50 protein-coding genes (1 of these 50 only partly in view) are annotated in these 57,671 nt (G+C 37.1%); 24 read left to right on the top strand and 26 right to left on the bottom strand.

Annotation, left to right across the window (positions count from 1 at the left end):
- Both hisH and hisB read right to left on the bottom strand, forming a co-directional pair.
- Positions 1-325, bottom strand: the 5' portion of a protein-coding gene (gene hisH, locus ACYQ0E_RS12710; protein ID WP_460188597.1) for an imidazole glycerol phosphate synthase subunit HisH. The gene continues 314 nt to the left of window position 1, outside the view; the window shows 325 of its 639 coding nt (coding positions 1-325); it begins with the start codon at positions 323-325; the stop codon falls past the left edge of the window.
- Between the two features lies 1 nt (position 326).
- Positions 327-914 carry an imidazoleglycerol-phosphate dehydratase HisB gene (hisB, locus tag ACYQ0E_RS12705; protein ID WP_460188596.1) on the bottom strand — a complete coding sequence of 196 codons (588 nt, stop codon included), beginning with the start codon at positions 912-914 and terminating at the stop codon, positions 327-329.
- Between the two features lie 449 nt (positions 915-1,363).
- Between hisB and ccoN the strand changes: the two genes are divergently transcribed.
- The 9 genes from ccoN to ccoS all read left to right on the top strand — a co-directional run bounded on the left by ccoN (position 1,364) and on the right by ccoS (position 10,065).
- Complete coding sequence (gene ccoN, locus ACYQ0E_RS12700) at positions 1,364-2,794, top strand: cytochrome-c oxidase, cbb3-type subunit I (RefSeq protein ID WP_460188595.1); 1,431 nt, start codon at positions 1,364-1,366, stop codon at positions 2,792-2,794.
- A 76-nt stretch (positions 2,795-2,870) separates the two neighbouring features.
- Positions 2,871-3,701, top strand: coding sequence for a cytochrome-c oxidase, cbb3-type subunit II (gene ccoO, locus ACYQ0E_RS12695; protein WP_460188594.1), 831 nt, complete (start codon positions 2,871-2,873; stop codon positions 3,699-3,701).
- Positions 3,702-3,707: 6 nt separating this feature from the next.
- Positions 3,708-3,890, top strand: coding sequence for a cbb3-type cytochrome c oxidase subunit 3 (locus ACYQ0E_RS12690; protein WP_460188593.1), 183 nt, complete (start codon positions 3,708-3,710; stop codon positions 3,888-3,890).
- A 20-nt stretch (positions 3,891-3,910) separates the two neighbouring features.
- Complete coding sequence (gene ccoP, locus ACYQ0E_RS12685; RefSeq protein WP_460188592.1) at positions 3,911-4,819, top strand: cytochrome-c oxidase, cbb3-type subunit III; 909 nt, start codon at positions 3,911-3,913, stop codon at positions 4,817-4,819.
- A gap of 110 nt (positions 4,820-4,929) precedes the next feature.
- The gene (locus ACYQ0E_RS12680; RefSeq protein WP_460188591.1) at positions 4,930-5,070 is read left to right on the top strand and encodes a hypothetical protein; all 141 of its coding nucleotides are present in this window, start codon (positions 4,930-4,932) and stop codon (positions 5,068-5,070) included.
- A gap of 139 nt (positions 5,071-5,209) precedes the next feature.
- On the top strand, positions 5,210-6,676 hold the full coding sequence (gene ccoG / locus ACYQ0E_RS12675) for a cytochrome c oxidase accessory protein CcoG (protein WP_460188590.1): 1,467 nt from the start codon (positions 5,210-5,212) through the stop codon (positions 6,674-6,676).
- Between the two features lie 126 nt (positions 6,677-6,802).
- Entirely contained in the window at positions 6,803-7,324 is a 522-nt protein-coding gene (locus ACYQ0E_RS12670; RefSeq protein WP_460188589.1) for a FixH family protein, read from the top strand.
- Positions 7,325-7,326: 2 nt separating this feature from the next.
- Positions 7,327-9,780, top strand: a complete 2,454-nt coding sequence (locus ACYQ0E_RS12665) for a heavy metal translocating P-type ATPase (RefSeq protein WP_460188588.1) — start codon at positions 7,327-7,329, stop codon at positions 9,778-9,780.
- 54 nt (positions 9,781-9,834) lie between these two features.
- Positions 9,835-10,065: a cbb3-type cytochrome oxidase assembly protein CcoS gene (gene ccoS, locus ACYQ0E_RS12660; RefSeq protein WP_460188587.1), complete on the top strand. Its 231-nt coding sequence runs from the start codon at positions 9,835-9,837 to the stop codon at positions 10,063-10,065.
- A gap of 161 nt (positions 10,066-10,226) precedes the next feature.
- Here ccoS and ACYQ0E_RS12655 read toward each other — a convergent pair whose 3' ends face one another.
- From ACYQ0E_RS12655 to ACYQ0E_RS12605, 11 genes are all read right to left on the bottom strand, one after another.
- Entirely contained in the window at positions 10,227-10,889 is a 663-nt protein-coding gene (locus ACYQ0E_RS12655; protein ID WP_460188586.1) for a hypothetical protein, read from the bottom strand.
- Positions 10,886-11,488 carry a hypothetical protein gene (locus ACYQ0E_RS12650; RefSeq protein ID WP_460188585.1) on the bottom strand — a complete coding sequence of 201 codons (603 nt, stop codon included), beginning with the start codon at positions 11,486-11,488 and terminating at the stop codon, positions 10,886-10,888. Before ACYQ0E_RS12650 ends, ACYQ0E_RS12655 begins: the two co-directional genes overlap by 4 nt.
- A gap of 59 nt (positions 11,489-11,547) precedes the next feature.
- Complete coding sequence (locus ACYQ0E_RS12645) at positions 11,548-11,886, bottom strand: Hpt domain-containing protein (protein WP_460188584.1); 339 nt, start codon at positions 11,884-11,886, stop codon at positions 11,548-11,550.
- 3 nt (positions 11,887-11,889) lie between these two features.
- The gene (locus tag ACYQ0E_RS12640) at positions 11,890-13,989 is read right to left on the bottom strand and encodes a two-component system response regulator (protein ID WP_460188583.1); all 2,100 of its coding nucleotides are present in this window, start codon (positions 13,987-13,989) and stop codon (positions 11,890-11,892) included.
- Positions 13,990-14,118: 129 nt separating this feature from the next.
- Complete coding sequence (gene dtd / locus ACYQ0E_RS12635) at positions 14,119-14,556, bottom strand: D-aminoacyl-tRNA deacylase (RefSeq protein WP_460188582.1); 438 nt, start codon at positions 14,554-14,556, stop codon at positions 14,119-14,121.
- A gap of 11 nt (positions 14,557-14,567) precedes the next feature.
- A complete protein-coding gene (pip, locus tag ACYQ0E_RS12630) occupies positions 14,568-15,527 on the bottom strand; it encodes a prolyl aminopeptidase (RefSeq protein ID WP_460188581.1) in 960 nt (319 codons plus the stop codon).
- 158 nt (positions 15,528-15,685) lie between these two features.
- Positions 15,686-17,989 carry an ATP-binding protein gene (locus ACYQ0E_RS12625; protein WP_460188580.1) on the bottom strand — a complete coding sequence of 768 codons (2,304 nt, stop codon included), beginning with the start codon at positions 17,987-17,989 and terminating at the stop codon, positions 15,686-15,688.
- On the bottom strand, positions 17,986-18,834 hold the full coding sequence (locus ACYQ0E_RS12620) for a substrate-binding domain-containing protein (protein WP_460188579.1): 849 nt from the start codon (positions 18,832-18,834) through the stop codon (positions 17,986-17,988). Before ACYQ0E_RS12620 ends, ACYQ0E_RS12625 begins: the two co-directional genes overlap by 4 nt.
- Positions 18,835-19,225: 391 nt before the next feature.
- The gene (typA, locus tag ACYQ0E_RS12615; protein ID WP_460188578.1) at positions 19,226-21,049 is read right to left on the bottom strand and encodes a translational GTPase TypA; all 1,824 of its coding nucleotides are present in this window, start codon (positions 21,047-21,049) and stop codon (positions 19,226-19,228) included.
- Positions 21,050-21,296: 247 nt separating this feature from the next.
- Complete coding sequence (locus ACYQ0E_RS12610; RefSeq protein ID WP_460188577.1) at positions 21,297-21,809, bottom strand: DUF6691 family protein; 513 nt, start codon at positions 21,807-21,809, stop codon at positions 21,297-21,299.
- Positions 21,810-21,884: 75 nt separating this feature from the next.
- A complete protein-coding gene (locus tag ACYQ0E_RS12605) occupies positions 21,885-22,373 on the bottom strand; it encodes a YeeE/YedE family protein (RefSeq protein ID WP_460188576.1) in 489 nt (162 codons plus the stop codon).
- Between the two features lie 243 nt (positions 22,374-22,616).
- Here ACYQ0E_RS12605 and ACYQ0E_RS12600 point away from each other — a divergent pair, with 243 nt between their 5' ends.
- On the top strand, positions 22,617-22,835 hold the full coding sequence (locus ACYQ0E_RS12600) for a YjfB family protein (RefSeq protein WP_460188575.1): 219 nt from the start codon (positions 22,617-22,619) through the stop codon (positions 22,833-22,835).
- A gap of 87 nt (positions 22,836-22,922) precedes the next feature.
- Here ACYQ0E_RS12600 and ACYQ0E_RS12595 read toward each other — a convergent pair whose 3' ends face one another.
- The 3 genes from ACYQ0E_RS12595 to ACYQ0E_RS12585 all read right to left on the bottom strand — a co-directional run bounded on the left by ACYQ0E_RS12595 (position 22,923) and on the right by ACYQ0E_RS12585 (position 26,889).
- Positions 22,923-23,270, bottom strand: coding sequence for a helix-turn-helix domain-containing protein (locus ACYQ0E_RS12595; protein ID WP_460188574.1), 348 nt, complete (start codon positions 23,268-23,270; stop codon positions 22,923-22,925).
- Positions 23,271-23,281: 11 nt separating this feature from the next.
- Positions 23,282-24,562, bottom strand: a complete 1,281-nt coding sequence (locus ACYQ0E_RS12590; protein ID WP_460188573.1) for a type II toxin-antitoxin system HipA family toxin — start codon at positions 24,560-24,562, stop codon at positions 23,282-23,284.
- 878 nt (positions 24,563-25,440) lie between these two features.
- On the bottom strand, positions 25,441-26,889 hold the full coding sequence (locus tag ACYQ0E_RS12585; protein WP_460188572.1) for a sensor domain-containing diguanylate cyclase: 1,449 nt from the start codon (positions 26,887-26,889) through the stop codon (positions 25,441-25,443).
- 389 nt (positions 26,890-27,278) lie between these two features.
- Here ACYQ0E_RS12585 and ACYQ0E_RS12580 point away from each other — a divergent pair, with 389 nt between their 5' ends.
- Entirely contained in the window at positions 27,279-27,965 is a 687-nt protein-coding gene (locus ACYQ0E_RS12580; RefSeq protein WP_460188571.1) for a histidine phosphatase family protein, read from the top strand.
- 6 nt (positions 27,966-27,971) lie between these two features.
- The gene (locus tag ACYQ0E_RS12575; protein WP_460188570.1) at positions 27,972-30,110 is read left to right on the top strand and encodes a putative bifunctional diguanylate cyclase/phosphodiesterase; all 2,139 of its coding nucleotides are present in this window, start codon (positions 27,972-27,974) and stop codon (positions 30,108-30,110) included.
- Between the two features lie 260 nt (positions 30,111-30,370).
- On the opposite strand, the gene metH is transcribed toward ACYQ0E_RS12575, so the two are convergent.
- A complete protein-coding gene (gene metH / locus ACYQ0E_RS12570) occupies positions 30,371-34,081 on the bottom strand; it encodes a methionine synthase (RefSeq protein ID WP_460188569.1) in 3,711 nt (1,236 codons plus the stop codon).
- 250 nt (positions 34,082-34,331) lie between these two features.
- Between metH and ACYQ0E_RS12565 the strand changes: the two genes are divergently transcribed.
- From ACYQ0E_RS12565 to ACYQ0E_RS12550, 4 genes are all read left to right on the top strand, one after another.
- Positions 34,332-35,273, top strand: a complete 942-nt coding sequence (locus ACYQ0E_RS12565) for a hypothetical protein (protein WP_460188568.1) — start codon at positions 34,332-34,334, stop codon at positions 35,271-35,273.
- Between the two features lie 161 nt (positions 35,274-35,434).
- Entirely contained in the window at positions 35,435-36,532 is a 1,098-nt protein-coding gene (trmA, locus tag ACYQ0E_RS12560) for a tRNA (uridine(54)-C5)-methyltransferase TrmA (protein WP_460188567.1), read from the top strand.
- The gene (locus tag ACYQ0E_RS12555; RefSeq protein ID WP_460188566.1) at positions 36,533-37,300 is read left to right on the top strand and encodes a sulfite exporter TauE/SafE family protein; all 768 of its coding nucleotides are present in this window, start codon (positions 36,533-36,535) and stop codon (positions 37,298-37,300) included. It begins immediately after the preceding gene.
- Positions 37,301-37,456: 156 nt separating this feature from the next.
- A complete protein-coding gene (locus ACYQ0E_RS12550) occupies positions 37,457-38,155 on the top strand; it encodes an MOSC domain-containing protein (protein ID WP_460188565.1) in 699 nt (232 codons plus the stop codon).
- Between the two features lie 169 nt (positions 38,156-38,324).
- On the opposite strand, the gene ACYQ0E_RS12545 is transcribed toward ACYQ0E_RS12550, so the two are convergent.
- Together ACYQ0E_RS12545 and ACYQ0E_RS12540 are read right to left on the bottom strand one after the other, a co-directional pair.
- Complete coding sequence (locus tag ACYQ0E_RS12545; protein WP_460188564.1) at positions 38,325-39,557, bottom strand: TsoY family (seleno)protein; 1,233 nt, start codon at positions 39,555-39,557, stop codon at positions 38,325-38,327.
- 243 nt (positions 39,558-39,800) lie between these two features.
- Entirely contained in the window at positions 39,801-40,835 is a 1,035-nt protein-coding gene (locus ACYQ0E_RS12540) for a DUF3616 domain-containing protein (protein ID WP_460188563.1), read from the bottom strand.
- Between the two features lie 268 nt (positions 40,836-41,103).
- On the opposite strand from ACYQ0E_RS12540, the gene ACYQ0E_RS12535 reads away from it, so the two are divergent.
- The 7 genes from ACYQ0E_RS12535 (at position 41,104) to ACYQ0E_RS12505 (ending at position 50,009) form a co-directional block, all read left to right on the top strand.
- Positions 41,104-41,874: a tRNA 2-thiocytidine biosynthesis TtcA family protein gene (locus tag ACYQ0E_RS12535; RefSeq protein ID WP_460188715.1), complete on the top strand. Its 771-nt coding sequence runs from the start codon at positions 41,104-41,106 to the stop codon at positions 41,872-41,874.
- Positions 41,874-42,800 carry a lysophospholipid acyltransferase family protein gene (locus tag ACYQ0E_RS12530; RefSeq protein WP_460188562.1) on the top strand — a complete coding sequence of 309 codons (927 nt, stop codon included), beginning with the start codon at positions 41,874-41,876 and terminating at the stop codon, positions 42,798-42,800. Before ACYQ0E_RS12535 ends, ACYQ0E_RS12530 begins: the two co-directional genes overlap by 1 nt.
- Before the next feature lie 201 nt (positions 42,801-43,001).
- Positions 43,002-43,928: a DMT family transporter gene (locus tag ACYQ0E_RS12525; protein ID WP_460188561.1), complete on the top strand. Its 927-nt coding sequence runs from the start codon at positions 43,002-43,004 to the stop codon at positions 43,926-43,928.
- Between the two features lie 241 nt (positions 43,929-44,169).
- The gene (locus ACYQ0E_RS12520) at positions 44,170-44,382 is read left to right on the top strand and encodes a hypothetical protein (protein WP_460188560.1); all 213 of its coding nucleotides are present in this window, start codon (positions 44,170-44,172) and stop codon (positions 44,380-44,382) included.
- Positions 44,379-48,476 (top strand): CHASE domain-containing protein, encoded by a 4,098-nt coding sequence (locus ACYQ0E_RS12515; protein ID WP_460188559.1) that lies wholly within the window; start codon positions 44,379-44,381, stop codon positions 48,474-48,476. The genes ACYQ0E_RS12520 and ACYQ0E_RS12515 overlap by 4 nt, the downstream gene beginning before the upstream one ends.
- A complete protein-coding gene (locus tag ACYQ0E_RS12510) occupies positions 48,446-49,375 on the top strand; it encodes a GGDEF domain-containing response regulator (protein WP_460188558.1) in 930 nt (309 codons plus the stop codon). Before ACYQ0E_RS12515 ends, ACYQ0E_RS12510 begins: the two co-directional genes overlap by 31 nt.
- A 244-nt stretch (positions 49,376-49,619) precedes the next feature.
- Positions 49,620-50,009 (top strand): Gfo/Idh/MocA family oxidoreductase, encoded by a 390-nt coding sequence (locus tag ACYQ0E_RS12505; RefSeq protein WP_460188557.1) that lies wholly within the window; start codon positions 49,620-49,622, stop codon positions 50,007-50,009.
- A gap of 143 nt (positions 50,010-50,152) precedes the next feature.
- Here ACYQ0E_RS12505 and ACYQ0E_RS12500 read toward each other — a convergent pair whose 3' ends face one another.
- The 7 genes from ACYQ0E_RS12500 to ACYQ0E_RS12470 all read right to left on the bottom strand — a co-directional run bounded on the left by ACYQ0E_RS12500 (position 50,153) and on the right by ACYQ0E_RS12470 (position 56,099).
- On the bottom strand, positions 50,153-51,568 hold the full coding sequence (locus tag ACYQ0E_RS12500; RefSeq protein WP_460188556.1) for an Lcl C-terminal domain-containing protein: 1,416 nt from the start codon (positions 51,566-51,568) through the stop codon (positions 50,153-50,155).
- Between the two features lie 154 nt (positions 51,569-51,722).
- The gene (locus tag ACYQ0E_RS12495; protein WP_460188555.1) at positions 51,723-52,304 is read right to left on the bottom strand and encodes a hypothetical protein; all 582 of its coding nucleotides are present in this window, start codon (positions 52,302-52,304) and stop codon (positions 51,723-51,725) included.
- 473 nt (positions 52,305-52,777) lie between these two features.
- Positions 52,778-53,359, bottom strand: a complete 582-nt coding sequence (locus tag ACYQ0E_RS12490; RefSeq protein WP_460188554.1) for a beta-class carbonic anhydrase — start codon at positions 53,357-53,359, stop codon at positions 52,778-52,780.
- A 405-nt stretch (positions 53,360-53,764) separates the two neighbouring features.
- Positions 53,765-53,992, bottom strand: a complete 228-nt coding sequence (locus ACYQ0E_RS12485) for a hypothetical protein (protein ID WP_460188553.1) — start codon at positions 53,990-53,992, stop codon at positions 53,765-53,767.
- A 290-nt stretch (positions 53,993-54,282) separates the two neighbouring features.
- Entirely contained in the window at positions 54,283-54,696 is a 414-nt protein-coding gene (gene rnk, locus ACYQ0E_RS12480) for a nucleoside diphosphate kinase regulator (RefSeq protein ID WP_460188552.1), read from the bottom strand.
- 390 nt (positions 54,697-55,086) lie between these two features.
- Positions 55,087-55,671 (bottom strand): nucleoside deaminase, encoded by a 585-nt coding sequence (locus ACYQ0E_RS12475; protein ID WP_460188551.1) that lies wholly within the window; start codon positions 55,669-55,671, stop codon positions 55,087-55,089.
- Positions 55,672-55,748: 77 nt separating this feature from the next.
- Positions 55,749-56,099 (bottom strand): tRNA-binding protein, encoded by a 351-nt coding sequence (locus ACYQ0E_RS12470; RefSeq protein WP_460188550.1) that lies wholly within the window; start codon positions 56,097-56,099, stop codon positions 55,749-55,751.
- 317 nt (positions 56,100-56,416) lie between these two features.
- Between ACYQ0E_RS12470 and ACYQ0E_RS12465 the strand changes: the two genes are divergently transcribed.
- Positions 56,417-57,253 carry a damage-control phosphatase ARMT1 family protein gene (locus ACYQ0E_RS12465; protein WP_460188549.1) on the top strand — a complete coding sequence of 279 codons (837 nt, stop codon included), beginning with the start codon at positions 56,417-56,419 and terminating at the stop codon, positions 57,251-57,253.
- The last annotated feature ends 418 nt before the right edge of the window (positions 57,254-57,671 follow it).

Raw genomic sequence — 57,671 nt, 5'->3', positions numbered from 1 at the left:
CTGGAATCACGTCCATACACTTTATACCTTCATTTTCATCACTGTGTGTCATAAGGACTTGAAGCCCCATGCAGATGCCTAAAAATGGTTTTTCTTTAGCCGCTTGTTGTACAGCGTGAATCATCCCCGTTTCTTGCAGGGCGTTCATGCAGGCTTTAGCCGCACCCTGGCCTGGGAAAATAACAGCATCTGCTTGAGCAATATCTTCAGGATTGTTGGTGATTAAAATACGAGTGTTATTTGGTGCAACATGTTCTGCCGCCTTAGAAACTGAGCGTAAGTTTCCCATGCCATAATCAACAACAGCAACTAACTTTTGATTCATGCTACAGCGTTCCTTTGGTAGAAGGCATTTTACCTGCCATACGTTCATCTTGGCTTAACGCCATGCGTAATGCGCGACCAAAAGCTTTAAATATGGTTTCTGCCTGGTGATGTGCATTGTAGCCGCGAATATTATCAATATGCAGTGTTGCATTAGCATGGTTAACAAAACCTTGAAAAAACTCTAAAACCAATTGAGTTTCAAATGTGCCAATCTGTTCGCGAGTCCAGTCACAATTAAATTCCAGGCCTGGTCGTCCAGAAAGGTCAATAACAACACGAGATAAAGCCTCGTCTAATGGCACATAAGCGTGGCCATAACGAGTAATGCCTTTTTTATCACCCACCGCTTTGTTAATGGCTTGACCTAATGCAATACCAATATCTTCAACTGTGTGGTGGTCATCAATGTGCGTATCGCCGTTAGCAGTTATATCAATGTCAATCATGCCGTGACGCGCTATTTGATCTAGCATGTGCTCAAAGAAATGCACTCCCGTATCTAGCTTGCTATTGCCTTGACCGTCTAAGTTTACGGAGATTTGAATTTGGGTTTCTAGAGTGTTGCGTTCAACGCTTGCAGTTCGCATAACAGCATTCCTAATTTAAAGTTGCCAATATAATAACTGAAAATCACTTTATTGGGTATGTTGACAAAAAATTAAAGTTTTTCTGAAAAGAAAGTTCAGCATAGCAGAATTCGTTTGAATACCCCTATTATTAGTAGTTCATAAAAAAATCTTGATGCCCCTTATAAGTTTTTTTTACTATCAAGATAGGCTTGGATTTGGGATAATTCATAGGATTTTATTAAAGAGCCCAAGTTTATAAGATGCTTTTAGGAGTTATTTTATCGAAATAATTGATACAAATTAACTTTTAAAATTGTTTTTGGCTGAGATATAGCTTCGTTACAGGTATAATACCTCGCTGAGGAGTCTGTATCTATAATGGTCGATTAAGATATTGCTTAAGGTTTAAGTGATAACTTGATGATAGATAAGGGCAGAATGTTAAGACTATAAAGGGGATCCGGCTGATGGATACTACAGTACAACCACAATATGATAATGGCGTGGTTAAGTATTTAACAGTAGGCGCAATCGTTTTTTTGGTGCTAGGTACTTTAATGGGTACTTATGCAGCATCAGAACTTGCATGGCCTGCGTTAAATTTTGATATTGCGGAAATCACTTTTGCTCGTTTGCGTGTTGTTCATACGAACACAGTAATCTTTGCATTTGGTGGTATGACGCTAATGGCTACAGCGTTTTACACGGTTCAAAGAACCAATGGTGTAAAACTTTGGAGTAATAGTTTAGCTTGGTGGACAGCAATTTTGTTCACAATTGGGCTTTTAGCAACTGTTGTTTCAATTGCTTTAGGGATGACAACAGGTAAAGAGTACCACGAACAAGAATGGCCTATGGCTATAGCAATTGCAGTTGTGTGGACTTTGTACACATTTAACTTTGTAATGACAATTGCTTCTCGTAATAAAGATACTCACCCAAGTGTATATGTTTCAAACTGGTTCTTCTTAGGTATGATGATTGCGATCACTTACTTATATGTTGTTAACGGTTTAGCATTGCCTGTTTCATTATTCCGTTCGTACTCTATGTTTGCTGGTGTACAAGATGCAATGATTCAATGGTGGTGGGGACACAATGCAGTAGGTTTCTTCCTAACAGCTGGTTTCCTTGCGATTATGTACTACTTTGTACCTAAGCAAGCGCAACGTCCAATCTACTCTTACCGATTATCTGTAATCCACTTCTGGGCATTAATGTTTGGTTATGTATGGTTAGGTGCTCACCACCTTCAATACACAGCTCTTCCAGATTGGACAGGTTCATTAGGTGCAGTAATTTCACTTGCGATGATCATTCCTTCTTGGGGTGGTGCATTAAACGGTATGTTAACGCTTTCTGGTGCTTGGGATAGACTACGTACAGATTATATCTTACGTTTCTTAATTATCTCTTTAGCATTCTACGCAATGTCTACTTTTGAAGGGCCTGTAATGGCTGCTAAAACTGTAAACGCTCTATCTCACTATACAGACTGGACAGTTGGTCACGTTCACTCTGGTGCGTTAGGTTGGGTTGCAATGGTTTCTATTGGTGCGATTTACCACATGGTAATGAAACTATGGAAAACAGAAATGTATTCAATGCAATTGATTAATATCCATTTTTGGCTAGCTACTATTGGTACAGTGTTCTACATTGTTGCAATGTGGGTATCAGGTATCATGCAAGGTCTAATGTGGCGTGCTTATGATGAGTACGGAACACTTGCATATACTTTTGCTGAATCAGTTTCAGCTATGCACCCTTATTATGCGATGCGTGCATTCGGTGGATTATTATTCTTCTCTGGTACTGTGGTTATGCTTTACAACGTTGTTATGACGATTCGTATGGCAAATGCTAAAGCTGCCAATACAGTAGAAGCACACGCATAAGCAGTAAGTCAGATTAAGTAGCAGTAAATCTGCTGCTTAAATTGAAGAAAATTTATGAGTTGAGGAGCACAAACTCATGTCAGATAATAAAGCACCAAAGAATATCCAGGAAGGATTAGAGCGAAATATATTTGCCTTATTCCTGGCAACAGCACTAGCAGTTTCGATTGCTGGTATCGTTGAAATCGTACCATTGTTCTATCTCAAATCAGCAGTTGATTTTACTGAGAAAACAGATAAATATGGTAACGTTAAGAATGAAAAATTCCCAGAATTAGTATGGGAACGTACATTCACTAAAGATGCTGATGGTAAATTAGTATCAGATAAAAAACTCTACAAGCAAGATAAGAATGGCAAGTGGGTTATTGGCGATTGGAAAGCAGGCGACGGTGTTCGTCCTTATACTCCGCTAGAACTAGCTGGTCGTGATTTATACTTGCGTGAAGGGTGTTATATTTGTCACTCACAAATGATTCGTCCTTTCCGTGACGAGCGTGAGCGTTACGGTCATTACTCTCTTGCTACAGAGTCTATGTATGATCACCCAATGCAATGGGGTTCTAAAAGAACTGGTCCAGATCTTGCACGTTTAGGTGGTAAATACTCAGACGAGTGGCATGTACTTCATTTACTACGTCCACAAGACATGGTGCCTGAATCTGTAATGCCTGCTTACCCATGGTTAGCGGAAAATTCGATAACTAAGGATTTCTTTGGTACAAAACGTGATATGAAACAACGTTTGAAAACTATGCGCATACTTGGTGTGCCATATACCGATGAAGAAATTGAAAATGCTGATGCAGCTATTGCGGGTCATACCGAAATGGATGCAATGGTTGCTTACTTGCAAGTACTAGGAACGATGGTCAAGCTGGATGACAGCAAGGTTTATCGTCAGTAAGGTTATATGAGTAATCTAGAAAGTTATTTAAGCACTGACTGGTCGTCAATGACGACACAGGACTGGGCAGGTTTAATCGTTACAGTAGTCGTATTTCTCGGCATGCTTATTACATTTGCTATGGCATTACGTCCTAGTAAGCGTAAAGAGATGGAAGAGCAAAAATATAAAATACTGAACGATGACTAGTCATTTGAGGAGATTTTAATATGGCACATCATAATCCATGGCCAGATGAAGGGAACACTGGTCATATTTGGGATGAAGATATTCGTGAATTAGATAACCCGCCACCGCTTTGGTGGATGTTATCTTTCTACGCGGGTTTCATCATGATTGTTTTTTACACACTTTACTATCCGTCGATTCCGTTGACTAATGATACTGGTGGATTTACTAAAGGTTTAGCTGGTTGGACTCAGATTGAAGAGTATGACCAAGATTACAAAGTGCTAAAAGATTGGCGTGTAGCTAAGTTTGCAGATAAAGAAGAGAAGTTAGCTTCTATGTCTGTGTCTGATATCTTAAAAGATGAAGAACTTAAATCATACGCAGTAGCAACATCTAAAATGTTATTTGGTGATTACTGTGCAGCATGTCATGCTGTAGGTGGAGCTGGTAACCCTAACTTCCCGGTATTAGCTGATGATGATTGGCTATGGGGTGGTAACATCAACCAAATTGACGCAACAATTACTAATGGTCGTATTGGTAATATGCCGGCAAAAGGTATGATGGGGAATTTAACAGATGAAGATATTGACCATGTAACAGATTACGTAATTGCATTATCAGAAGGTAAGGGTGGAGATCCATCTGTTGCGGCTGGTAAAGCAGTATTTGCTAAAGGTATGTGTTTAGCATGTCATGGTCCAGCAGGTAAGCCGTTGGCTCCAGCTGGTGCTGCGAACTTAACTGACCAAATATGGCGTTTTTCTTCTGATCGTGACGCGATTAAGAAAATTATTACATATGGTGTGAATGTTAAGAAAAATGGTGTTTATATCGAAAATACGCATCGTGCAGTTATGCCAGCTTTTAAAGATCGTTTACCAGATGCAGATGTAAATATTAAACGTTTAGCTGTTTATGTTTACTCTCTAGGTGGAGGTCAATAAGTGAGTGCTTAGGCACTTATTTAAGAGAAAAAAGGAGGCGATTTGTTCTCCTTTTTTTAATTATGGCAATACGAAAATATTGATTTAAATCAATTTAGGAGATTAAAGTTATGCATGAATTAAATAATGATTTTGTACTTTGGATTTCAATCGGCGCACTTGTGTTAAGTATCGTTGCACTTATTGGTTTTGGATGGAAAGCTACACGTGGTATTGAAGGTCTTGAAAAAGACGAAAAGAAAGAAAGTTAATCTACTTCTATAAACAAAAATAGGCCTATAATCCGGGCCTATTTTTGTTTATAGAAGTAAATAAAAAAATTTACTTATGATAAGTAAGGTTATTTTTATAGAATAACGTTTTTAATAGACTGGTTGCAAGGATCGCCCTATGTCAGAAAAAAAAGAATTGTATCGAGATAATGGACAAACAGGTTCCGTACTTGATGAAATGGATTTGGATAATAAAAATCTCCAAAATATTGGTGTGGAAATATTACCAGTACATACGGGCGGTACAGTGCATGCTAAAAGAATGCCAGGTAAATTTCGTACAATCAAATGGATAACGGCTGCGTTTTGGTTGTCATTATTTATTTTCCCTTATTTTAGATGGGAGGGTCATCAGGCTCTTTTATTTGATCTAGCAAATAGACAATTTCATATTTTTGGCATCACAATTCTTCCTCAAGATATCTGGGTGTTAGCAATGCTTCTGCTTTTTGCTGCATTACTACTCGCTGCCTCAACAGCCGTTGCAGGTAGATTATGGTGTGGGTATTTCTGTTTTCACACTGTATGGACAGATGTGTTTACCTGGATAGAAGAAAAGTTTGAAGGTTTACCTAATAAACGTATTAAGCTTGATGAATCGCCAATGAGCTTAAGCAAACTTAAAAAGAAACTGCCTAAGTTTGCCATATGGGCGTTTATTGCCTTTATGACATCCTTTAGTTTTGTTGCCTACTTTACAGATGCTTATGATCTGTGGGGTCGTCTATTTAGATTTGAATGGGGAACAACTGAAACAACCGTTATATTAGTTTTAGCTGCCGCCACTTACTTTTTTGCAGGTATTTTACGTGAGCAAACTTGTATTGGTTTTTGTCCGTACGCTCGTATTCAGGGTGCCATGATTGATACTCAAACTATAGTACCTACTTATGATGTAGATCGTGGTGAACCTCGTGGACGTATAAAACGTGTTAAACCAGGCGAGGAAGCCCCTGAATTAGGTGACTGTATTGATTGTAATCTATGTGTTGCCGTTTGCCCTACAGGGGTTGATATTCGATATGGCCAACAGTTTGGTTGTATTACCTGTGGTCTATGTATTGATGCCTGTGATTCAGTTATGGATAAAATCAAGAAACCTCGTGGTTTAATACGTTATGCATCACTTGCAGAATTTGCAGGTCAAAAAGTGCCTCCATTCTTTAAGCGTCCTCGTGTGGTTATATATAGCGCTATTATGGGATTTGCTGCCATAGCAATGGTTTATGGAATGCTGACTATGTCACCAATTGACTTAAAAGCATTACATGAACGTTCGCCTTTATTCGTTCAAATGAGTGACGGTAATGTTCAAAATAAATGGACAATTAAGGTGGTAAATAAATCTAATGAAGTTATGTTGGCTAAAATTGATGTAACAGGGCCTGAAGGACTAACCTTTCACGCTGATAAAGAAATTACCATTCAACCTGGAAATGTAGGTGCAACTACCTTGTTTGTAAAAATTCCTAAAAAGAATTTAACTGAAACAAACACACCTGTAACAATTCATGTTGTTAACTTAAATAATGAAGAGATTTCGGCCGATTACGAAACCGTATTTATTAGTCCCAAAAAACGTTAATACTTTAGTTAATATGTTGTAAAGACGACATAAAATTTAATCGTTATAATAGCCCTACTTAGAAATCCCCTAGGTAGGGTTTTTTTGTTTTACGAGGTATCGAGCCTCATTATTAGGAGAGAAACAATGACTGAAGCTAAGCAAGATACTCGCGATTGGAGTGTCGCTTGGAAAAACCCATTTGTAATAGTATGGTTCGTAATTTTAGTCATCGTGTTATCCGTTAACTTTTTTATGGTTAGTATGGCTATTGTTACTAACCCTGGACTTGTTGTAGAAGATTACTATGAACAAGGAAAGCGAATGGATGTTGTGCTTGCTCAACAACAACGTATGGAAAAAATTGGTTGGCAATTGAAAATAGACGTGCCAATTTTATCTGAAGGTAAACCTGATTTAGTCAAACTTGAAGTTGTAGATAAAGACAATAATCCTATTGATGTAGAAACAGCAATTCTGTATTACTACCGACCTTCAGATAAAAATTTAGATGGACAAGTCACATTAAATAAAACAGACAACAAGGGCGAATATACCAAAGAATTTAGTTTACCTAAGAAAGGTAAATGGGACTTAATTATGGAAGTCACAAAAGGGGATATTCGTATTAACATGGGCCGTAGTATTATGGTTCAAGATCCACAATAGTCATGGCTAATACATGCTTTCATTGCGGGCAAGCAATCCCAGAAGGGGATTTAGTTCTAAAGCCAATAGAAGGAGTGGAGAAGCATTTTTGCTGTAATGGCTGTGCTTCCGTTTGTGAGGTAATTTATGAAGCTGGTATGGAGAGCTTTTATAAAAGAACGCCAGAAGGTGAATTGCTTTCACCGCCACCACCACCAAATAAAGACATTGAATTTTTTGATTATGATGAGGTTCAATCTCAATATGTTAGTGATCTAAATGATCGACGTGAAATTACGTTAATGTCTGAAGCGATTCACTGTGCAGCTTGCGTTTGGTTAATAGAACACACTTTTGCAAAGATGGATGGTTTATTGTTAGCGCGAGTTAACTTTACAAACAAGCAAATTAAAATTCGCTGGGATAACAGTAAAGTTAAACTCTCAGACATCATTAAAAAACTCAATTCCATAGGGTATGACGCAACACCTTATGATCCTACGGCAAGTGACGCCGCATATAAAAAAGCAAATAGAGACCTTCTTTATCGATTAGGTTTTGCTGGCTTTGCCATGATGAATGTAATGTGGTTCTCAGTTGCGCTTTATACTGGCGCCGCAGACGATGCACAATATCGTAATTACTTTCATTGGCTTGAATTAATTATAGCCACAATTACTCTAGCTTATTCCGGTCAGCCTTTTCTTAAAGGTGCATTGACATCAATTAGATCAAAATCTGTGGGTATGGATGTATCCATTAGTCTGGGAATACTCACCACTTATTTTTATTCAAGTTGGATTACCATAACTGGCAGTTATAGTGGAGAAGTCTATTTTGATACGCTGATAGACTTTATGTTTTTACTGTTAATTGGGCGTTACCTAGAAGCGATTTCTAAAAATAAAGCAATAGATGCTTCACGACGTTTAATGGATTTACAGCCTAAAGTTGCCCGTAAATTACTAATAGACATAGAAAATATTGTACCAGTACGAACTCTTCTCCCTGGTGATTTAATCATTGTTAAACCGGGTGAACAAATCCCTGTCGATGGCGTTGTTTCTCAAGGACAAAGCATGGTGAATGAATCCATGTTAAGCGGTGAGTCTAAAGAAATTGCAAAACAAGCAAACGACAAAGTAATTGCTGGAACATTAAATATTGATGGACACCTTACTATTGCTGTAGATAAGATTTTACAAGATACACAGTTGGGTAAAATTGTTCACATGGTAGAAGAAGCGCAAGGATCAAAAGCGCCTATTCAATGTACGGCTGATAAAATTATGCCATGGTTTGTTACTACGACCATCACATTAGCATTAATCAGTTTTGTATTTTGGTTTTTTAAAGCGGATCTTGCTGTTGCTGTAATGACCGCTACTGCGGTCTTAATTATAACTTGTCCTTGTGCTTTTGGCTTAGCCACACCTATGGCTATTGCCGTGGCTTCTGGGGTTTCTGCCCGTAATGGTATTTTAATTAAAAATGGAACAGTATTAGAAATCTTACATTCTATTGAGCACTTTGTTTTTGATAAGACTGGAACCTTAACAAAAGGGCAAATGAAAGTTGTTGCAGAAGCCATAGTCGATAACGTTGATCGACAAGAACTTTTACGCTCAGTAGGTTCTATTGAAAATTTATCTGAACATAGTTTAGGTAATGGTATTGTGCATTCTATAAAAGAAGAATTTTCATTTGGTAACAACCATTGGTACAAAGTCGATAATTTTAAAATTGTCGCAGGTAAGGGTGTTGAAGGATCAATAGAGAATAAATTGTATCAAATTGGTACGGCTAACTGGCTTGCATCACTCAATATTCAAATACCTAAAGACTTACAAAAGTTAGCGGATGATAAAGCGGCGCTTGCGCAAACTGCAGTATGGATAGCGATTGATTCTTCTGTACAAGGTGTGCTGTTTTTAGAAGATGAAATACGTCCGGAAGCGATTGAATTAATTAATAGACTAAAAGCAAAAGGTAAAAAGGTTTCATTATTAAGTGGTGATTTAACTGTTGTAGCTAACCGTGTTGCTGAGCAATTAGGTGGTATGAATGTGATAGCAGAAGTACTGCCAGAAGATAAAAATGAAGTTATTAGACAATTGCAAGCTGAAGGACAAACCGTTGCGATGGTTGGGGATGGTGTTAATGATGCCCCTGCTTTAGTTAGAGCCAATGTTGGGATTGCTTTAGGATCAGGTACAGATGTATCCATGGACAGCGCAGATATTGTTCTTATGAATAATGAACTGCTTGCAGTTGATACTGCAATTGAGCTTTCAGCAAGAACATTGCGCACCATTAAGCAAAATATTGCGAGTTCCATTACTTATAATTTAATTATGGTGCCCTTAGCCATGTCAGGTGTGCTTACGCCGCTTATTGCGGCAATTACAATGCCTCTTAGTAGTTTAATTGTAATTGGCAATGCAGCAAGGATTAGACGCTTTTTTAATAAACGATAAAGTCTCAGCGTTGCTTGATCTGGTTAAATAGAAACATTAGAAATAGGAAGAAAAATGGATGTAATCTACGGTTTGATACCCATGATGTTGTTTTTTGGTTTGTTAGTTGTTGTGATGTTTATTTGGATGGCTAAACATGGTCATTTTGATGATTTAGATGGTCAGGCAAACCGTATATTTATGGATGATGAGTTTCCTGAAGACATAAAAAGAGATGATAAAGAAGCGGCTAAAGAAAAACATATAAGCGACGAAATTAAAGCTGAAGAAACATCTAAATCTTAAAAAGAGATGATTTTAATAAGCAGTATGCTTTAGTTATAAAAACCAATTTACCCTATGCTTACATTGCCTGTGGATGACCACAGAATATGCCAGGCCTGGTAAATTGGTTTTTTTATGCCTGTAGATTATGAGAATATAAATTAATGATTAATTGAACACTGCTATTCAGGTTTTACATGAGTAGTGTATTGCAAGGCTTCTGGGCCTTCTTTATCTAAAATTAACTCTAAACCACGCTTATCAAAAAACCAGTGAGGTAAACCATCAGATTGAATTTCTTTACGGTCAGGTTCCCCAAAACGAAGGTTAATACCTCGTTCGGTTAGGTTATTTTTTGGAATTAAAGCAAGGCTAGATATTGGTGTTTTAAAATATGAAGTGATATCTATATTATATAAATCAACCTCGCGCTCACCTGTGGTCGTTACAGTGATTGTTTTACCTTTATTAAAGGCATGGTCTAGCTGAGCCTGTGTAACCTCTAATTTTAGGGTTAAAGCAGCTTTTATTGAACCAATATAAATTACAGGAAAATAAGCCTCTAAAGACTTCTGTGTTTCATCCATTTTTGAAAAAAGCTTTACTTCAACATCTTTACCGTAAAGTTTCATTGCATCTTCCAACGTAGATTCATGAACCGTTAAGCCTAAAGCGTGAAGTTTACCTGCGTTGTCATAGTGTGCATTCCAAGGTAATAGATCTGGATTAACAGGATCTCTATCGGGTTGAAAATACAAGATAAGAGTAAAAGCAACAATACTGAATATTGTTAAAATCCAAAAGACGGGTAAGTCTCTTTTTTTAGTTTTTACTGGTTCACTCATTGTTGCGCATCATCCTTTTTTACCGATGTTTTATGCTGCACTTCATCCGAGCCTTCACCAAGTTCTTCATTGGAATTTGCATCACGAGGCAATAGTTTTTCAATTTTAGGATCTGCGATACCATTCCCCGCATCGTAAACAGAAATACCTGTTTGCATAAATGTAATCAATACTGCAACAAAGATAACCACCGCAGCAAAACGTAAGGTGATTACTTCACCAATACTGGTTTGAGTACCACTAGTAGAAAAGTCATTCATACTAAAACCACCAGGAAACACTGTATCAATAATGTAATAGACTAAAACCATCGTAATGGCTAATGCATAGCTAAATAATAAAATTTTTCCGCGTTTCCATGCCGTCATCCAGTGAGCTGCAACAAACCAAGTATCGTTTTTGGCCTTCTTTTTAGCCGTTAAATAAATATAGAAAATAACAAAACTAGATAAAACAGGAATTAAAAGTAACTCAAGTGTGTCGCCAATTTCTAATACAATCATTGACATGAAAAGGTGAGTCAGAATAATGTTTATATTAAAAATATGATGTGGATTTTTAGCGCGACTTTCTTCGTCTGCGGTAACGCGATAATGCATGGTTTATTCCTTTTAAGGTACTGCTGTAAATAAGGTATTTGAGAGGTGTTTATAATAATCTAAAAAGTCTGTATATAACTTTTTAAGGCCTGTTCAACAAGTTGAGCTTCAGCGATGATTTTGGATAATAAACTCGCAAAGGCGTTAGTATCGTTTGCTTTTGCTTTTTGTTCAAGTTCTGATGCTAAGTTTGAAAGCTGATTTGCCCCAACATTAGCAGAACTACCCTTGATTGTATGGGCAATTGATTGAACCTTTGCAGGCGTGTTAGAAGCCACGGCTTCTTGAAGTTGTAAAATACTGTCTGGAGTAGATTCTAAAAAAACATCCAAAATACTTTTTAAATCATCCCCAATAATTTCTTTAAGCATGTTTAAATTATTCATATCAATATGCATAGGTTACTCCGTATTCACGTTGTTTAGAGGAGGTTTAAATTGTGTTAACCACTGGGTAAATTCGTCTTTTGGCATGGGTTTTCCAAATTTAAATCCTTGAAAGACATCGCAATGTTTGCCAGAGAAAAACTGTTGTTGTTCGTCAAGTTCAATACCTTCAGCAACGACTTCCAGGTTCAAACTATCCGCCATAGCTAAAATCGTTTTAGCAATCGCTTCACCTTCTGGAGTGTTAAGATTAAGAACAAAAGAACGGTCAATTTTTATCGTATCAATTGGAAAACTATGTAAATAGGCTAAGGAAGAGTAACCCGTACCAAAGTCATCAATGGATATTTTTACCCCCATTGATTTAAGACGAGAAAGAATTTCTATATTTTTTTCAGCATCGCTCATTGCTAAGCTTTCAGTGATTTCTAAGTCAATGAATTTACTGGGTAACGTTGTTTTTTTCAGAATGTTTTGTATATCAGAAAACAGGTCAGATTGAGTAAATTGTCGGCTAGATAAGTTAATACCAATTCGTAATTGGTTGTAACCTTGTTTATGCCATAGCTCCGTTTGCTTAATGGCAGTTTCAGTAACAAAGTGACCAATTTTAATAATTAACCCCGTGCTTTCAGCGAGTGGAATAAACACGTTAGGAGACATGAGCCCACGTACAGGATGTCGCCAGCGAACAAGTGCTTCAGAACCAATTGGTAAAAGTGTTTTTGCATCCATTTGTGGTTGGTAAAAGACTTCAATTTCATTGTTTGCGACGGCTTGGCGTAAATCGTTTTCTAAAGAAAGCATATCTAAAGCATCGTCATTCATGTCTGGACGATAAAAGACAAATTGATTACCACCAAGATTTTTAGCATTTACACGGGCGCTATTGGCGTGCTCAATAATGGTTTCAGAATCTTGTGCATCATTTGGAAAAACTGAAACACCAGCACTGTAACTAATAAATAAATCTTGATCATTAACCACAAAGGGTGCATTTAAGTCCTGACTAAAACGGTTAATAACCAAATTTAATTCATTAGTACTCTCAATGTTAAGTAGCAAAATGGCAAATTCATCGCTTCCTATTCGTGCCACAAAATCCCCTTCACGGGTAATGCGGTTTAACCTTTGCGAAAGTGAAATAAGAACATCATCGCCTTTATCTTGCCCTAAGTTTTTATTGATTTGTTTAAAACGATCAATATCAAAAATAATAACGGCACCAAGAAATTTAGCATTGTTTTTAGTTAAAGCAGAGCTGAGTATTTCATTAAAACTGGCGCGGTTTGGCAGTTCTGTGAGCGTGTCATGTTTTGATTGGTAATGAATAAGCGTTTCAGCTTTATGTAAACGGCTAATATCTTGCGCTGAACCGGTAATTTTTAGAATATTATCGTCTTTATCGTAAGTTACTTCACCTAGGCATTCAATATGGCGTAAATGACCATCTTGTTGAATAACCCTAAAACTGATTTGTATATGAGGTTGTCCAGCTCGAGCATCAGAAATAGCTTGTTGAATGATTTGTTTATCTTTAGGTAAAACGCGGCTTAAAAAATTATCTAAGGTTGTACTGGCATTTACAGGGACATTAAATAACCCAAAAGCAGACTGTGAACCGGTTACTTGATCTTGTAAGGCATCCCATTCCCAATAACCCAATTTGGCCAAACGTTGGGCAAAAATTAATTGCGCCTGTGTCTTTCTAAATTGTTCTTCTATGGCTGAAGAACGCAGGGCATATTTAACACGTTGGCTAAGTAAAGACCAGTTAATGGGTTTGGTAATAAAGTCTGTTGCACCAGAATTAAATGCTTTTTGAATTGAATCAATGTCGTCTAATGCTGTCAGCATTAATAAAGGGAGAGAAAGTTGTTGTTCATAATTTCGAATGGCTTCAATGGTTTCATAACCATCCATTTCAGGCATCATGGCATCAACAAGAACAAGGTTGGGCTTATGTTCAATATAGCTTTGCAAACCTTCACGCCCATTAATGGCTTTGGTGACAATATACCCTGATTTTTCCAAAACCTTGACTAAGGCCATATTGGTAACAGAATCATCCTCAATAACAAGGATCTTAGTATTTTCTGGGTTAGGTATAGGCATCTTTAAGAAGCGCTTCCAAAGGATTGCAGTTAATATTCCTAGTTTAGCCGATTTAGTCGTTAAAGTGGAACCTGTTTAAGCAGAAGAAGCACAGAAAACTACAAAAGCTTGACTAAGCTCAAAAAACAATTAGGTTTGAAGCCAAAAAGTAACCGGTCCATCATTAATTAGACTCACTTGCATATCGGCACCAAATTGTCCTGTTTGAATTTTTTCATAGTTTTCAGAGGCATAATTAATAAAGTAATGAAACAACTTTTCGGCTACTTGCGGCGCGGCAGAAGATGAAAAGCTGGGTCTTAAACCACTTTTAGTATTGGCCGCTAAAGTAAATTGAGGTACCAACAATAGTTCACCCATGACTTGTTGTACATTCAAATTCATCTTGTCATTTTTATCAGCAAATATTCGGTAATTGAGAAGTTTATGCATCATTTTATGAATCTGTTGCAAATCATCATTGGGTTCAAAGCCGGTTAAAATTACCAGGCCTGGTCCGATGTTGGCAATCTCTTGATTATTGATGCTAACACTCGCTTGAGTGACACGTTGAATTAAACAAATCATTTTGATTACACCTAGTCGAGCAATTGTTCAGCAAATAAATCGGTTGCTTGAACCAAAGCTTGGGTAATTTCTGCTTCCATTGCTGAATGCCCAGCATGATTGCAGATCACTAACCTTGAAAGCGGTAAGCTTTCGTGTAAATCATAGGCTTGATTTATAGGGCAAACCATATCATAGCGACCTTGAACAATGGTGGTTGGAATATGAGCAATCGCCTTGGCATCTTGCAAAATTTGGTTTCTTTCAATAAACGCTTCATGTTGAAAGTAGTGACACTCAATTCTGGCCATGGCTAAGGCATGAAATGGATCGCTAAAATGGTTGACTGTATCTGTATTTGTTTCAAGGTTGGATGTGCGACCCTCCCAAATTGACCAGGCTTCAGCAGCACGCATTCTTAAGATTTCGTTATCACTGGTAAGTAAATCATGGTAAGCGGCAATAATATTATCACGTTTATCCATATCAATAGGTTCAATAAAATCTTTCCAGTATTCAGGATAAAATCGATTAGCTCCTTTTTGATAAAACCACTGTACATCTTCATTACGGCATAAAAATATGCCTCGTAAAATCAAACCAAAGACTCGTTCAGGATACGTTTCGGCATACAATAAAGATAACGTTGAGCCCCAAGAACCACCAAACAAAAGCCATTTATCAATATTTAAATGGCGACGAATTTTTTCAATATCTTCAATTAAGTGTGGGGTAGTATTGTTTGTTAAACAGGCATGAGGTCTGGATCTACCACAACCACGCTGATCAAATAATATGATTCGATAACTTTGAGGGCAAAAAAACTGTCTATGAATAGGCATATAACCGCCACCTGGGCCACCATGAACAAATAAAACAGGAATGCCTTCTGGATTGCCACACTCTTCAATGTGAAGATTGTGCGTGCTGTCTACCTGTAGGCTATGTTGTACGTAAGGTTCTATTGGTGAATAAAGGTAAGAATGGTTCATCTTTGTTGCAGAACTCCTGAAACGTTTTATGTAAGTTTATTTCAAAATAGAAGCAGATTAAGTGAAAACTCAAGTCACTACATTAGATTTACCAGGCCTGGTAAATCTAAGTTTTATCTATTTTAAATAAGGTTATATTGATAGCGAAGCAAATCTTTTTATTTGGGCTGAAGATATTCATTAAACACGGCTAAAAGTTTGGGTATGTTTAGCGGCTTAGTTAAGTGTTTGTCCATTCCAGATTCAATAAAACGCTGTGTATCGCCGCTCATAGCATTGGCCGTTAATGCAATAATCGGTAAGCGTGGTAGGTTTTGCTGTTTTTCACGTTGACGAATTTTTTTAGTGGCTTCAATACCGTTTAAATTTGGCATATTTTCATCCATTAGCACTAAATCATAATGGGCATTTTCAATGGCGTTAATGGCTTGGTATCCATCTTCAGCTAAATCAAATGTGATGCCTTGTTTAGTTAAAATAGCACTCATAAGAAGTTGATTGGTTTTGTTATCTTCCACCAGTAATATATGGCCACTAAAATCTTTTGCACTTAAAGATTGTTGAGTTGGTTTTTCTTTAATCTCAATGGTTTCAACAGGAATATTAAAGAAGAAACAGCTGCCTTTTCCTAAAGCGGATTTAATTTGTAATTCTCCACCGAGCATTTGCACTAATTTTGAACTGATAGCAAGACCAAGCCCTGTACCACCATATTTACGAGTGGTTGAGGCTTCAGCTTGTGAAAAGGCTTCAAAAATATGTTTTTGTGCTTGAGGTGAAATACCAATACCCTGGTCTTTAACGTAACAATGTAAATGATTGTCGATATAGTCTATGTGCAATGAGATGGTTTTATTGGATTCTGTAAACTTAATGGCGTTGGATATTAAGTTTGTTAACACCTGCTTGATGCGCAAAATATCGCTTTTTAAACCAGAAGGTAAGTTGTCGGTGAGTTCAATAAGAAACGTCAGGTTTTTTTCACTACAGCGTGCACGAAATAAGTCGGCGGTAGAAGCAAACTCTTTTCTTGGGTTAAACACAACAGGGTCAATATCTAATTTACCGCTTTCAATTTTACTAAAATCTAAAATATCATTAATAATGCCTAATAAAGAGTGGCTAGAGTTATCAATAGTATTTAAGTATTTAGTGGACTCTTCATCGTGATGTTTATCTTTCAGTAAACCAATAAAGCCTAATATCGCATTTAAAGGTGTACGAATTTCATGTGACATATTGGCTAAAAAGGCGCCTTTAGCTTGTGTGGCCTCAAGTGCTTTATCTTTTTGTTCAAGTAGTATTTTTTGAATATATTCATTTTCAGAGATATCAAACATTGAAATAATATATCGATGATATTTCTCAGATTTAATCGCATATATCTGAAATGTAGTGACTTTACCCTTGTAATCAATTTTAACTTTATGGATTGTTTCTGGATTATTGATAAGGTATTCAATCCAGTTTTTATCCTCAAACTTATAGACTAAACCGGGTTCTTTTATAAACAAGTCACAAATGCACGCATAGTCATTTGCAAACGCATCTAAAGAAGAATAATCTGAGAAATATTTAAAAAATCCACCACTTACGTCAATAATATTTACGCCATCATTCACAATAATAATATTGGACTGCGAATCCAGAATATCTTGGGTGTAATCTTGGTTGGTTTGTATCTGTTGTGTGGTTTTTCTAATATTTTGACTGAGTTTGTAAAAGGCTATAAAACCTAATAAAAGCACAGATAAGGTAAGAAGAATCTGTAGGTTTTGGTAAAAATCTTTCTTTTCAGCCACCTCTTTACGCGTTTGTTCAAAATTGATTTTATTTTTGTAGAATATATGGTTTGCATCTTCTTTAATTCGTACAAACAGAGGCTTTATAAATTTTATTTGTAGTTTTAAGTCTGTAATGGCATTTGATAGCTGTGGTGAATTAGATTTTCTTAATGCGTCAATCGTATTTAAACGGTCTGTTAGGGCGTTTATCTTGGTGTTAATAATGGTAAATTTAGGTAAAATATCTGCGCGTGAAAATGCAAATTTACCAAGAATTTCTGGTTTATAAGCTAATACTTCAAACTGCTTTTCAGTATTGGGAAGGTTTAAATCTATACGGTGTTTATAAATACCACCTTCATTTAATATGGTTAATGCTTCTGTTATTTTAGTTTGCTGTTCCTGAATATCTCTAACAATAATTTTTCTTAAATGTGTGTTTGGAAAAGCCGCCATTTGAAAAAAATCAGACTCAATTTTATGAATTTCCAAAATAATTTCTTGGCCAAGTAAATTTTCGACTTCAGAGTTCTGAACTTTGCGGTCTAGTTCAGAAATAAAATTGGAAATACTGAGATTTAAAATAAACTGAGAACCTATCCCAACTATAAAAATGAGTAGTAATAAAAATAAATTTCTAGGTGTGTGATTTAAGCCAGAAGGTTTAGCGCTATTCATTTTGTTTCTACTTTTGTTTTGTTATTGCTTAGCGCATCGGTAGAGTCTAAATTTTTAATGGCTTGTTTTAGTTCAGATGGTGTTAAAAAACCATATTCAGCAAATACCTCTAAACCATGTTTTGAGCTAGCAAACTTCATAAACTGTTTGGCCAATGTCGGGTTGTGTGAAAAAGAGAGCAGATTTAATTCTAATGTTTTGGGTTTGCTTACATTTTCGGGTAGGGCAATCGCATCCATATAGTCTTTGGTTTCGGGCCATTTAGTGGTTGCGTACCAGTTTAATGCTATATCTGCATCTCTTTTGCGAATAGCGGTAAATATGCGGTGAGAATCAGTTGTAAAGTAAGTGACGTTATCATAAACCGTATGGGTAATTCCCATCTTATCGAGGGCTTTTTTGGCAACTTGCCCTACAGCACTTGAGTCGGGTGCAGAAAGTACAACAGAATATTTAGGGTTGGCTAACTGGTGTATGTCATTGCTTAAATGTTTAGGGTTGCCTTTTTGGGTAACAATGGCCAAACGGTTATAACCTACAAAAACATGTTCTTTAAGAATGCCATTGGTTTGTTCGTTTAATCGGTAAGAGTCGGATCCGGGAAAGAAGATATCACCAGTACGTTCAGATCGAATTGTGTTGTATAGATAGCCTGTTGCACCTTGTTTGAGTTCAATGGTTACATTATTCTTTTTCTCAAATTCTGTCACTAAAACATTTAAAGGACGCACCATTGTAATGCCACTGTAGATGATTAAATCTGCTTGTTTTTGTACGGGAGATTCAGAAGAAGAACAGCCAATTAATAATGTTGCAAAAGCTAAGTAAATTACCTTGCGAATCATGGTTTAGCTATCCTTAGTAGATTGTGATAAATCATTTTTATTTTTTACATTTTATCACCAACCTATAATGGGATGGCAGTTTTGCTATTAAGGCTTTTATTAAATAGATTAAAAGTGATAGAGGTTGTTTTATTCTGAAGTCTTTGAACGATTGTGGGGGGTGGGAAGAAGGCAATAAAATTTGCCTGCTTGCAACGAATACTGCAGATAATCACCAGCTATTAGTCAGTTATTTAACAAAAATCAGGTGAGATTTAGCCGTTTTTAATCATGAATTGTCTCGTGCAAAGCCCACGATTAAAGTAAGTTTATGTTTTTTTTTAAATAAAAAAAAGCCCCAATAACTGGGGCTGATTTAGTAAAACTGAATGTATCTATAACAATCAATACATTATAGTTTTGAACGTCCTGCACGCTTACGTTCGTTTTCGGTTAGTAATTTTTTACGAATACGAACATTTAAAGGTGTTACTTCAACTAATTCATCATCATCAATGAACTCAAGCGCTTGCTCAAGAGAGAATCGAATTGGCGGAGTTAACGTTAAGGCTTCATCTGTACCAGATGCACGCATATTTGTTAACTGCTTACCTTTAATTGGGTTAACGGTTAAGTCATTTGCACGACTGTGTAAACCAATAATCATACCTTCATAAATTTCTTCACCGTGACCAACATATAAACGACCACGTTCTTGCAAGTTAAATAGTGAGAATGCTAAGGCTTTACCCGTTTCCATTGACACTAATACACCACGTGTTCTTTCAGCTAATGTGCCAGAGAACTTAGGTCCGTAGTGAGAGAAACTTGAGAATATTAAACCTTCACCCTGAGTCGCTGTCATGAACTCAGTACGGTAACCAATTAATCCACGTGATGGAATAATGAAGTCAATACGTACACGACCGTGTCCATCTGGAACCATGTCTTGCATTTCTGCTTTACGTAGTCCTAAACCTTCCATGATTGTACCTTGAGCGGCTTCTGGAACATCAACGGTTAAGTTTTCGTAAGGTTCTTGAGTTTCACCATCTACTTCGCGGAAGATAACTTCTGGACGAGAAATACCCATCTCAAAACCTTCACGACGCATGGTTTCAATCAATACTGAAAGGTGAAGTTCACCACGACCAGAAACACGGAACTTGTTAGCATCTTCGGTGTCTTCAACACGTAAAGCAACGTTAGTTAATAATTCTTTGTCTAAACGTTCACGAATTTGACGAGACGTTAATAATTTACCGTCTTGACCAACAAATGGCGAGTTGTTAACTTGGAAAGACATACTTACTGTAGGCTCATCAACCGTTAACGGTGTTAACGCTTCAGGATGGTTAGGATCACATAAAGTATCAGAAATATTTAATGGATCAATACCAGAGAATGCAACGATATCACCGGCATGTGCTTCTTCAACGTTAATACGTTCAAGTCCCATATAACCAAAGATTTCACCAATCTTACCTTTACGTTGTTTGCCTTCGGCATCAACAATGACTACTTGCATACCTACTTGAGCGGCACCACGTTTAATACGCCCAGTACCAATAATACCTTTGTAGTTATCGTAATCAAGCGAGATACACTGAAGTTGGAAAGGGCCAGCAATATCAACGTCAGGAGCAGCTACTTTATCCACAATCGTTTGGAATACAGGTTGCATATCGCCTTCACGAATATCTTCGTCAAAACCTGCAAAACCATTTAAGCCAGAAGCGTAAATGACTTCAAAATCCATTTGTTCATCGGTTGCACCTAAACGGTCAAAAAGATCAAATGTTTGATCAAGTACCCAGTCAGGACGTGCTCCAGGACGGTCAATTTTGTTAATAACAACAATCGGCTTTAAACCCTGAGCAAGTGCTTTTTCTGTTACAAAACGTGTTTGAGGCATTGGCCCTTCCACAGAATCAACCAATAATAATACAGAGTCAACCATAGATAGAATACGTTCTACTTCACCACCAAAGTCGGCGTGGCCTGGAGTATCAACGATGTTAATACGGTAACCGTTCCAGTTTACAGCGGTGTTTTTAGAAAGGATGGTAATTCCACGTTCCTTTTCTAAGTCATTTGAGTCCATGACACGGTCGCCCAAGTCTCTACGTACATCGTCAAATGTTCCAGACTGTTGAAGTAATTGGTCAACCAGGGTGGTTTTACCGTGGTCAACGTGGGCAATAATTGCAATATTGCGAATGTGATCCGTTTTCATGGCTCGCTCTCTATCTAGGGGTAGGGGTAAATTTGCAGTGTTATTACTGACTTATTGACCGCTAAGGATTTGAAAAAGAAGGTATTATAATGAAATTAAAAGGAATTTATAGATTATTGATGATTTTTATTGCGTAAACGAAATGTTTGGACGAAAAAAACCATAAAGAAATCGATGCTTTAGAAGGTTTTTTTAGATTGATACAAAACCTAATTTAGGTCATATTAGGTTTTGTTTTAGGTTCTATTTAGTCTTTAAATGCATCAGAGTAACGGCCATTATGGGCTATAAAGCTTTGCAATACACCAAAGGCCATGGTGCCAAGCAGTAATCCAATAAAAATAAATATGGCACTGACTTTACCTTCCCCCATCATGGCGGGTACCGTTCCAGGGCAGGCCGCAGTCATAGCCCAACCAATACCAAATAAAAATGCACCTGCAATTAAGCCTTGTTGATAAGGCTTTTTAACAAAATCCACTTCCATGCCGGTGGTGAGTGCTTTAACTTGATATTTCTTTAAAAGATAAACTCCTACAATAGCCACCACTACAGCGGTGCCAATGACTTTCATTAATTGCATATCAATAAATAAAAACATTTTGGCATGGTAATCAAAAGTGGTTGCCCCGGCATGACTCATTAAAAAACCAAAAGTGATTCCCATAAATAAGCCAATAATATTGGCTCGGTAAGCATATCCAAACGAAATCAGTGTGAGTTTAATGCTTTTTAATAAGGGTAAATTATGTGTTTTCATAAATAAAATTCTTCTTGTTCAATGTGTTTTGCAATTGAGTATGGTGACTTAAAGCATCGCACCACTTAATTATCACTAGGTTCCAAATAACAGTCGAGTAGTAACAAAAGCGCTCATAAAAAATACCGCGCCAGCCAAAAGGCTAGGTGGGTTTAACATGGCACCACCTACTAAAGCGTGGCCAGTGGTGCAAGCACCCGCTAGACGCGCACCAAAACCTAATAACATGCCACCAAAAATTAGCCAAATCGCTTTGGCCGCATCTGAAGAAGGTAGGATTGCGTCATACATGCCCATATCAAAACTAAAATGCCAAGGTTCGGGTGAACTCATAGCACTTAAAAAACCACCAATTGGTATACCAATTAAAAACCAAAGCTTAGTATTGTTTTTGTGGCGATATTCGCCTTCTTGATAGTAGCTCATATTTTTACAAATATAACCGCACACGTTGCCATAACCTGTTGAGCAGCCGGCTGGCTTTCCCACTAACCAAAAATGCACAATTACAAATAAGCCAATCGCTAGACCTGCTAACCAGCCAGACCAAACTGAAATTTCCATAACCTTTAACCCTTAGAAACCTTAAATATAATCTTATTGTTAAATCTTTTAAGAATTGAGTCAAAACAGGGTTTTTACTAGGTCAATAAATAAGTCTTATGGCTTAAAAGTAAAATTTATCCCTTTTTTGTTTTTAATGGACTTAGGTTATTAATATTAAAGGGTAAACAGGGAATACCAGGCCTGGTAAAAATAAAAATCTGCTATAGTTGAATATGAAAAAGGTATTAAAAGGAAGTAAATATGGATATCGCTCATGTTTCAGCTAACAGTTTAGTTAGTGCAGCCATAGAACAGCAACAAGTTAATTCGCAGCAGCAAGCGAGTATTAGTATGTTTAAAAAAGCCATAGACAATCAAACACAAAGCGCTTTAGCCTTAATCGAATCTATTCCGCAAATAACGCCAACCACACAAGGGTTGCCAGAAAATCTAGGCAATAATCTCAATACAACCGCTTAATGGTTAATAGATTTTGAGCACTTTATACCATATATAACTATATGAGAGGATGGGGCTTGCTCCAGGCCTGGCATGTTTTGTGGCTTTTTATCCTTTTTTAGATGCACGATGGCGTTGTGTTTTGGCTTTCTTTTGTTGTAATTCAAAGCGTTCTTTTAAGCTGATTTCAGGCTTTTCATACAGGCTTAATAAATCTTTTACAAGCGCTAAAGCCATCATGATTTTGGTTAGGTTTTCGCTCGATACAGGTTTGCCAGCCTCCAAACGTTTAACCACGGATTCACTCACCCCAGTATGTTCGGCAATTTCAGCTTGAGTCACATTCATATCCAAACGTTTTGAGCGAATCATCTCTCCGAGTTTTTTTAACGCGACATCCACAGGCATATTATTGCCGGGTAAATGCAAACCACCGAGTTTACTGTGTGTATTCATAAAAAATACCTTTAAAGATTGTCTTTGTCAGACAATTTAAGTTCATCTATTGCGTGATGAATATGCTGTTTAATAGAGCTGATTTTGGCTGGTTTCACTCTGGCGAGTTTGGCAAAATCCGGCCATTTTTTTACACTGTCTATCACCCTCTCAACAATCTCGGTCTTTTGTGTGTTGCTTAATGAAAGAATGGATGATTCAATCAGCATGTCTTTTAACGTAATCTTTAAGCCTTTGCCATTAATCAATAAATTATGCTCCCGAGTCCAGGCATTTGGGTTTATTTCATTGTAAGCATGGGTAATATCGTAAGCAGGCGCTAACGACCAACGGCCAGACGGCGATAAACTAAAAGAGAAGTTTTTAGTGTGGTCATCGCGGTTTACCGCCAAAACGTTAAAAACCATGCGTCTAAAGGCCTCTTTTTGCTCATTAAATGACAAGCCCAAGTTAATCACTGCCGCAAAATAGTCTGCATAACTTCCAGATTGAAAGGCATTAAAATCAATACCCGTTAACGCACACAAGGTTTGCACATGAATTTTTTGGTTATTGTTGCGATCAAAACGTTTTGTTACAAAATGCTGGCGTTCACCTTCACCCAATAAATGACAGTCCATCATGTCTATACCAGACTCTCTTGCCATTAAAAAATAGCCATATTCAATATTAGAGTAGCCTTGCGGATCACACTCAATGCTGTCGGCATCCACACCATCAAATTTAATTAAATAATGGTCAAAACCATCAGGCACATCATATTGCCCAGCTATAATTTCTTTAAAATCCGGAGTAGCACCAATCAATGCTTTAGGGCGAGCACCACCAGCCGAAGAACCAATAGAAATCAATTCGCTAGAGACTTCACCAATACGACCATTAATCGCGTTTCGGGCATCTTGAACTAATTTATTTACCTCAAGTGGCACTTGGTAATTATTTAAATAAGCCTCTTGTGGCTCAAATTCCAATGCCCCAATCGCTTTTTTACCCACATAAGACAATCGTTGTACTACATCAATTTGAGCCGCACTCACCCCTTGCTTGGCAAAATACGAATTAATCACCTGATTACCAAAACGGTCGGGAAGAGCATCAGAAATAAATTCCGGCAAACCTTTAAAAGTATCGTCAGAAGGGCGGTTTGATAAACTATTTTCAGATAAGGGGAGAAGAAACGGCGAGACCTCAATGCCACTGTTTTTAAACGCAAGGTCATACTCAAACTGAATCAATCGATTCTCAATATGCAAATAACCAATCGTTTTACCATAAATATTAACAGATAACATATAACCTCTAAACAGAATTAATATTAATTAATAGGTAATATATTACACTTTATTATTGTTTTGATAAAGAAGTTTGTTATCGGTTAAGTGATTGAATGGTATGAGCCTTTTATTCTATGCCTAAAAGCTATAGTCAGTTATGGGTATACCAGGCCTGGTAGTTTGCATTAAGTGATTAATTAGTTTCTGATGACTGTTGAGAAGCCTTTCTCATTTTTGTATTTCTTCAGGTGTTTTCATATCAGGCCTCCCCTTCCTTTCTTTGCTTGCCCAAAGAAAGGAAGCAAAGAAAAGGCACCCCGCTGACGAAACCGATTTTACTAAGCTTGTCTGCTGAAGTTTGTGAACTCGCTACGCTCAAACAGCACAAACTTTTAATCGCATCCATCACTAAGTAAAAGTGCGATTTCTTACAGAGGGGAGGCTTTTTCTACGTTAATTCAGCATTTCTATTTTATGAATATTTTGGGCTGAGATATCTACAAGGCCTGGTAGGTTCTGTTTCTATTCTGCAAAGCCAACCACAATCGCCAAAATTCCCCTTGTAATAAATTGTGCAAAGTTCTTAACGAAGTGAGCGATTAAAAAACGCTGCTGTTAGAGCGAAGCTTGCGGAGCGAGTTCAGCGTTTTCAGTGAATGAGTTTTAGAACTTGCCGATTTATGGAGCGGGGTGCCCTTTTTGTGGTTACTATTTTTAGGCAAGTAAAAATAGTAACGGGAAGCCTAAAAGCAAATCCTAAAGGTATATAAATATCAAAAAGGCTTCTCAATAGCTAAGAAAAGTTAAATCTTAAAATTAAAGGATAGCTTTGTTTTTATGAATTTTTTAATTCTATGCTCACATATACATTGTGAGCATAGAGTAAATTTGATTTATTAGAGCGAATCGCTGCCAACGGTTTTGTTTTTACCCGTACGCTTAGCCTCGTACATGGCAGAATCAAGACGGTGAAAAATAGAATCTTCACTGTCTTCTTTTAGGCACTCTGTTACGCCTAAACTAACAGTTGTGGGCTGTTGAGTTAAGTTAATTAATATCGAATCTTGTGCAATTTCAAGGCGCAATTTTTCAGAGAGCGTTTTTGCATCGTTTAAAGAGGTATTCATTAAACCGATAATAAATTCTTCGCCACCCCAACGTGCGCTAATATCGGCTTCACGTAAACAAGTGTTAAGTATTTCAGCAATACGAATTAACACTTTGTCGCCTATTTGATGTCCGTGATTATCATTAATGTCTTTAAAGTTATCTACATCAAAAAAGATTAAGCTCATTTCTGTATTGTTACGTTTTGCCAGAGTCCAGTATTGAGTAAATGCATCGTTAAAAGCGCGTCTATTTTTTAAATGGGTCAGGCTATCGTTTTGTGCCAAAACCTCAAGTTTACGGTTAAATCTATGCACGGTGATTAAAGTAACAAAAATTACGATAACAGTAATTAACATAGAAAACGCCAGGTTAATATAAAACGTTTGACGAACTTGTTTTGTAAAATCGGCTAGTTTTGCTTGCACCAGAAGGTAAGATTCCAGCTCCGGAATATATTGACTGTTTAGTAAATAGCGATTGCCATTAGAGGTATATTCTAAAACCTTTTTTTGGTTGCTAAAAATTTCATTTCGTAAGGCACTTAAATTGGGTATTTGACTAATATCGGTTAAAGGGTTTTCTTTGCGTTCACTTAAAACAACCTTGCCATCTTTATTAATAAAAAACACCGTAAACTGATAGGTTTCTCTAAACTCTTTTAAAATACCGTCAATATATGACATTTTCATGCCAATACCTGTTGAGCCTAATAACTTGTTGTTTTTATCCACTATTTTGTGGTTTATAAACATAATCATCGTGTTGCTAAATTGATCGTTGTAATCTAAGTTGATTTCATGGCTTTTGTTAGAATTTTTAAAACGAAAGTACCATTGGTTATCTTGATTTTTAGGGTTAAGTTTTTCAATAAACCCTTTTTGAGAGTAATAATTAAGGGTTTTTTCAGAGGCTAAAAAAGTTAAAAACATGCCATATTTTTTTTGAATGGCCGCTAAATATTCTTCAATTTTTTTATGACTTTCTTCCTCATGTACAAGCCAATCGTTTACAAAAGTATCGTGTGCCATCATGGATGATATTAAATTGGGTTCAATAATATTACTTTGGATTTCTGAATAAATATTTTGAACCGAAAGAGGCAAAGAACGGGTTTCAAGCTCAGTTTGTTTTGCACTGAGAGAAACAAAAAAATTAATGAGTGATATAGAGATCGACAACACCAAAAGAAGTGATGTAATAACAATAACGATTTTAAGATTGGCATTGAGTTTCATATAAAACTTATGTGTTATGGCTTGGTATAAATTAGAGGTAAGGTCTCTTAATAATATGAATTATTCTACTTTAAAATAACCTATAAAAGTTAATGTTTTATCAATGCTTATTTTGACGTGAATGTGTTAACCAAAATAGTGTTTTTCTAACACGTAGAATTTACCAGGCCTGGTAATTAAGGCTTCGTTTTTTTTGTTTTAGTGAAGTGACATGTTTAATAACGGTTAAAAGAGGAGTGTTGGCGATGTTTGTACCTTTACTGTAATTTGGCATTATTATTTAAAACAGCTATTTGTACTAATTATTTTTTTTGGTAAATAACCTTTAAAACTCTAATGTTTTAAGGTTTAATAGCGATTTATTGCTAATTAAAATACTGGTGTATATTTTGCCCTTACAAAGTCCTGTCTACCATTTGTTTATTAAAGTGCTGTTTTGTTATTTTATCGTTATTTCTGTTAGTAATGCGGCTTCAGAAAAAGGGTTTAATGAAAAAATCGCTACACCAACGTTGTTTGCTCAACTAAAACAAGGCGGTTTTGTACTTTATATACGCCATGGTAATACCGATAACTCACGACCAGATAGAGTGCCAAGTGTTGATTTAAATGATTGTAATACGCAGAGAGCTTTAAATGATAAGGGGCGTGCAATCACCAAGAAAATTGGTGAATATATTCGTATGGCCGAGATACCTGTTAATGATATTTACTCTAGTCCTATGTGTCGTGCTAAAAATTCGGCATTCAATATTTTTGGCCGATATAAGTTAGAACCCTTACTTATGTACACCGGGGCTATGACCAGTATGCAAAAAAAACCTGTTATTCAAAAGACTCGCCAACTGATTTCTCGTCAAGTTACGGGTGGTAGTAATCGTGTTTTAGTGGCACATGGACCTAATCTAATGGATTTAATGGGGTATTTCCCTGTTGAAGGAACGGTTGTTGTTTTTAAACCCAAAGGCGCTAATCAGTTTGAATACATGGGAAGTATTAGGCCTCAAGATTGGTCTTCACTACTTGGTACGCTTGAAACAAGTAATCAAGAGAGTGACTTAGAGTCCCACGACTAAAAACTTATGCGTAAACTACAGATTTCATCTCTTTTGATTTTTTTATTGCCCGCTTTTTTAGGGTTAGGCATTATGGGGTTGGTCTACCTCTACAGCACCACGCATTTTGTTGGAACTGAACAACGTAATCTTGCTGACATAGAGCAGAATGCTCAATTGATGAGCTCAATCATCAATTTTATTCAGGAAACAGGACAGTTACATACACGGCTTGAAAACTTAATTGACGCGGCAAATAAACAAACCTTGTCTCAAGAGCAGTTGTATATTCAACATACGAAAATCATTGATGAATTAGCTGTTTTAGACAAGCAGTTTGTCGATTTAAAAGGCCTTTTGTCAAAAGATGCGAATAGTCTAGAATCTATAGCGCAATGGCAAGCGGGCTTTGTTAAATTTAAAAACTTTACAATAATGGCAACAGATATTATTGCTATTGATTCAAGCACGGCACATCGCTATATTAACGCGGCCCAAAAAGCCTATTTTGATTTTTCGTATAACGCTTATAGAGTTTCAGAACAGCTCTCTTTACGAACAAATCAAACGCTTAGTTCATCTAAAGCATTGCTTAAAGATTCTACTCAATTTCTTTATATTATGTTGGTAGTGTCTTCTTTAGTTGCCTTGTTTATGGCGGTTTTGGCGGCACGTAAACTCGCCGAAAATCATCGAGTTATTCTCTCATCACTCTCAGTTTTAACGCAAAATAGCAAACGTGTGCCTGAGTTACCTCGGATAACCAAACTTATTGAAACAACCACTTCTGGTGAAATCAAAAAATTGGCTCAAGCAGTGCTTAAATTTAGAGAGGTGCTGATTACGAACCAAGAGGAACAAACCAAAATTTATGAGTTAGCTTATTCAGACATGCTGACCAAACTACCTAATCGTGCAACACTGCTTAAAGTGGTTAGTGCAGACCTTGAAGAATCAAAACGTTCTAAAAAACAAAATATATTGCTTAAAATTAATGTTAACCGTTTTAAATTGTTTAATGATGGCATTGGTTATGAGTTTGGTGATGAACTGTTAAAACTTGTCGCTTTGCGTTTACAAAGTTTTAGCTTGCCTAATATTGAATGTTTTCGAGTGGGAGGAGACGAATTTGCAGTTAAAGTTCCCTACACCTCGTTTAAAAATGATGATTTGTGTAAACAGCTTAATACGCTTGCTGAATCACTTCATGAGCACTTGGCTGAATATTTTTTCATTTCTAACCATCGCATAAAAATTACCGTTAATATTGGTATAACACTTTACCCTTTGGCTAACGATGATAGCCCGTTAGAAGTATTGAGGTATAGCATGATTGCCCTACATAACTCTAAAGAGAAGGGGCAACGCCAAACCGTTATTTTTAATGAAGAATTATTAAAAAATGCCAATGACAGATTTGAAGTAGAAAAAGACCTCGAAAAAGCCATTAAAAATAATGAGCTTGAATTTTATTTGCAAAGCCAGATTCATCCTAAAGGTTCAACTTTTTATGCAGAGTCTTTAGTTCGCTGGGTTCACCCGCAGAAAGGCTTTATTTCCCCTACTGTTTTTATTGGCATCGCTGAAAAATCTGAATTAATTGAACAAATTGATAATTGGATGCTCAATAAAGCCTGTGAATTTATTGTGCAGCAAACTCTTCAAGGAAAAAAAGTACATATCTCTGTCAATATATCTGGTCGTCATTTTATCAAACCTGGTTTTATTGACTATGTTGATTCTTTGATTCATAAAACTGGTGTCGATGCGCATAAATTAACAATTGAAATCACTGAAAGTGTACTGATGGCAGATCTTGAGACCGTAATAGAGAAAATGCGTTACTTACGTCGCTATGGAATCAGGTTTTCTATTGATGACTTTGGTACAGGATATTCCTCTTTAGCGTATTTGAAAAAATTGCCAGTGCAGGAAATTAAGATAGATAAATTATTTATTAATGAGATTGCTTCAAATGAAGATGATTTGAAGATGGTACGAGCGATATTTGAAGTAGCTAAAACCTTTGGTCTTGATGTGGTTGTAGAAGGTGTGGAAGAAGAAGACCAGCTTGAGATTGTTAATAAAATTGGTGAGCCAATTATCCAAGGATTTATCTACGCCAAACCTATTCCTGCCGTTGAATGGGCAAAAAATATTCACTGAGTTCAAGCCATTTTTTAAGCGTAGTCAAATCAATAGCGCGTGTTTAATTGGTTTTTGGGAAAGGGTTTTCCTTTATAAAAATCTAACTATTTACCAGGCCTGGTAAAATTGGCCTACGCGATTGTAAATCAGAGATTGCGTTGTTTTGATATTTATAGAGACCTTTGCACGCATCTCACTCGTACAAAGGTCTATTAATAAAGCAAAAAGCCTAAGAAATCTTTCTTAGGATTTTTTAGTATTAAGACGTTCAAATGACTTTAGTTTGCAAAATCTTCTGGATCATATCCTAGGTTTGGTGCTAACCAAGTTTCGGTTTTTTCGATTGACCAGCCTTTACGTTGGGCGTAGTCTTCTACTTGATCTCGACCGACTGAACCTACCCCAAAGTAACGAGATTCTGGATGAGCAAAGTAGGTACCGGATACTGCTGCAGTAGGGAACATGGCAAAACTGCTGGTAATCTCTAAACCAATTTTTTCATCGGGTTTTAGAATTTCCCACATAATGCCTTTCTCGGTGTGATCTGGGCAAGCTGGGTAACCAGCGGCAGGGCGAATACCTTGGTAACGTTCTTTAATTAAATCTTCGTTTTCTAAGGCTTCGTCAGGGGCATAACCCCAGTCTTCTTTACGCACAATCTCATGCAGGGTTTCGGCAAAAGCTTCGGCAAAACGGTCGGCCAGGGCTTTTAACATTATGGAGCTGTAGTCGTCATAATTGGCTTCAAAACGTTCAATATGTTCATCAATACCAATGCCTGCCGTAACGGCAAATAAACCAATGTAATCGGCTACGCCAGATTCTTTTGAGGTTACAAAGTCAGATAAGCAGTTGTTGGCACCACCACGTTTTTTCTCGGCCTGTTGGCGAATATGGTGGAAACGGTGAACTACTTCTGAACGACTTTCGTCTGCATAGATTTCAATATCATCACCCACACGGTTTGCTGGATAAAAACCGTAAACGGCTTTGGCGGTTAACCATTTTTCATCAACAATTTGTTTAAGCATGGCTTGTGCGTCAGCAAAGACTTTTTTGGCTTCCTCGCCCACGACTTTATCGTTTAAAATGCGTGGATATAGGCCGTGTAGTTCCCATGCTTGAAAGAATGGTGACCAGTCAAAATGTTCTACGAGTTTTTCTAATGGAAAATCTTCTAATACTTTAGAGCCTAAAAAGGTGGGTTTAATTGGGGTGTAATTTTCCCAGGCCTGGTCAGTTAAAGAAGGATTTTCACGGGCTTTGTTAATTGGAATACGGCGTACTTCTTTAGCTCGGGCTTTACGCTCTTCACGAACGGTTTCATATTCTTCACGAATTTTAGCGGCAAAGCCAGCTTTTAAATCATTAGAGATTAAGCTTTGAGCCACACCCACGGCACGGGATGCGTCTTTTACATAAACCACAGGATGATCATATTGAGGTTCAATCTTAACCGCCGTGTGGGCTTTTGAGGTGGTGGCGCCACCGATAAGAAGAGGTAGATTCATACCACGTTCTTTCATGAGTTTGGCTACATTAACCATCTCTTCAAGCGATGGGGTAATTAGACCAGAAAGCCCGATGACATTGGCGCCTTGTTCTACGGCGGTATCTAAAATTTTCTCGGCAGGAACCATAACGCCAAGGTCAATAACCTCAAAGTTATTACACTGTAAAACCACGCCCACAATGTTTTTACCAATATCGTGCACATCGCCTTTTACGGTGGCCATTACAATTTTACCGTTTACTTGCCCTTCGGTTTTGGCGGCTAAAATATAAGGGTCAAGATACGCTACAGCACGTTTCATTACGCGGGCGGATTTAACCACTTGAGGTAAGAACATTTTGCCTGAACCAAATAGGTCGCCCACTACGTTCATGCCGTCCATTAATGGGCCTTCAATAACGTGTAAGCCAGAACCTAATTTTTGGTAAGCTTCTTCGGTATCTTCTTCAATAAAGTCGGTAATACCTTTAACTAACGAGTGTTCTAGGCGTTTTTCAACGGTGGTTTCGCGCCAGCTTAAATCGGTGGCTTTAGAGGCGGCTGAACCATCACCTAAGAATTCCTCAGCAATTTCTAATAAACGTTCACCCGCTTCTGGGTCTTTGTTCATGATGACGTCTTCTACCGCAATGCGTAGCTTTTCTGGCAGGTCATCGTAAATCGCCATTTGCCCAGCATTTACAATCCCCATGTCCATGCCTTCTTTAATGGCATAGTATAAAAATACTGAGTGAATAGCTTCGCGCACAGGGTTGTTACCACGGAATGAGAAGGATACGTTTGACACGCCACCTGAAATTTTGGCGTGTGGTAAGTTGGCTTTTATCCAAGTTACGGCGTTTATAAAATCTAAACCGTAGTTGTTATGTTCTTCAATACCGGTGGCAACGGCAAAAATATTGGGGTCAAAAATAATATCTTGTGGTAAAAAGCCTACTTTTTGCGTTAATACCTCATAAGAGCGTTTACAAATTTGAATTTTACGCTCTAAAGTATCTGCTTGGCCGTCTTCGTCAAACGCCATAATAATGGCCGCGGCACCGTATTTTTTAACCAATTTAGCGTGATGAATAAACGCTTCTTCACCTTCTTTAAGTGAGATAGAGTTCACCACGCCTTTACCTTGAATGCATTTTAAACCTGCTTCAATGACTTCAAACTTGGATGAGTCAATCATAATCGGTACACGAGACGCTTCTGGCTCAGAAGCTAGTAGGTTTAAAAAACGCACCATACAGGCTTTGGCATCAAGCATGCCTTCGTCCATGTTTACGTCAATTATTTGCGCGCCATCTTGTACTTGTTTAACGGCGATATTAATGGCGTCGTCGTAGTTGTTTTCAATAATTAAGCGTTTAAACAACGCTGAACCAGTTACGTTATTACGCTCACCCACGTTTACAAATAAGGTTTCTTCATCAATATTTAACGGTTCTAAACCAGACAAACGACAAGCAGTTTTTACATCAGGCAGAATGCGGGCAGGGTGTTCTAAAGCCGCTTCTGCCATAGCTTGTAGGTGGTCTGGCGTGGTTCCGCAGCAACCACCAATAATATTGATCCAACCACGTTTTGCCCAAACGGCAATTTCCTCGGCCATTTGTTCAGGGGTTTCGTCGTATTCACCAAATTCATTTGGCAGGCCTGCATTGGGGTGAATAGAAACAAACACTTCTGACACACGGCTTAGTTCTTGCACATAAGGGCGTAATTCTTCAGGCCCTAAAGCACAGTTTAAACCAACGGATAACGGCTCTGCATGCACAACGGCATTATAAAAGGCTTCGGTGGTTTGACCTGATAAAGTACGGCCAGAAGCGTCAGTGATTGTTCCTGAAAGTTGAATAGGTACTTCATAACCGACTTCGTCTTCGACTTCTTTTACCGCAAAAATAGCGGCTTTGGCGTTAAGCGTATCAAAGATGGTTTCAATCAGAATGGTGTCTACACCGCCTTCCAAAAGGGCGTGTGTGGCTTGTTTATAAGCGATGACCAATTCATCAAACGAGGTATTGCGAAAACCAGGGTCATTTACATCGGGCGAGATAGAAGCGGTGCGGTTTGTTGGCCCTAAAACTCCTGTTACAAAACGCGGTTTGCCATCTTCAGCTTCAGCAATATCACAGGCCTGACGCGCGATTTTGGCAGCGGCTAAGTTAATTTCACTTACATGCGCTTGCATATCGTAATCGGCTTGAGCGATGGTAGTGGCATTAAATGAATTGGTTTCAAGAATGTCGGCACCCTTACGTAAAAATGAAAGGTGAATATCACGAATAACCTCGGGTTTGGTAATCACCAAAAGATCATTGTTGCCTTTAATGTCCATGTGATAATCAGCAAAACGCTCACCACGAAAATCTTCTTCTGTTAGATTTAAGTTTTGAATCATGGTACCCATTGCGCCATCAAGAATCACGATGCGTTCTTTCAGTAGGTTACGAAGAGTTTGAATACGTTCTGTGCGATTTGTCATAAAAGTGCCGTTTTGCCGTGCTAAAAAATAATTTAATCGGTTATTCTACCTGATTTAGAGTTTAAGCTCTAAATTTTGCATGATAAAAACAATGACAAAATCACCTACTATTGGCAAGGTTGAATTGGTCTAAGGTTTTGGTTTGTTTACATTTTATCTACTTATCACGTTTGATATATAGAGTTAATTGGTAAAAGTAGGTTTTGGCTTTTATAATCTGCGCTCTTTAAAAGTATCAAACGGATTTGAAATGGTTTTTTTACAATTACGAACGCACTTATTTAGCATTAGACGTAATTGTTTTTTATTTAAATTAGCCACTTTTATCATTTTTATGCCGATGTTTGTTATGCCATCGGCACAAGCATCAGAAATACAAAACGGTTCGGGTACCATGAGCTTAAAAGGTGGAATATTTGGGCTTGAAAGCCAAGTAGATTCATCGGTACACGTGTTTACTTACCGTGAACAACATGCCAATTTCTTACACAGCGATATCTTTTATAATTACAGTTTAAGCACGTATCGTTCGGGTAACTTTAGTAACGAAACCAACAGTTTAAGCACTATGGGTGGAGGTTCTATTGATTTACCTAATACCGATTATGACTGGCAAGGTTTTGATGGACAAATAACGCTTGGCTACGATGTATTTAAACGTGGGCCTTTTGATTATTTTGGGATTGGTCTTTCTTTTGGTATTGCCACACCTTATATAGATAATACGGGTAATGCGACCGGTGAACCTTCGGAAAGTTATCCAACTTTACCAAGCGGCTCGTCACAGTCAGTAGACTTTTTTGCATCTAAAACAGAATTTACAGGTTACAAAGTTGGCCCTAAAATTATGTTTGGTAAAAGTCTAAATAGATTAGCATCAATTTACGGAGAGGTAAGTTACGCAACGCAGCGTGTAGATGTTAAAAATGATACTTTTCGCATATCAACCAATATATCGGGTGATTACTTCTCTTATGAATTAGGTATGCGTTATCAGCCGATTACCGTTAAAAAAGACCTTGGGTTTATGACCATTGAACCGAGTCTTTATTTTACTTTGGCAGTAAATTACGCTGAATTGAATATGGATAACCTTAATGTGGATTTGTCTGGATATAAATTTAATATAGAGTCGGCCAATATGAGCGCCTCTTCGACCACTTTAAATTTAGGCGTGGGTTACAATTTTTAACTTGTGATTATGTTAATTTTTAATGAAAACAAGAAATATAGTCAGGTTATACACAGGTTTTGGGGTATAAAAAACGGCATAATAACAACATTTCATATAGCTGTCATGAATCAACTATAATATTGCCTTTTATAAAATACACCAAATTAAAGCCCAAAATTATGCTCTGCCAAGTTTTTCCAGAACAATACGATAGCCAATTAGCCGATAAGGTAATGCGTTTTAATCAAATGCTTCCTGATACGGCACATGCTCAACCGCAAACCGTCTTTGCCTCAAACCCAAAACATTATCGTGCTCGTGCCGAATTTAGAATTTGGCACGAAGGGGACGAGTCTGATTACATTATGTTTAATCAGGAAACGAAAGAGAAGGTAAAAATTAAAGAGTGCCCAATGGCCATAGAGTCTATTGCGGAATTGATGCCAAAATTAATGGCCGAAATCTATAAGCAGCCCATTTTGCGTGAACGTTTGTTTCAAGTAGATTTTTTAGCCACCTTAAGTGGGCAGATGTTGGTTACCTTAATATATCGTAAGTCTATTAAAGAAGACCAGGCCTGGCAAAATGCCGCCAAGGTATTAAAAGAAAGTTTGTCTATTACGCATCTTATTGGCCGTGCGCGTAAAGAAAAGGTCTTATTAGACCAAGACTTTATAGTGGAACAATTGCAGGTTGATGGCAAAACGTTTACCTATCAGCAAATAGAAAATAGTTTTACTCAACCTAATGCCAAAATGGCGCAAAACATGTTGCATTGGGCGCGTAAAGTATCACAAGGTGCTACCGGTGACTTAATTGAACTGTATTGCGGAAATGGACATTTTTCCATTGCGTTAAGTGAGCATTACAACCGTGTATTAGCCACAGAAATATCAAAAACCTCTGTGGCATCGGCGCAATACAATATTGCGGCTAACCACGTTACCAACGTAACCGTGATTAAAATGGCAGCCGAAGAGATTAGCCAGGCTTTACAAGGCCAAGAATTTTTTAGATTGAAAGACATTGATTTGAATAGCTACGACTTTCAAACTATTTTTGTAGATCCACCCCGATCTGGTTTAGACGATTTAACCCGAAAAATGGTGACTGAATTTGAACATATTATTTATGTCTCATGTAACCCAGAAACTTTGGCTATTGATTTAGCCGCAATTCAACAAACCCACGATATTATAGAAACCGCACTATTTGACCAGTTTCCGTATACTCATCATATTGAGTCAGGTGTGTTTTTAAAAAGAAAGGAAATATAGATGATTTTAGCTTGGATAGGCGCTTTATTTATTGGTTTAACCTTAGGCCTTTTAGGTTCGGGTGGCTCTATTTTAACGGTGCCCGTTTTGACGTATCTTGTAGGGCAAGAAACCAAAGTTGCTATTGCTAGCTCATTAATTATTGTGGGTATTATTAGTATTTTCTCAGCCATTCCTTATGCCAGGCAAAAAATGGTTAAGTGGCGTACCGTGGTTATTTTTGGTCTACCAGGTATGGCAGGTGCGGTATTTGGTGCTTGGCTTGCACATTATGTAAGCGATGCAGCACAAATGTTATTTTTTGCCACACTTATGTTAGTCGCGTCTTACTTAATGTTTAAGCCCGTTAAACTTGAAGATGAACAAGCTGAACAGAAAGAGCGTGCTATTTTTAAAATTGCCATAGACGGTTTTGTTGTAGGGGCTATTACGGGGCTTGTTGGTGTTGGTGGCGGATTTTTAATTATTCCAGCGCTTGTTATCTTAGGCGGCTTATCTATGCGTTTGGCAGTAGGAACCAGTTTGGTGATTATTGCGGTTAAATCGTTTGCTGGTTTCTTTGAATATTTACATGTTTTACAAGAGTTACAGTTAAGTGTCGACTGGAATATTATTGGTTTATTCTCAATTATCGGTATTGCCGGCGGTTGGTTAGGCCATAAAATCAGTAATAAAATTAATCAAGAGCATTTAAAACGTGGTTTTGCCGTATTTTTAGTACTAATGGGAGCGTTTATACTGTATAAAAACCTGCCTGGTATTTTATAAAACGAGCGTTAAAAACCCGTAAAATAGCGTTTTACCCTATGCTATAACGCAGTAATAGCCATAGGGTATACTAGGCCTGCTATGCCCTGTGGCAACTATATTTTGTGAGCTGAGGGTTAGTCCGATTAATTTGCTTTTAAAGATTGAGGAATCTGTATGCGAATTTTGTCACTAAATATGGGTAAATGTGTAGAGCAACCTTGGCGTTCTGGCACATTAACTGGTATGCATAAAACGGCGGTAACAGATAAAGTTTTGTTAAATGAACTTGGTCTAGAAGGTGATGAACAAGCCGATCTTAAAAATCATGGTGGTAAAGATAAAGCGATATTAATTTTACCAAGCAGTGCTTACCAGCGATTTGAAATTTCTCATCCTTTCGGCTTTTTGGGTGAAAACATCACCCTAAGTGAAGTAGATGAATCCGAAGTCTGTTTGGGAGATCGTTTTCAAATTGGTTCGGTTTTACTTGAAGTCACGCAACCCCGTTCTCCTTGTTGGAAGCTCGATGCGCAAGCTACTCAAGATTCTAAATGGCAACCGGGTGAGTTTTTAAAAGCGTACAGTGAAAGCGGTCATGTTGGTTTTTATTGTCGTGTTTTGGGTAAAGGTTGGCTACAAGAAAAACAACCCGTTAGGTGGTTAACTCGTAATGATGAACAAGATAAAAAGTTTCCAAGAATAGCGATTAGAAACTTATTTTTAGCTCGTCATAATGCAGCTGAAAAAGGTTCTAAAAAAATACTAAAAGGTGCTATAAAACATCCCGCATTATCTATGGCATGGCGTACCGCGATAGAAAAAATATTAGATAGTGACCATAGCAAAAGTCATGGCAGGGTTAAAAAACACTAAAATTCACCTGATTTTGTTGTACAACTAATACCTAGCTGTTAGTTAAGTTATCTGCCGTAAGCAAGCCAGTTTTATTGCATTTTATCCACGCACTTCGCTCGAGAAAATTTCTCTAAATGTAAAAAGGCCAGCTAAAATGCTGGCCTTTTTGATGTATGGCTTGAGATTTTTATGCAAATGAGTGTCTTTGTAAAGCTCTTAAGTGAATAAAATCAAAACGTAAAAAGTTATTTTGTTTTAGTAGTCTAAAGAATAATAAGACCGTCATTAACTGTAAAGCAATCATGGGTACCCATAAAATAAAGTAGCTTAGACTGCCGTGATTAACTATTCCGCTGTGAACCATTCCGATAGATAGCCATAGTACCATCTGCACTTCTAAGGAAAAACCTGGACAAACCATTGCCAATGCACCTGCATCGGTTTGATTGTTATTTAATGCTTTAAAGAAACCTTTTTTACGCATGGCTTGTAAACCAAAAAGGCCAACCAGTAATGAAACCCCAACACCGATAGTAAATAACACAAGATGATAAGTGGTGTTTCTATCTAAGTTTAGAGTGTGCATAGTTCCGATATCTGCACGATACAAACCAACAATAGTCATGGCAATAACCGTAACAGGAATAAGCAAGGTAACAGAGGCATTGGTGTTAATGCCGTGTTCAAAAATAGATTTGAATCCTAGTACAAATTTTAAAATAGACAGCGTGACCGTTAAACCAATAACAATATAGGCCATTGAGGTACCAAAAAGTGCAATTTCAGGTATTTTAGAAAAACCTAAAGCACCAAATCCAACCCCAATCATTCCAAATGAAAATAACGCTAAAAATTGTGATAAGTTTGCATTTTGTATAAAGTCCAATTCACCATCAATCAGACGTAAAAAGTATTTACTAAAGATTTTTAACGCCAATACAAACACAGCAAAAAAGTAGACGCCAGCCATAATAAATAGAGGGTCAATTAACTGCATTTGCAAACCAAAAAGGTTAATCGCATCAAACAAACCTGGTATAAACAGTGAGCCTAAAATAAAAAATACGTTCATTGTCATGGTTAAAGTAAGTGGAATTGCCATTAACTGAACTTCGCGGTTACTATTAATAAGCTGTTGGTATTCAGCCGTTTTTCGGTAAATATTAAAGCCTTTAAACCAACGTATGAGTAATACAAAATGCAATGTAGCTGCTGCAACGGCCGCAACAAGATAGGTTTGAATAAACAATGAAAGCGCATCGGTATGGCCAAAATGATTATTTAATAAGGTATTGAAATCAACAAATGCCTTTCCTGGATGTACTGTCATATAGTTAATGGCAAAGAAAAAAGATGCCGTCATTCCTGCCGCACCGAGTGCGGCGAGAATATGCAGTATTTCAAATTTTTTAGAATTCATAGCATGGTCCGCCTTTTGATATAAGTTTAATTTGTTTGTCGATAAATTTATTTAATTACGTGTGGCTAGTATATAAGAGTTTTCTAATGCTGTAAATGTAATTCTATTACATTTAATGAAAAAAAGTTCGTTTTTATGCGTATAAAAAGGAGGGGTATGATTGGGATTGGGCAGAAAACCCCGTTTTATAGGGGCAGTAGACAGATAGTCTATACGTATTTTTTAATATAAAAAATATAGAAATTAGTGCATGTTGCACTCAAAATGCGTTGGTTTTCCATTTTTTAAGCCATCAAAGACAATTAAAAATTCAATTTTATGGTTTGTTTGACCAAGAAATTGAATGCCTTCCGCTTTGCCTTTTTGAAGGTTTGTCAATTCAGGTAATTGGCATAAAAGTGTAAAAGAGTTGTTTATATCTTTACCTGGCAAAGCATTCTTACCATCCCAGATATTGACTTGATAAGCTAAAGGTTGATCTCCCATTGCGCCAGTTAAAACTAAGAATGGATACTCTTTTAATGAGGCCTGGTCAGTGGTCATTTCACTTAACCCTCGTATGCCTGTACCTGTTGTTGGTAAAAACAGCAATTTAGATGACTTAACTTCAAACCCTTTTTTAGCTAGTTTGATTCTTAGCACAGAAGCAATATTGCCACGCAATACAGGCCCTCTAAAACCAACTAAGAGTCTGCCTTTAGCATCAATGGCTAAGCCTTCTAAATCAATGCCATTTTCTTTACTCGGTATGCCAATAAATGGTGCTAATATTGAATGTGATTTTAACGTTTCTTCTAGCGACATAACGTCCATGTTTTTTACTTGTGCATTTGAATCGAGCTCAATACGAAATAACTGCTGTCTAGCAGGTTCTAAACTGGTTTCAGCTAAGCGTTTGATATTGCTTTTTTGGCTTTTATTGTCCTTGATTTTTTTACGCTTAGCACTATGCGAACCTAAAACATACAAATAAGGTTCTTGCCAAGCAAGGGCTTCAATATCGAGCTCAACAGATTGGTTGCCTAATGTAATTAAAGAATGATTTTGCCAAGAATTATTACCAGAAGAGCTTAATATTTGTAATTCATTACCCTCATCGGTGGCTAAGACCATAAATGAATATAGAAATGCAATACCACTTACATTGAGATTATCAATGTCTAAGTTTTGTAAGAGTGTGAATGGTTGGTTAACTATTTTAGCCTTTTGAACGGCAGCAAAAGTGTAGCCACTGTAAAGCGTAATAAGCATAAAAAAAATAGAGTGAAAAAAACGCATTTGACCTCTCAAAAAAAGACGAATCTAGGTAATAAATTTGAATTTTATCCTATAAAAGACATTGTTAAACGACTTAACTTAAGTTATTTTGGGATTCACGCACGGCACGTGTAAAATGGTCTAATTAAATTTACTTAACAATATGAAATACATCATGACTGAACCTGCACGACAAACTGAATTAAACCCCGATTTAAACATCCAAACAAATAGCAAACTGAGTAAAAAAGAACGTACTAAAGATTGGATTACACCACCAAAATCGATTATGAAGTTGGTTGGTAGAGCCATGGCGCAATACAAAATGTTGCGCGATGGTGACAGGGTTTTATTAGGTTTATCGGGCGGTAAAGATTCCATGGCTTTATTGGTGATTTTAAAACACTTGCAACGTCATGCCCCTATAAAGTTTGATTTAGCCGCTTGTACCATTGACCCTGAAATACCTGGCTTTGATCCCTCGCCTCTTAAAGAGTGGTGTGCAAAAATGGATGTGGCATATTTTTACGAAAGTGAAGATATGGTGGGTTTGGCTGAAGAACGGATGAAAGGGGATTCTTTTTGCAGTTTTTGCGCTCGTCAAAAGCGCGGTATTTTATATGCCACATGCCGTAGAGAAGGCTATAACGTTTTGGCGTTAGCCCAGCATTTAGATGATTTGGCCGAGAGTTTTATTATGTCAGCCTTTAACGCTGGCCAATTACGTACCATGAAAGCCCATTATTTAAATGATGATGAAGACGTGCGCATTATTCGCCCGTTAGTACGAGTGCGAGAAAATCAAACCCGTGACTTTGCCACGAGTGCAAAATTGCCCGTTATTGAAGATAATTGTCCAGCGTGTTACGCCAAACCACAAGCACGCGCTGAAACCAAAGAACTCTTGCTGGCACAAGAACAAAAAAACAAACATCTATATGCGAATTTATGGCGTGCAATGCAACCGCTGATTGAAGATGATAATCACGCAGGTCAGGCTAATTTAACAACCATGACGACAGATAAATCTATGCAACACACAGATGAGATTGACTTGTAATGGGTAAAAAAAGAGATAAGTTAAATCAGCAGGTCTGGCTAGGTGTTTTATTTAAAGTCATTATTAAATTGCTTAGTTGGATGCCATTACGCCTAAACCAAGCTTTTGGTTCAGCTTTAGGGCGGTTGTTTTATTTAATGCCTTGCAATAATCGCAGAATTACACAAATTAATATTCAACAAGTTTACCCGGAACTCTCGTCAAAACAGCAACAATCCTTAGTTAAAGCCAGTTTACAAGAAACCGCAAAAGCCTTTGCGGAATTGGGGCCTTCTTGGTATTGGTCAGCCGAAAAATTAATGAAAAACCTGGTAGAAGTAAAGGGCCAAGAGCTAGTCGAACAGGCGATTACAAGAGGAAAAGGCGTTGTTTTTTTAGGGCCGCACATAGGTTGTTGGGAATCTATTGCTTCATATCTATCACTAAACTATCCATCTACAATTTTGTATCGTCCGCCAAATATACCTTCTATAGAAAAGTTTATGGTTCAAGCAAGGGGGCGATTTGGGGCTAATATGGTGGCAACAGATGGGCGTGGGGTGCGAAACCTAATGAAAGCGCTTAAAAATAATGAAGTGACAGCCATTTTACCCGATCAAGATCCAGGTGACTCTGGCGGGGTTTATGCGCCATTTTTTGGTCGCCCAGCCAGAACCATGACCTTAGTGAGCAAATTATTGCAAAAAACCGATAGTGCGTGTTTGTTTGCGGTTATGCAACGTTTACCAAAAGCTCAGGGTTACATTTTGCACTTTTTGCCTGCCGAAGAAGGTATTGCCAGTAAAGATGTTAATGTAGCAACTACGGCCTTAAATAAAGGGGTAGAAAAATGCATCGCCATTGCTCCCGAACAATATTTATGGTCATACAAACGCTACCGTAAACCGCCTGCAGGTACTGCCGATATTTACAAAAAAAGTAAATAATATTTAGGCTAACAATGGCGTATTTAAATAAGTTTTAGATTGGTTTTATGTCTTATGGGTCATTTACCTCGTAGTTACTTAGCATATCTGCCTACAATAAATACCAGGCCTGGTAAAATCATTCTTTAAGTGTAGCAGTCGCTACATTTTAGGCGTAGAATATTTATTTTTTAAATAAATATATGGGTGTCAAACTTCACCATGAACCGCCAATCTCTTATTCAAGTATCCTTGCTAACTTTCTTTTCTATGGTGGCTTTTGCTGCTAATGCGGTTATTTGCCGCTGGGCTTTAGATCACCAGCTCGTTGACCCAATGAGTTTTACCAGTTTACGTTTAGGATCATCGGCTGTTGTGTTGTTTGGTGTTATGAGTTGGTATCAATGGCGTCAAAATACAAAACCTAAAGTATCGTCTGCGCAAACACCTGCAAAAGTCAGTAGAGGTAGCTGGCGTGCCGCTATTATTTTATTTATTTATGCTATTACATTTTCTTACGGTTATGTTGCTATCAGTACCTCAACGGGTGCGTTATTGTTAGCGGGGGTGGTGCAATTAACTATATTGGGTTACGCCGTTCGTAATGGTGAAAAATTGCATTTGGCAGAATGGATAGGGGTTGCCCTTGCTCTAATAGGTTTGATTTACTTAGTTTACCCAAAACTGACTACACCATCTTGGTGGGGGCTAGTTATTATGAGTATATCGGCTTATACCTGGGCGCTTTACACAATTTACGGTCGTAAATCCGTTAATCCATTATCCGATACCGCTTTTAATTTTTACCGTACCTTACCCATGATTATTGTAGCCAGTGCATTAAGTCTATGGCTTACTGAACATAGTTTTATCACCTATAAAGGTTTTATTTTAGCGATTATTTCAGGTGGAATTACCACGGCATTAGGCTATATTTTATGGTATTCAGCCTTACCAAAAATTTCTTCAAGTATGGCATCGGCCTCTCAATTACTTGTGCCTTTAATGGCGGCATTTGGGGCGATGTTATTAATTCATGAACCAATTACGGTATCTTTTTTAGTCGCTGCTGTGTTTATGCTAGGGGGATTAGGATTGGTGGTGCATGGTCGCAATCAACACCGAAAAGCTAAGGTAAAACAGATTTAGCATTTAAAAAACCTACCGTTATGTATATAAATACCTTTAAAAAAGTATGCTATTAGAGGCATAAGCTTTATTTTTGTGGATTAAAATGTGCTATCTTTATTGGCATTAATAATTGAAAATAACAGCTTATCTTTTAAGCTATAACGTTTAACTAAATGCCAACTAGGGCTTTTATTTTAGTTTTCTCTTTTAGCGAGACTTTTACTCCTTGAGATTGGTCTCTGTATTTACAGGCAATTTCATGAAATCCTTTCTTAATTACATTATCTTAGCTTTAGGTATTATTTTAAGTTCTGTGGCGGGCTGGTCTTTAAATCAAGAAATTAAAGATAATAACCGTTTGTTGTTTGACACAGCAAGTAAAGAGATTGCCATTAAAATTAATTCAAGAATGCATTCATATCGTGAAGTTCTTTATTCTGGCGTTGGTTTTTTAATGCCAGTTCAACTGTGAATAAAGATGAATGGCATGCTTTTGCTACAACATTACGCATACATGAAAGTTTTCCGGGTATTCAAGGGTTTGGTTTTAGTGCTGTTGTACCCCCGCCAGCTAATTCTGAAGATAAGCAAGAGCTATACACATCCATTGTCTATATAGAACCATTAGATGAACGTAACCTGCGAGCAGTTGGTTATGATATGTTTTCACAAAAAACACGCAGAGAAGCCATGAGCCGTGCTTTAGATACAGGAACGGCAGCGGCCAGTGGTAAGGTTCGTCTTTTACAAGAAAATGGTATTAAAGAACAAGCTGGATTTTTAATTTATGTACCTGTGTATAAAAAAGACGCCTTATTAAGAACAAGAGAAGAAAGAGTTAAAGCGCTTAGAGGTTTTGTTTACGCGGCGTTTCGTGTCGATGATTTAATGAAAGGTATTATGGGTGACCGATACCAAAATATTAAATTAAATATTTACGATACTGATAAAAATTCTGGCAATCTTTTATATAAAAATGAACAAGATTTGCCTGTTAATCATGATTTTACAAATACAAAAATATTGAATGTAGATGGTAGAAATTGGATTTTTTCTTTACAGCCATATAGCGTATTTTTTAAAGAATCCAATGCAAATATACAAATTCCAATAGTCGTTTTTATTATTGGTCTTATTCTAAGTTTTTTACTTTTTGGAATAATGAGAACAATGTCGATGCAAAAAGTGATTGCTCAGCGACTTGCCCAAAAAATGACTGAAAAATTATCCTCTCAGACAGTGCGTTTAAATAATCTAATTAAAGGGACTAATGTAGGAACTTGGGAATGGAATATTCAAACTGGAGAAACCAGTTTTAACGATCGTTGGGCAGAAATGTTGGGTTATACCTGCAAAGAACTGGCACCAATGACGGTAGATACCTGGAAGTCGTTAATTCATCCTGATGATATTAATCGAGTCATGAATGAATTAGATAAACACTTTAATCAAGAAGTTGAATTTTTGGACATAGAATTTCGCTTGCGCCATAAAGACGGGCATTGGGTTTGGGTGTTAGATAAAGGTAAAGTTTCGTCATGGAATAATGAACAAAAGCCACTTTTAATTTCTGGTACACATCTCGATATATCCGAACAAAAGAACATAGAAGAAATGTTAAGAATGGAACGAGATTTGTTTTCTGCAGGCCCTGTTTTAACCATAGAATGGAGTCCAGAAAACAATTGGCCGGTAAAATATGTTTCAAAAAATGCATTAGAAATATTAAGCTATGAAGCAGAAGAAATGATGTTTCATAGCTTTGAATATTTAAAAATAGTTCATCCTGATGACTTAAAAATAATCAGAACAGAAGTGAAAGAATATATTCAACAAGGTATTAATTCCTGGGAGCAGTCTTATCGTATACGTTTAAAAAATGGTGAATATCGTTGGTTTTATGATTTTACGCAATGTATTCGAAATGAGTTAAATGAAGTCGTTTCAATTCGTGGTTACATGTTTGACCAATCACACCTTAAAGAGCTTGAGCAGCAAATTATTCAAGAAAAAAACTTTATTTCAGCGATTGTCGAAAATGCGACTGCTGTGATTGCGGTCATTGATTCAACAGGGACAATGATTCGTTTGAACCCTTATGGTGAAAAGTTTACGGGCTATACTCAAGAAGAGATTTCTTCAGAACCTTATTTATGGAAAAACTTGTTGCCAAAAGAGGTGCAAGACAATGTTGTTGATATCATTGAAAACGCCAAACAAGGGCAGTTAATTACCAGTTTTCAAAATGCATGGATATCTAAAGATGGCGTTGTAAAAACGTTTGAATGGTCAAACGCCTTAGTAAATAAGGCAGACGGTAGTATGGATTATTTAGCCACTATTGGGGTAGATATTACCGAAACTAAAATAATGGAAACCAGCTTAAGAAAAGCCAAAGAACAAGCCGAGCAAGCCAGTCTTTCAAAAAGTCAATTCTTGGCGAATATGAGTCATGAAATACGTACACCAATGAACGCTATTATTGGGTTAAGTCAATTAATGCAAGAATCTGATTTAAAAGCGAATGATCGAGATTCTCTGCATAAAATACATGCTTCATCCAAAATGCTATTAGGCATTATTAACGATATATTGGATTACTCTAAAATAGAAGCCAATAAACTCAAGCTTGAAAGTGAACCCTTAAAACTTGAAGATATTTTATCGCAATTAAGAGTTTTATTTGCTCAAAGCTCGGTTACTAACGGTATAGAGCTTAATTTTCATCTATGTGACAGCGTTCCTAGTATTGTTAGGGGGGATGAATTAAGACTTGATCAAGTGCTAACCAATTTACTTAGTAACGCTTTAAAGTTTACTCAAAAAGGGTTGGTGACATTAGACATAACCTTAAAAGAGCACCGAGGAGATAAGGCGTTACTTCAATTTACGGTTAAAGACACAGGGATAGGTTTAACGCCAGAAGAAAGCGCAAAACTCTTTAAACCGTTTACTCAGGCCGATAATTCCATAACCCGAAAATATGGTGGAACAGGTTTAGGATTGGTGATTACCCAAAAACTTATCAAAGCGATGGGGGGTAATCTTTGGGTTAAAAGTGAAAAAGGTATTGGATCAACCTTTGGTTTTGAGATAGAAGTTGCCGTTGAATCATGGGTACACCATTACCCTCAAATTGCTGACAAAGAATATAAAGTACTCTTTGTGGACGACCAACCGATAAGTCGCCATATTTTAATGGAAATGGCCTCTAATTTTGGCTGTGTATCACATGAAGCGGCTTCTGGTGAAGAAGCCATAGAGATGGTTAAACAGGCGGATAAAATAAACGCAGGGTACGATGCTGTTGTTATGGATTGTTTTATGCCAGGTATGGGCGGTAAAGAAGCCATTAAACAAATTAAAATTTTAGAAAAAGAAGGTCGGTTAAATTCAAAAGTACCATCTATTTTAATGGTCAGCGCACACTCGGTTGAAGAGATTCATCCAGAAGAGATTGAAATTGAATTCTTTATGAGCAAACCTGTCACAAGCTCAACCTTATTTAATGCCCTTTCGGGAATAAAAAATAGCATTCATCGTTTAGAACTACAAGCTACGCCTTTAAACCCTGCTCCTATGCTTAATGGCATTAATGTTTTATTGGTTGAAGATAATAAGCTAAACCAAGAAATAGCGGTACGAATGTTACAACGTGCGGGCATTAGTGAAATTAAAGTAGCCAGTAATGGCCAAGAAGCCGTTGAGCACTATAACGCCAACCCTGATTACTTTGATATTATTTTAATGGATTTACAGATGCCCGTTATGAGTGGTTTTGAAGCCACTAAGTTGATTAGAGAGCACAATAAAAAAATCCCAATAATTGCTTTAACCGCAGCGGTAATGGATGAAGATAAAGCGCGTACAAAAGAAGCGGGAATGGATGATCACCTTGCTAAACCGATTGACATGAATGCACTTTTTGCAACTGTAGCAAAATGGTGTAATAAAGAGGTTGTTTTACAAAAAAATGATTCAATAAATAATGATACCGAGACTGTATTGGATATTGAATTTTTAAATAGAATGTTAAGTAAAGATAACGAGAGCCTTAACCGTTTTGTTCGTCAATTTTTACAGGAACTAGACCAAGAGTTTGTCGACATTATTGATCTATTAAAACAAGAAAATGTAAATACGCTGTCTAAGGTTCATGCGCTAAAAGGGTTAAGTGGAAATATGGGGGCACGTAAGGTATTTTCATTATGTAGTCATGTTAATGATGTATTAGTTAGCGGTAAAAAAGTGCCACAAGCGCTTATTATTGCACTTGAAGACGCTTTAAAAGAGTTAAAATTAAAGTTAGAAGAGTTAGTTAATAATATAGAAAAAACACCAGAAAATATTGCCGTGAAATCGAGCAGTGAATCTTTTGAGGTTATTTTTAATAGAGTACTAACGGATTTAAAAGAAGGGAACTTAATTGAACATGAAAGGCTTCAAGTGATTACTGAACACTGCAAAAAATCCATAAGCGATAGCGAACTTAAATATTGGCAAGAAGCAGTAGAAACATTTGATTATGACCTCGCATGGGAACTCATGTCGAACTGGAAGCTATGATAGAAAATAACAAACCAACGCTTTTAATAGTAGATGATGTTGCTATAAATTTAGGCATGATATCTGACTTATTACATGATGAATATAATATCAAAGTTTCCAAAACGGGTGCTAAAGCATTAGAGATTGCCAATTTAGAAGATCAACCCGATTTGATATTGCTGGATGTACAAATGCCAGAAATGGATGGTTACGAGGTTTGTAGACAATTAAAAAACAACCCTTACACCAGTAATATCCCTGTTATATTTCTTACCGCTAAAAATAACCAACGAGATGAAGAGTTTGGCTTGAACTTAGGCGCGGTAGATTATATTTATAAGCCTTATAATCCCGCAATAGTAAAAATTAGGGTTAGAAACCATATTAACCTTAAGTTAAAAAGTGATTGGCTTGAAGAGCTTTCAATGGTCGATGGTTTAACACATATCCCTAATAGACGTTTTTATGAAACGGAATACGATAAATATTTTAAAGAAGTAAACAGACATCATGAAAACTTGTATTTAATGATGATAGACGTGGATGACTTTAAACTCTATAACGATAATTATGGACATGGTAAAGGGGACGAGTGTTTAAAAAAAGTGGCAAATGCGCTTAATAATAACTTAAAACGTCCCTCTGACTTTATTGCACGTTACGGTGGTGAAGAGTTTGTGGTGCTGTTAAAAGATATTGATGAAGCGGGGGCTAAAACACTAGCGCAAAAGCTGGTTGACAGTGTATCAAACCTTAATATCGATCACCGATTTTCGTCAGTTTGCTCATGCGTTACCATTAGTGTTGGCATGGCTAAGTTTAATGATTCTCAAGCCAAAAAAGATCTGTTAAAAGAAGCGGATGATGCCTTGTATAAAGCTAAAAGTGAAGGTAAAAATATTTACCACTACAAGTGAATTTAATCTTTCGCCATGCGGTTGTTGAATCATATCGTAACTAGGTTTTTACCTAGGCAATTCATAATGAGTTAATCTCATCTCTTGTTTCTATTTCCATTCTTTTTACTTATAAATTTTGCTCGGGCTTTGATAAAAAGTTTAACCAAATTCTTAGTGTTTTATTCCCTATAATCAATGTACGAAATCACACAGTAAATATAAAAGTGATTCTTTAATACTCAAAATAGGTGGAGAGAAACAAATGAGGAAAATAAAGGTTGTAATGATTGGTTTAGGTCGCATTGGTGGCAAATTTTATCAGCAATTCAATAATATGAATCCCGAGCATGTTGAGATTATTGGCATTAGTGAACCTAATATGGACAACCCTTTACTTACGGATGCAAGTGAACGCGGTATAGCAAATTTTCCAGAGTTTGAAGATATGCTAAAAAAATATGGCACTGATATCGACATTATTATGGATACATCGAATCGTCCCGAGATTAAACAAGCGATTCGTCAGCAGTTAAAAGACACCGGTAACCAACATACGGTGCTCGTTCCAATGGTAGTTGACTACTTAATGTGGTATTTATTGCCGGGAGCAGAAGATATTCAACAATCTCATCACGAAGATATTGGTTACTAAACCTATAATTATCTGCTTTAAACAAGGTTATTTCTTACGCAAATAGCCTTGTTATATTCAATTTTCCCTTACGTTTATAACTCATTAACAACTTTAAAATATACAGGCCTGGTAAAACGACATTATTTATAGAGCTGTTGCGCTTATTTTTTAGGATTGTCGCTAGTCATTAATGCCGCCTTTAATTGATCTACTGTTCTGCCTAGTTTTTGAGCTGTTGTTTCAAGATTTGGTGGCCCTTGGTTAGGTTTACCTAATGCTTTCATTAATGTTTCTTCCGTCACGCCTAATTGATTTGCTGCGCCTTTTATATCTGGTCTTTTATGCTGTTCTCCATGTTCACCAGACCCACCCGGTCTATTGCCTATATTACCAGTATCACCGTCTTTAAATTTAACCACTCTATTAGGGTTAGGTGGCGTTGGGTCGCCTTTTGGTGTGCTGATGACATTGCCACCACGCACTAAACGTACATAGTTGTAGTAACGTTCTCCATCTGGGCCGTCGGCACCCAGCTCAGATTTAGTGTCAAAACGTACGGCACCTGCGCCATGCATATCTTGGCCTTCATGGTCAACGGCATAACCAAAGGCGACATACCAAGCAAACCAATAACCATGTGCATCATTAGGGTCTATATAAGGGGTTGTGGTGCTTGTCCAAAAATAGGGATAATCTGCATTACCTGCTTCATTGGTTATTTTTGAAATGTTAAATATATTTGAGTTAATCGCCGGAAAAACCCCTGAGTAATCAACAATACTTTGTAATTCTTTGGCATTGGGTAAACGCCAGTCATCGTAACCTGCATAGGTAGCGTTTTCTGCATAACTCAATGCGTCTTTCCAATTCATGCCTTTACCACTGTCGTTTTTAGCCCACATTAATCCCGTTGATTTGTCAGTAATTGTGTCATTATGATTATCTACATAGTCATTGTTACCATACTCTTTACCAGCAACACAACGCACAAATCGTTTACCGTCTAGGGCTTTAATATGGCCTGTCCAGTCGTTCACAACAAAGGCGACCTGTTTTTTGGCGAGACTGGTATTCACTTCATAATAGTTACTTGACCAAGAGTGCTGTTGCGCGCCTTCTTTGCCATTACCAACCAAATAAAAATAGTGGGTATTTACCCAAGGCCAACCTGCCGAAAAATCTCTAATTGACCATAGTTCTTTTATATTGGGTAAACGCCAGTTGTTAATATTGCCTGTTTGAAGAGAGGCACAATAGCCAGACGCTTCTGACCAGTCCATTGAATAAGGTGATAGATTTTGTGTCCATACCAGGCCTGTTACATTATCGGTTATGGTGTTATTGCCATTGTTTTTATAGCTGGGAACATTGCCCGTGTATTGTGCATCTTGCCCATAAAACTCCTGATTTTGTTTAGGGCAAATAATCGCTTCACTGTTGTTGTAACAAAAGCCTTGTGCCGTATCTACAATAGGAGAGGTTAGATTGGGGGTTTGAGTTGAATTCATGGCTTGTTGCTGGGTGTTATCCGTTTTAAGTAAACAGCCAACAAAAGACCCCGTAATGCTTGCAAGCATAACTACCAAAATTATATTTTTTGTGACTTTTTCATTTTTAACCTTACTAAATTGAGTCTATGTAATAAGCTTAATTCTAAAATGTGAAGTGATTTGGGAGATGTGTTGAACAAAATGTGAAACTATTTGATACAACGGTATGTGTGCTGTTAGATTAAATAACGGGTAAATTTTGGCGTGTTTTATTAAAACCATATAATACAAACCCCAAAGAGAGTAATTGTTGGGCCATTAATATGGGTTTATCTTGTAAAAACATTAAGCTTGCCATGCTGATGTTCATCAACATAAAAAATAGCCAGCCATTTGGGTTATTTTTAGCTAAATAATAGCTCCCCAATAAAAATCCTAACATCACACCAATTTCTAAAACTTGAGAAAAAGATGTAATACCATCATGCACGTACAAACTGTAACTCACGCCAAAAGCTAAAGAAGAGTAAGTGCATAAGGTCACAATAGTATTAAACGCTTTATGCGGTTTTTTATGTTCGTGATAAGTATTGTATAAGCCTAATAACATAGCAGGTATTCCGCCGGCTTCTATAGATGCAGCTATCCAGTTTTGATGGCTAATCAAAATAATAACCCAAGCGGGTACGCCTAAGATATAAATCATCCACCCAGAAACTTTTAATTGCTTTTTCGCTAAGCCTTTCTGGCCTTCAGCAAAGGCGAATAATATCTTATTAAGCAAATAAAATAATCCACCCCATATTTGTAAAATTAATTCCATAGATTCTGTTTTTTAGTAGGCGTTATTGAAAATAAATTAGACCATAGTTTATATCAAGAAATCTTAAAATAACCCTATATTCTATTTAATGTGAGACCTTTGCACGAGTGAGGTGCGCGGAAAAAATGCGATAAAATTTGCCTGATTGCGGCGAATAAAGCAGCTAATAGCAAGCTATTGGCAAGTTATTCAACAAAAACAAGTGAATTTTAGCCATTTTTAACTGTGGCTTAACTCGTGCAAAGGTCTCAATGTAAGGCTTTGTTATTTTTTGAATATGTAAAATCAATTTAGAGATTTTATAGAAGAGGTTAGGTGCAATGGTTAAATTTAAACAAGATTAAATAATGAAGTGGGGTATCTACGGTATGAATATCTAAGGTTTGAATATAATGTGCGGATTATTTAAGGCAAAAGCGGTGCGTCACTCAAGTAGACTGAACACACCGCTTTTATTATTTTTGACTATTTTCTTAACTTGCCTTACCAGCTTCTGTTGCTTCAGGCACTTCAACTAGGTTGCCTGTTTTACAATCGTAAATATAGCCATAGATTGGGATATCGCTTGGAACCATAGAATTATTTCTAATGCGTTCTACATCGGCTAAAACACTTTTGGCTTGATCAGAAATGGTTAGCCATTCTATAAACTTACCATCTGTTGTACCTCCGCCAGCTTTGCAATCATGCCAGCCCGAAGCATCCACACTTGCGGTTTTTAGACTTTGCGACAGTAAGTCACCCATAATCTCGTTATTGAATGTTTCCATGCCACAATCGGTATGGTGAATAACAAACCACTCCTTTGTGCCAAGCAATTTGTAAGAAATAACTAATGAACGAATGGCATCATCACTGGCTCTACCACCCGCGTTACGAATTACATGTGCATCACCTTCAGCAAGGCCGGCGTATTTAGCTGGGTCTAAGCGCGCGTCCATGCATGTTAAAATGGCAAATTGTCTGCCTGGAGGCATTGGTAAATTACCTTTATCACCAAAGTTAGCAGCATAGTTGGCATTTGCTGATTTTACTTCTTCTACTATTTTACTCATTTATATTCTCCTCTGAATAGCCGCTTATTTTATTGAGTTTTCCATTGCGGCAAATATGGAAAACTTAAAATAGTATTGGGTAGTATGGCCTCTTCAGTCTGGTCATATTTTGTAGAAACATCCCCTTTTATTTATAATAATTGGCGGGGTGTTTTGGAATTTTATACGATATAGACGTTTTATTAAAATACATAATAAGACGTTAATATTTGAGGTTTAAGGAGAGAAGTAGACAGTAAATAAATTTATAGTTTTTAGTTTTTGAATACCGTTAGATTGATTCTGTTGTTTATTGTATTTAAGTTACAGCGAGCAAAGTAGGGGGGAGCGAGAATAATGGTATTGCCCAGTAACAATGATAAAACTGGGCAAATTAAGAGAGAGGTATATAAAAACGGTAATGAACTAAACGTGGCCTATTTGCTTGCTTTTTAAAACCCAAGCCTTTGCTTCAGAAGCCAAAACTTGTCCACCTGGACTACCGTATTTTAAAACATCGCCAGCCCAATTTTCAAAACCCGCTCCCATAGAAGAACCCGAGCCTTGAACATCAACAGGGCTTTGGTTATTTTCTGCAAAAGCAGTAGAGCTAAAAGCTGTCGCCATTAGTATGACAAAAAGTTGTTTTTTCATAGGTTCACCTTTGAGATAGCATAAATTAAAAAAGAATTTTTTAAGTGGATGCCCACATTCATTTTTACTATACACGGAATAATGACTTATATTAATAGCCAAAAAATGGATTGCCCGCATCTTCAGATATCAGTCACCATTTCATGAGTATGTGTCAAAACTCTTAAGGTTTTAAATACACTTTAAAACAAACAAGTATCGTCAATGGATTACTTTATGCCTCTTATGATATACACAGATAAGGTGTGCCAGGCAAAACAATTGTTATATAAAAAGGAATTTACATAAAGTTATCTGTAAAGCTCTCCAGATCTTTCGGGTTGATAGGTTATTTCTTTAATAACAACTTTAATTAGGCCGCCACCAGGTTTTGGCCATTCAATCTCATCCCCTTGAGATAATCCTAATAAAGCACTACCAACAGGCGCTAAAATCGATATTTTGGTTCCGCTGGCATCAAGGTCTTTAGGGTAAACAAGCGTTAATTCAAATTCTTCTTGTGACGATTCAACAGAAAACTTAACCGTTGAGTTCATCGTAACAACGGTAAACGGAACTTCTTCAGGTTCAACAATGTTGGCGCGTGTAAGTTCCTCTTCAAGATCACTGATACCAACCAAGCTATTTTTGGGTAAAGAATCAAGTAAGTTGTAAAGTCTGTCGGCATCTAATGACGAAACGATTATTTCTGGTTTTTTGCTCATTGGTATTCTCAATAAAAGGACAATTAAGTCTCTATCTTTAACAAATCGGACACGGTATTGTAATCCGTGTTTTCATGTGCATATTACACTTTTTCTAACTCTCTATCATAGTTGGTTGAGCGCCCAAAATAAAGCCGATTGTTGCCAATGCAATCATGGCTAAAAGTTTGGTTGTATAAGCATAAAATATTGGCAGCATAGCCATAAATTAAAAAAAGTTTTGTTTCTAGGGCTTTAGCTTTTTTAGAAAAGGAGAGATAACTGCGGAACTCGCAATAAGTTATACGTAAACACGAGGGGCCGTATTTATATAAGGTAGCTCGGTTTACGTTTAGTTTTTGCCTTAGGTTAGAATGTGGGGTCCTTTAAGGGTACCAGGCCTGGTAAAAGTTATTTTTTATGTGACTTATGTACCGCACTTAACCCTTGCCAGTCTTCTAAATCTTGGTCTGGTTTTTCTTGACGATATCGTGCATAAAGTTCTATTGCGTGTTGATCTTCTAAAATATCAAGCGTAACGCCATTCTCTTTTAAAAACGATTCAGTACCACAAGCATTGGTTACATCACCTACAACCACACGGTTAAACCCGCGCATCTGAATTAAGGTTGCACACACAGAACACGGGCTTAAACTACTGTAAATAGTTGTTTCACTAAAATCGATTCGGCCAGCATCTCGTATGGCAGAAGTTTCACCGTGATTATATGGGTGGTCTTCTTGGGTAAGGGTATTATGGCCTTTACCCACAATTTTATTGGTTGCGTTATTCACAATGACCGCGCCAATGGGGCAACCACCCTCGTTATAACTTTTTTGCGCCAAAAGTGCCGCAATTCGCATAAAATCGGCATCGGTTAAGGTTTGTGAAAAATCGTCATTCATTAATACGTCAAGACTTTTGGTTGGCATGTGAGCAATGGCATTTAATGCCTGTTCTGTTTTTTGATTTGCGCTGTGTAGAAGGGGTTTCATATTGGCTTTAAATCTCGTGGTTAACTTACTGATGAACTTAGCGGTAAACTGAATTAATCATTGATTAGGTAAAATTGTTAGGCAAGACGAGTACCGTTAGGTACATTAAAATCGGTGGTAGATAAAACAACTTCCCCCTCGTTTTTATAAAACCCAGTAATCAAACATTCAGACATAATCGGGCCAATTTGTTTAGGTGCAAAGTTGGTAACAGCAATGATTTGTTTACCAATCAACTCTTCTTTTGTATAAAGCACCGTAATTTGAGAGCTGGACTTTTTAATGCCAATCTCTTCACCAAAATCCACTTTTAAAATATAGCTTGGATTTCTTGCTTCAGCAAACGCTTCTGCTTCAATAATGGTACCAACCCGCAATTCTACTTTTTGAAATTCATGCCATTCAAGGTTGTTGGTTTTAGAGGCCATTGTTTATTCTCTCCTGCTAACTACACTCTTTTACCCAATATAAACAGTAAAACTTGTTTGCATAGTCTAAAACAATCTAAAACAGTTTAAAACGATTTCAAATCATTTAAATAGTAAACAACCAATAAAAATTGATAGAGCAGATTTAACCGAATTTAGCGTTGTAATTGCATTTTAATCATTTAGATTTTACAGAATCAAACCATAATCTTACCTGTATTTGATATCATTAATAAGACGCTTTATCTCGCAGAGTCTCTAATAAAAAAAGTGAATGGCGGCGCATTAATTACAGCAAATTCAATGGATAATCTTAAATGAAATCTCAACCAGAATGCTTTTCATGTCTTTATGGCCAAGCGCTTAAAACCAGTCGATTACTAGGGCTTAATAATGATCAATGTAAAGTGGTTTTAGATAAAACGTCTAGCATTCTACAAGCCCACACTTTAGATTCAACCGCACCGCAAATCGCCAAAGAAATTTACCAAGCCATTAGTGACATAACCGGTATTACAGACCCTGTTACACAAGCAAAACAAATCGCCATTAAACAAGCATTAAAAATAGATACCAGACACATTACAACATTGGCGGATGCGCTTAAATTAAGCGTGATAGGCAATGTAATTGATTTTGGCGCACCCAATCAATTTGATTTACAAGCTACGGTTGATTCTACTTTCAATACCCCGTTTGCCAAAAACGATATCAGTAAATTGCAACAAGATTTAGAAACCGCCAAATCTCTGGTGCTTATTGGCGATAACGTGGGAGAACACATCCTAGATTTACATTTACTTTGCGTGATAAAACAGCATTATCCACATATTAAACTGTACTTTTTTGTACGTGGTAAACCCGTTATTAATGATGTAACGCTTAAAGAAGCGCATATATTTGAAGGTACAGCGCAAGTAGTAGACAGCGGGGTAGCCACACCAGGTTATGACCTAAGTGAAGCCAATGACGAATCATTACAAATTTTTAATTCAGCCGATATTGTCATTGCCAAAGGCATGGGGAATTTTGAAAGCCTATACCAACAAACCCCACGAAGTCTTTACTATCTATTTATCGTTAAATGCCAAGTCATTGCTAATGCCATAAACCAATCCGTTAAAGACATGATTCTATGGAAAGAAGAGGTTTAATCACCCAGTCAAAATCCAAATTACCCTATGCACACAAAATCGGGTTGCCCACAGAGCATGCCAGGCCTGGCATGTCCTGTGGCCAGTAATACAGTGTGAGCATAGGGTAAAACTAAAGTTGAATACTTTTCTAAGTTGTTGAGAAGCCTTTACAGATATCTATAGATCTTTAATTTTTGCTATTAGGCTTCCCCTTACTTTCTTTGCTTGTCCAAAGAAAGTAAGCAAAGAAAAGACCCCCTGCTGACACAATCTATTTCACTAAGCTTGTCTGCTGAGATTCTCATAACTCGTTACGCTCAAACAATGGGAATTTTTAATCGCATCCTACGCTAGCGCCCAACGGAAGTGCCCTTGGGGTATGAAAATGACGATTGCTTACAAAAGGGAGGTTTTACTACGTTAATTCCGTATTTCT

It is taken from the genome of Thiomicrorhabdus hydrogeniphila (assembly GCF_054656895.1).
The sequence above is the reverse complement of the archived record's forward strand: the minus strand, read 5'-3'. Positions and strand labels throughout refer to the sequence as shown.

Coding starts and splice junctions, on each gene's coding strand:
- ACYQ0E_RS12670 (WP_460188589.1), top strand. CDS start 6,803: ATGACTGAAGCTAAGCAAGATACTCGCGATTGGAGTGTCGCTTGGAAA.
- ACYQ0E_RS12520 (WP_460188560.1), top strand. CDS start 44,170: ATGAAATCCTTTCTTAATTACATTATCTTAGCTTTAGGTATTATTTTA.
- ACYQ0E_RS12575 (WP_460188570.1), top strand. CDS start 27,972: ATGCGTAAACTACAGATTTCATCTCTTTTGATTTTTTTATTGCCCGCT.
- ACYQ0E_RS12500 (WP_460188556.1), bottom strand. CDS start 51,568: ATGCTTGCAAGCATTACGGGGTCTTTTGTTGGCTGTTTACTTAAAACG.
- ACYQ0E_RS12475 (WP_460188551.1), bottom strand. CDS start 55,671: ATGAAACCCCTTCTACACAGCGCAAATCAAAAAACAGAACAGGCATTA.
- ACYQ0E_RS12590 (WP_460188573.1), bottom strand. CDS start 24,562: ATGTTATCTGTTAATATTTATGGTAAAACGATTGGTTATTTGCATATT.
- ACYQ0E_RS12510 (WP_460188558.1), top strand. CDS start 48,446: ATGGGAACTCATGTCGAACTGGAAGCTATGATAGAAAATAACAAACCA.
- ACYQ0E_RS12505 (WP_460188557.1), top strand. CDS start 49,620: ATGAGGAAAATAAAGGTTGTAATGATTGGTTTAGGTCGCATTGGTGGC.
- dtd (WP_460188582.1), bottom strand. CDS start 14,556: ATGATTTGTTTAATTCAACGTGTCACTCAAGCGAGTGTTAGCATCAAT.
- ACYQ0E_RS12470 (WP_460188550.1), bottom strand. CDS start 56,099: ATGGCCTCTAAAACCAACAACCTTGAATGGCATGAATTTCAAAAAGTA.
- ACYQ0E_RS12485 (WP_460188553.1), bottom strand. CDS start 53,992: ATGAAAAAACAACTTTTTGTCATACTAATGGCGACAGCTTTTAGCTCT.
- ACYQ0E_RS12545 (WP_460188564.1), bottom strand. CDS start 39,557: ATGAATTCTAAAAAATTTGAAATACTGCATATTCTCGCCGCACTCGGT.
- ACYQ0E_RS12465 (WP_460188549.1), top strand. CDS start 56,417: ATGAAATCTCAACCAGAATGCTTTTCATGTCTTTATGGCCAAGCGCTT.
- ACYQ0E_RS12665 (WP_460188588.1), top strand. CDS start 7,327: ATGGCTAATACATGCTTTCATTGCGGGCAAGCAATCCCAGAAGGGGAT.
- ACYQ0E_RS12490 (WP_460188554.1), bottom strand. CDS start 53,359: ATGAGTAAAATAGTAGAAGAAGTAAAATCAGCAAATGCCAACTATGCT.
- ACYQ0E_RS12600 (WP_460188575.1), top strand. CDS start 22,617: ATGGATATCGCTCATGTTTCAGCTAACAGTTTAGTTAGTGCAGCCATA.
- typA (WP_460188578.1), bottom strand. CDS start 21,049: ATGAAAACGGATCACATTCGCAATATTGCAATTATTGCCCACGTTGAC.
- ACYQ0E_RS12605 (WP_460188576.1), bottom strand. CDS start 22,373: ATGGAAATTTCAGTTTGGTCTGGCTGGTTAGCAGGTCTAGCGATTGGC.
- ACYQ0E_RS12680 (WP_460188591.1), top strand. CDS start 4,930: ATGCATGAATTAAATAATGATTTTGTACTTTGGATTTCAATCGGCGCA.
- rnk (WP_460188552.1), bottom strand. CDS start 54,696: ATGAGCAAAAAACCAGAAATAATCGTTTCGTCATTAGATGCCGACAGA.
- ACYQ0E_RS12640 (WP_460188583.1), bottom strand. CDS start 13,989: ATGCCTATACCTAACCCAGAAAATACTAAGATCCTTGTTATTGAGGAT.
- ACYQ0E_RS12495 (WP_460188555.1), bottom strand. CDS start 52,304: ATGGAATTAATTTTACAAATATGGGGTGGATTATTTTATTTGCTTAAT.
- ACYQ0E_RS12690 (WP_460188593.1), top strand. CDS start 3,708: ATGAGTAATCTAGAAAGTTATTTAAGCACTGACTGGTCGTCAATGACG.
- ACYQ0E_RS12530 (WP_460188562.1), top strand. CDS start 41,874: ATGGGTAAAAAAAGAGATAAGTTAAATCAGCAGGTCTGGCTAGGTGTT.
- ccoO (WP_460188594.1), top strand. CDS start 2,871: ATGTCAGATAATAAAGCACCAAAGAATATCCAGGAAGGATTAGAGCGA.
- ACYQ0E_RS12555 (WP_460188566.1), top strand. CDS start 36,533: ATGATTTTAGCTTGGATAGGCGCTTTATTTATTGGTTTAACCTTAGGC.
- ACYQ0E_RS12610 (WP_460188577.1), bottom strand. CDS start 21,809: ATGAAAACACATAATTTACCCTTATTAAAAAGCATTAAACTCACACTG.
- ACYQ0E_RS12655 (WP_460188586.1), bottom strand. CDS start 10,889: ATGAGTGAACCAGTAAAAACTAAAAAAAGAGACTTACCCGTCTTTTGG.
- ccoG (WP_460188590.1), top strand. CDS start 5,210: ATGTCAGAAAAAAAAGAATTGTATCGAGATAATGGACAAACAGGTTCC.
- ccoP (WP_460188592.1), top strand. CDS start 3,911: ATGGCACATCATAATCCATGGCCAGATGAAGGGAACACTGGTCATATT.
- ACYQ0E_RS12620 (WP_460188579.1), bottom strand. CDS start 18,834: ATGATTCGCAAGGTAATTTACTTAGCTTTTGCAACATTATTAATTGGC.
- metH (WP_460188569.1), bottom strand. CDS start 34,081: ATGACAAATCGCACAGAACGTATTCAAACTCTTCGTAACCTACTGAAA.
- ACYQ0E_RS12535 (WP_460188715.1), top strand. CDS start 41,104: ATGAAGTTGGTTGGTAGAGCCATGGCGCAATACAAAATGTTGCGCGAT.
- hisB (WP_460188596.1), bottom strand. CDS start 914: ATGCGAACTGCAAGCGTTGAACGCAACACTCTAGAAACCCAAATTCAA.
- ACYQ0E_RS12645 (WP_460188584.1), bottom strand. CDS start 11,886: ATGCATATTGATATGAATAATTTAAACATGCTTAAAGAAATTATTGGG.
- ACYQ0E_RS12525 (WP_460188561.1), top strand. CDS start 43,002: ATGAACCGCCAATCTCTTATTCAAGTATCCTTGCTAACTTTCTTTTCT.
- trmA (WP_460188567.1), top strand. CDS start 35,435: ATGCTCTGCCAAGTTTTTCCAGAACAATACGATAGCCAATTAGCCGAT.
- ACYQ0E_RS12650 (WP_460188585.1), bottom strand. CDS start 11,488: ATGCATTATCGCGTTACCGCAGACGAAGAAAGTCGCGCTAAAAATCCA.
- ACYQ0E_RS12585 (WP_460188572.1), bottom strand. CDS start 26,889: ATGAAACTCAATGCCAATCTTAAAATCGTTATTGTTATTACATCACTT.
- ACYQ0E_RS12565 (WP_460188568.1), top strand. CDS start 34,332: ATGGTTTTTTTACAATTACGAACGCACTTATTTAGCATTAGACGTAAT.
- ccoS (WP_460188587.1), top strand. CDS start 9,835: ATGGATGTAATCTACGGTTTGATACCCATGATGTTGTTTTTTGGTTTG.
- ACYQ0E_RS12595 (WP_460188574.1), bottom strand. CDS start 23,270: ATGAATACACACAGTAAACTCGGTGGTTTGCATTTACCCGGCAATAAT.
- pip (WP_460188581.1), bottom strand. CDS start 15,527: ATGAACCATTCTTACCTTTATTCACCAATAGAACCTTACGTACAACAT.
- ccoN (WP_460188595.1), top strand. CDS start 1,364: ATGGATACTACAGTACAACCACAATATGATAATGGCGTGGTTAAGTAT.
- ACYQ0E_RS12625 (WP_460188580.1), bottom strand. CDS start 17,989: ATGAATAGCGCTAAACCTTCTGGCTTAAATCACACACCTAGAAATTTA.
- ACYQ0E_RS12540 (WP_460188563.1), bottom strand. CDS start 40,835: ATGCGTTTTTTTCACTCTATTTTTTTTATGCTTATTACGCTTTACAGT.
- ACYQ0E_RS12550 (WP_460188565.1), top strand. CDS start 37,457: ATGCGAATTTTGTCACTAAATATGGGTAAATGTGTAGAGCAACCTTGG.